The organism is Longimicrobium sp. (assembly GCF_036388275.1).
Classification (GTDB): Bacteria; Gemmatimonadota; Gemmatimonadetes; order Longimicrobiales; family Longimicrobiaceae; genus Longimicrobium.
This window is the reverse complement of the sequence record NZ_DASVSF010000022.1, coordinates 115,344-162,330: the sequence shown is the minus strand read 5'-3', so window position 1 is coordinate 162,330 and position 46,987 is coordinate 115,344. Positions and strand designations below refer to the sequence as shown.

Sequence of the window (46,987 nt, the reverse complement as noted above, 5' to 3'; positions counted from 1 at the left end):
TACTGCCGGGGCCACCCGGTGGGAGAGTACGGCGCCGCCGGCCTTTTATTCCGAACGCCCGCCCTGATCCTCGTGATCAGGGCGGGCGTTTGGCGTTTCGCATGCCCCGATAACAGCGGCCTCACACGGAGGGCACGGAGGCCACGGGGGAAAAGACAAATCCTCTGCAGTTCCTCCGTGTCCTCCGTGCCCTCCGTGTGAAACCCGCAGTTCGGCTTCTTTATCTTGCGCCGCCTCGTTCGTGCGGACTAGATTCGGCCCCATGGATGAGAGCGGCGACGAGGTGACGACGCGGGCCGGCTATGTGGCCCTGGTGGGCTATCCCAACGCCGGAAAGTCGTCGCTGATGAACCGGCTGGTGGAGCAGAAGCTCAGCATCGTTACGCCGCTGGCGCAGACCACGCGCGAAAAGGTGCTGGGTATCGACACCCGCGACGGCGTGCAGATGGTGTTCGTCGACACCCCCGGTCTGGTGGAGCCGCGCTACCTGCTTCACCGGGCCATGCTTCACGCCGCCACCGAGGTCATCGGCGACTCCGACGTGGTGCTGCTGCTGGTGGACGCGTCCGCGGGGATCCCCGAGTTTTCGCCCGACGTGCTGGAGCTGCTCGCCCGGGCCAAGGGGCTGATCGCCGTCAGCAACAAGCAGGACCTGGCGCGGCCGGGGCAGAGCGAGCAGGTGAAGCACTGGACGCAGGAGCGGTTCGGCACGGACCCCGTGGAGGTGTCGGCGCTGACGGGCGAGGGGGTCGGCGGCCTGCGCGAGGAGATCGCCCGGCGGCTGCCCGTGTCGCCCTTCCTGTTCCCGGAAGACGACGTCTCGTCGCAGCCCGTCCGCTTCTTCGTGGCCGAGTTCGTGCGCGAGGCGGCGTTCGAGCTGTTCGAGAAAGAGGTGCCGTACAGCATCGCCGTAAAGGTCGACGAGTTTCGCGAGACGGCGACGCCGCTGTACATCCGCGCCACCATCTACGTGGAGCGCCCCACGCAGAAGGCCATCCTGATCGGGCAGGGGGGCGCGGCCATCAAGAAGCTCGGCCGCTCGGCGCGCGAAAAGATCGAGGAATTCGTGGGCGCGCCGGTGTACCTGGACCTGTGGGTGAAGGTGCTGCCACGCTGGCGCAGGGACCCGCTTCAGCTGCAGCGCTTCGGCTTTTCCGTTCCGACGCAGGAAGAACGCACGTGATCGAACCCTGGCTGCTGGACCTGCTGGTGTGCCCCAAGTGCCGGGGCGAGCTGACGTACGAGCAGGACCCCGAATCGCTCGTCTGCGCGGCCGACCGCCTGCGCTACGAGGTGCGGGACGGAATTCCCATCCTGCTGATCGACGAGGCGCGCCCGCTGGAAGCCGCGGGGGGCGTTTGACAGCCGCCGCCGCGGCCGGATAGTATCTCCCCCCTTCTTCGCCCTGCACACCCGTAGCCGGACGTCATGCCGCCGCGCATCCTGTTGCACTTTACGCCGCACGGCCGCCCCCCGCCGGGGGTGGTCAGCGAGTTCGCGGCGGAGCGCGGCCTTCCCGTCGTCGACGCCACCGACGCCCACGACGTGCTGGAGCGGGTGGGCCGCTCGTACCCGGCGGCGCTGGTGATCGACGCGACCCCGCCGCTGGACGCGGCCCTGGCCGTCTGCCGGGCCCTCAAGGACGAGGCGTTCACCTCGGTGGTCCCCGTGATCGCCTACGCGACGGGGCAGGGCGAGGGCGACGACCCCGCGGCGCTGTCGCTGGAGGCCGGCGCCGACGAGGTGCTGAACCACAAGCTGTCGGAGCGCGAGTGCGCGCTGCGGCTGCGGATGGCGCTGCGGCGGGCGGAGCGCGACGTGAGCGTGCACCCCACCACGCTGCTGCCGGGCACGGTGCAGATCGAGCGCGACATCGGCCGGCGGCTCGTGACGGGCGAAAAGTTCGCGGTCTGCTACTGCGACCTCGACCATTTCAAGGAATTCAACGACCGGTACGGGTACAACAACGGCGACCGGGTGATCCTGATTCTGTCGCGCATCCTTCGCGACGTGGTGAGGGCGCACTCGCCGACGGCGTTCGTGGGGCACATCGGCGGCGACGACTTCATCTTCAACGCGCCGCTGGACGACTTCCGGAAGTGCTGCGAAGAGGTGATCAGCGTGTTCAGCGAGCTGATCGACCTGCACTACACGCCCGAAGACCGCGCGCGGGGCTCGTTCTTCGGCAAGGACCGGCGCGGCGAGGGGTACGAGGTGCCGCTGATGACGCTTTCCATCGGCGTGGTGACCAACGAGCACCGCTCGTTCGTGCACACGGCGCAGATCAGCGAGCTGGCCACCGAAATGAAGGCGTACGCCAAGACGTTCTCCGGCTCCATCTACGTGGTGGACCGGCGGCACGGCGGCGAAAGCGCCCTGGCGGCAGCCACCGCATCCGACGAGAACGCTCCCGGGGACCACACGCAATGAACGTCACCTGCACGCACTGCAGCACCGTCTTCCGGGTAGATCCGCGGAAGGTTCCCGACGCCGGGGTGCGGGTTCGCTGCTCCATCTGCCGCGGCGTCTTCGAGGTATCCGGCGCCGCTGTGGCCTCCGCTCCGCCCGCCGCGGCTCCACCCGCGCCTGCGGCGGCGCCGACGCCTGCCCCGCAGCCCGCGGCCGCCGCTCCGCCCGCGCCGGCACCGCAGCCGCCCCAGGCGCCCCCCGCGGCGCCTCCCGCACCAGCACCGGCACCGGCTCCACAGCCCGCTCCAGCCGCTGCGGCGCCGACCCGGTCGGGAGGATTCGGCTTCGGGTCCAACGATCCCACGGCCAAGGCGCGGCGCCTGGCGCGCGCGCTGGTGTCGGACATCGTGACGTACCATCCCGAGCGGCGCGACACGGCGCTGGCGGACGGCACGCTGAAGCGCGAGTTCATGGAAGAGATCAAGAAGAGCTGGGAGGAGTACGTCGGCCAGGTCGGTGCCGAGACGGCCCGCGGCACGCCCCACTTCCGCGACGCGCTGAACGAGATCCTGGCGAAGGGGCAGAACCTCTTTTGAGTGCGTGAGTGCGTTAGTGCGTTAGTGCGGGAGTAGCTGCCGAAGCGGCACCGGCTTCTTGACGGAGCCCCAGCCGTCGTTCACTAACGCACTCACGCACTTTCCGTCCTCCCCGGGAACCCGTACATTCCCGCAGGTTACAAGACAGCAGTGGGGCCGCTCCTCCGGGCGGCCCTTGTCGTTGCCAGGAACCCGACCGATGACCGAAGACCTTCGTAGCGCACTGGACACGTACCGCAACCGGCTCGACGAGCTGGGGAGGTTTCTTTGACCTGGCTGCCAAGCAGGAGCAGCTGAAGTCGCTGGAAGCCCGCATGGCCGAACCGTCGTTCTGGAACGACCAGGAAAAGGCCCGCGAGCTGATCGCCCTCACCAACCAGGTCAAGGGCTGGGTAGGGCCCTGGGAGCAGATGTCGGCCAAGGTCAACGACCTGGGCGAAATGCTCGACCTGCTGGAGATGGATGCCGACGAGGAGATCGGCGCCGAGGTGCGGAGCGAGGTCGAAGCACTCGGCCCCGCGCTCGAGGCGCTGGAGCTCAAGAACATGCTCCAGCAGCCCGACGACCACCGCGACGCCCTGATCACCATCCATCCCGGCGCCGGCGGCACCGAAAGCCAGGACTGGGCCCAGATGCTGTTGCGCATGTACACGCGCTTCGGCGAGCGCAACGGCTTCGAGGTGGAGCTGCTGGACCTGCAGGAGGGCGAAGAGGCGGGGATCAAGGACGCCACGCTGGAAATCCGCGGCCAGTACGCATACGGCTTTCTCAAGGCCGAGCGCGGCGTGCACCGGCTCGTGCGCATCTCGCCGTTCGACTCGGCCGCGCGCCGCCATACCTCGTTCGTCTCCGTGTTCGTCTCGCCCGCGGTGGACGACACCATCGAGATCGAGGTGCGCGAAGAAGACATCGAGATGGACGTGTTCCGCGCGTCCGGCGCCGGCGGGCAGCACGTCAACAAGACGTCGTCCGCGGTGCGGCTGCGCCACCTGCCGTCGGGCATCGTGGTGGCCTGCCAGCAGGAGCGCTCGCAGCACAAGAACCGCGCGACGGCCATGAAGATGCTCAAGGCGCGCCTGTATCAGCGCGCGCTCGAGGAGCAGGAGGCGGAAAAGGCCAAGCTCGAGAACACCAAGACCGACATCGCCTTCGGCAGCCAGATCCGCTCGTACGTCTTTCAGCCGTACACCATGGTCAACGACCATCGCACCGAACTCAAGCTGACGGACGTCCAGAAGGTGATGGACGGCGACCTGCAGCCCTTCATCCACGCCTACCTGCGGCAGTACGGGGCCGTGCACTCCGATGGCCAGTGACGAGCTGACGCCGGGCGAGGAGCACCTTTCCGACGAGCGCGTCGTCGCCGACCGCCTCGCCAAGCTTTCCCGCCTGCGCGAGCGGGGCGTGGAGCCATACGCCTATTCGTACGACGATCCAGATTCCGCCCAAGGAGCGATTGACTTGCTCTTGGCCAAGGAGCTTAGCGATCCGCTCGAGGATGACGGCAAGGAACTCTGGGTCCGGGTAGCAGGGCGAATCGTCAGCAAGCGCGTGATGGGCAAGAGCACATTCGCACATCTAGCGGACCGTACGGGCAAGATTCAGCTCTATTTCCGGGTCAATGATTTGGCTCAGGATTATGAGTTGATCGATCTGCTGGATCTTGGTGACTGGATCGGGGCTGAAGGCAAGGTCTTCCGGACACGGACGAGCGAGGTCTCCGTGTGGGTCTCGTCCTTTAAGCTCTTGGCCAAGGCGCTGCGTCCGCTCCCCCTGGGCAAGGAAGAGGTGCACGCGGAGACAGGGGAGCGGATCGTCCACTCGGGGTTCACGGACGTGGAGGCGCGCTACCGCCAGCGCTACGCCGACCTGGCGGTGAATCCCGAGGTGCGTGCGACCTTCGTCCTGCGGGCGCTGATCGTCAGTGCGCTGCGGCGGTTCCTGGACGAGCGCGGGTTCATCGAGGTGGAGACGCCCATCCTGCAGCCGCTGTACGGCGGCGCGCTGGCGCGGCCCTTCACCACGCACCACAACGCGCTGGACATGCAGCTGTACCTGCGCATCGCCGACGAGCTGTACCTGAAGCGGCTGATCGTGGGCGGCATGGAGCGGGTGTACGAGATCGGCAAGGACTTCCGCAACGAGGGGCTCAGCCGCTTTCACAACCCCGAGTTCACCATGCTGGAGTTCTACGCCGCGTACCTGGACTACGAGGGCGTCATGCGGCTCACGGAAGAGCTGCTGAGCCACGTGGCCCGCGAGGCTTTGGGCGACCGTCCCGTCAGCTTCGGCGGGCACGAGATCTCATTCGCGGCGCCCTTCGCGCGCTACACCATGTTCGAGGCGCTGCAGGAGATCGGCGGCGTGGACGTCCCCGGGTCGACTGAGGACGAGCTTCGCGATCGAGTCCGCACGCTCGGCTTTTCCGCGGACGACGTGAAGGCGATGGGCCGCGGCAAGCTGATCGACGAGCTGTTCGGCGCGCTGGTGGAGCCGAAGCTCATCCAGCCGACGTTCATCACCGACTATCCGCGTGAGATGTCGCCCCTGGCCAAGCCCAAGCGAGGCGACGAGGCGCTGACGGAGCGGTTCGAGCTGATCGTCGCCGGCAAGGAGCTGTGCAACGCCTACAGCGAGTTGAACGACCCCATCGACCAGCGCGAGCGCTTCGAGGCGCAGAAGCGGCTGGCGCTGGCGGGTGACGAGGAGACGCAGCCCATCGACGAAGACTTCCTTCGGGCCATGGAGTTCGGTATGCCCCCCACCGGCGGGTTCGGGATGGGGGTAGACCGGCTGACGATGATCCTTTCCGGCCAGCCGTCCATCCGCGACGTGATCCTGTTCCCCACCATGAGGCCCGAATGAGCCTGGAGTGGCGCATCGCCAGGCGCTATCTCTCCTCGCGGCGGGGGACCAGGTTCCTGTCGCTGATCACGCTGATCGCCATCGGCGGCGTGGCCGTGGGGGTGATGGCGCTGATCATCGTGACCGCGGTGATGAACGGGCTGCAGAACGAGCTCCGCCGCGGCATCCTGGGCGTCAATCCGCACGTGTTCGTCCTCACCTACGGCGAGGGGATGAAGATGCCCGGCTGGCGTGGCCCCGTGCAGGACGTGCGGAAGATCGAGGGCGTGGTGGCGGCCGGACCCTTCGTCCATACCGAGGTGGGGCTGCGCAACCGCGGCGGATACTCGGAGGGGGCGGTGCTCCGCGGGATCGTCGCGGACGGCGAAGGCTCGGGGGTCACCGACATTCCCAAGCTGATGAGCCAGAGCCGCGTCAGCTTCGGGCCCACTCGCAGCGGGCTGGCGCCGATTGCCGTGGGCGTGGGGCTGGCCGGCCGGCTGGGGCTGATTCCCGGCGACACGGTGACGGTCATCTCCTTCAGCAACGTGCGGATGACGCCCATGGGGCCCATGCCCCGGATGGAGCTCTTCGAGTTCGTCGGCGGCCTGAAGACCGGGATGTGGGAGTACGACAACAAGTTCTCGTACACCAGCCTTGCCGCCGCGCAGCACCTTACGGGGCTGGACGACGCGGTGTCGGGACTGGAGGTGCGGCTGCAGGACCCGCAGGACGCAGCTGAGATCTCCAGGGCCATCGACCGACAGCTGGACCTCCCGTATCGCACCGAGAACTGGATGACCATGAACGCGCCGCTCTTCAACGCGCTCAAGCTGGAGAAGCTGGCCCTGTTTCTCATCCTGCTGCTGATCGTGATCGTCGCCGCCTTCAACATCGTCTCCACCCTGGTGATGGTGGTGACTGACAAGACGCGCGAGATCGGCATCCTGAAGTCGATGGGAATGACTTCGCGCCGCATCCTGCGCCTGTTCATGGTGCAGGGGCTGGTGATCGGCATGGTGGGCGCCACCATCGGCGGCATCGGCGGCGTGCTGGTGGCCTGGCTGACGGACCACTTTCGCCTGATCCGCATTCCCGGGGAGATCTACTTCGTCAGCCACCTGCCGGTGAAGGTGAACCCGGTGGACCTGGTGGGCATCCTGCTCGCCACGGTGGTGATCTCGTTCCTGGCGACGGTGTATCCCGCCTGGCAGGCCGCGCGCCTGGACCCCGTGGAGGCGATCCGCCATGAGTAGCGAATCGCTGGACCGCCCGGGGGACGAGCTGGTCGCCGACGAGGCGCCGATGGAGTCCGCCGTCCTGCCCGAGCCGACAGGCGATGCCGCGCCGCGGCGCTCGTTCGACGGGGTGGAGCCGTCCATCAGCGCCCGGGGCGTACGCAAATCGTACGTGGGGGGCGACGGAACGCCCATCCACGTGCTGGACGGCGTGGACCTGGACGTGCGGCCGGGGGAGATGGTGTCGGTGATCGGCGCGTCCGGCTCCGGCAAGTCGACGCTGCTCCACGTCCTGGGCGCGCTGGACCGGCCCGACGAGGGCGCCGTGTCGGTGGGCGGCGTGCCCGTCGCCACGCTCAACGAGCAGGGGATGGCGGAGCTGCGGGCCAAGCGGGTGGGCTTCGTCTTCCAGTTTCACCACCTCCTGCGCGAGTTCAGCGCGCTGGAGAACGTGATGATGCCGCAGCTGATCGCCGGCACGGGCGAGGGGAAGGCGCGGGAGCGGGCCAGGGAGCTGCTGGACCTGGTCGGACTGGCGGGGCGGCTGGAGCACAAGCCGTCGCAGCTGTCCGGCGGCGAGCAGCAGCGCGTGGCCGTGGCGCGCGCGCTCGCCAACCGCCCCCTGGTGCTGCTCGCGGACGAGCCCTCGGGGAACCTGGACCCGTCCACGAGCGACCGGCTTCACGAGCACCTGTTCCGCGTCTGCCGCGAGGAGGGCGCCGCCATGGTGCTGGTGACGCACGACCTGGCCCTTGCCGCGCGGGCGGACCGCGTCCTGCGGTTGCTGGGCGGCCAGCTGGTCGACGCCGGCCCTGATGCCGCCGGGGCGGCCGCGTGAGAGAGGCGGGACGAAATGCTGTGTGAAAACTGCGGCAAGAACGAGGCGGCCATCCACCTCACGCAGATCCAGAACAACGAGATGACGACGCGCCACCTGTGCGAGGTGTGCGCGGAGGGGATGGGATTGTCATCGGGAAGCAGCGCCAGCGCGCCACTGGCCGACTTCATCGCGCAGATGGGGAAGGGGATGCTGGCCGAGACGGTGTCGCAGCCCGGCACCTGCCCCGCCTGCGGCCTGTCGTTGGCCGACTTCAAGAAGACGGGGCGGCTGGGGTGCGCGCGCTGCTGGTCGGCGTTCGACGCGTCGCTTCGCGGGCTGCTGCGCAAGCTGCACGGCGGCACCCAGCACAGCGGCAAGGTGTACCTGCCCCCCCACCCCTCGGAAAGCGACCGCACCGCCCGCATCGTCAGCCTGCGCCGCAGCCTGGCGCGCGCCGTGGAGTCCGAGGACTTCGAGCGGGCCGCGGGGCTGCGCGACCAGATCCGCCGGCTCGAAGCCGGCCAGGAGGCCTAGGTGCCCAACGAGTTCCTGGACGGCGACGCCGACGCCGGCCTCGCATGGCTGCGGGCCGACGGCCCCAACGCCGACATCGTGCTTTCCACCCGCATCCGCCTGGCGCGCAACCTCCAGGGGTTCCGCTTCGGCACGCGGGCCGACACGGCGGACAGGCGCGAGGTGCTGCGCCAGACCCTGGCTGCCTCCGACGCCGCACCGGCGCTGCGCGGGGGGCGCACGGTCACCGTCTCGGAGCTGGGCGGAGGCGAGCGGCAGCTGCTGCTGGAGCGCCACCTGGTCAGCCGCGAGCTGGTGGGGGGCGAGGGGCACCCGGCGCCGTCGAGCACCGCGCTGATCATGGCGCCCGGCGAGGCGCTGAGCGTAATGGTGAACGAGGAAGACCACCTGCGCCTGCAGAACATCGTGGGCGGGTTTCGCCTGCGCGACGCCTGGCGCGACGTGGAGCGGCTGGACGACGAGCTGGGCCAGCGGCTGCCCTACGCCTTTCACGCGGAGTTCGGCTTCCTCACCAGCTGCCCCACCAACGTGGGCACGGGCCTGCGCGCGTCCGTCCTGATGCACCTACCGGGGCTGGTGCTGACGCAGGAGATCGGCAAAGTGCTGCAGGGGATCAGCCAGGTGGGGCTCACCTTCCGCGGCCTGTACGGCGAGGGGAGCGACGTCGTCGGCAACTTCTTCCAGATCAGCAACCAGACGACGCTGGGGAAGACGGAGGAAGACCTGATCGACCACCTGCAGCGCATCGTGCACCAGGTGGTGCAGTACGAGGCCCAGGCGCGCTCCGTCCTGCTGCGCGACGCCCCCGTGGTGATCGAGGACAAGGTGTGGCGTGCGTACGGGTTGCTGCGCCACGCCAGGTCGGCTTCGTTCGAGGAGGTGATGAACCTTCTGAGCGGCGTACGGCTGGGCGTGGGGCTGAAACTAATCGGAGACGTACGTGTACAGACGCTCAACCGGATCATGATCTTTGCCCAGGCGGCCCACCTCGAACGCGTGGTGGATGGAAGCCTGCCCCAGGGCGATCCGGACGTGAGGCGCGCGGCGTTCGTCCGCGGCATCCTGGCGTCGGAGGAATCTGGCGCGACGCATGCGTAATGCGCGCGTGGAACGTGGGAGTTCGCCCCGTCTCGCCCCGAACTGAGGTCCTGCTCAAATGAACTACAATTTCACCGACCGCGTGCGAAAGGTCCTGGCCATGGCCCGGGAAGAGGCCATCCGGCTTCAGCACGACTACGTCGGTACCGAACACATCCTGCTGGGGCTGATCCGCGAGGGCGAGGGCGTGGCCGCGGCCGTGCTGAACAACCTGAACGTCGACCTGGAGCAGGTGCAGGAAAAGGTCGAGGAGTCGGTTCGGCGGGGCAAGGCCACCATCGCGCTGGGCGAGCTTCCGTATACGTCGCGCGCCAAGAAGGTGCTGGAGTTCGCCATGGCCGAGGCCCGCGAGCTCAACCACAGCTACGTGGGCACCGAGCACCTGCTGCTGGGGCTGCTGCGCGAGGAAAAGGGCATCGCCGCCGAGGTTCTCACCCAGTTGGGCGTCAGCCTGGAAGATGCCCGGCGCGAAACGCTGAAGCTGCTGGGCTCGGAGCCCAACGCCAGCCCCTCGGTGGGCGGCGCCACGCCGACGGCCTCGGCCAGCGGCGGAACCGCGGCCAAGGGCGACAAGAAGAGCAAGACGCCGGCGCTGGACCACTTCTGCCGCGACCTGACGGAGCTGGCGCGTCAGAACGAGCTGGACCCCACCATCGGCCGCGCGGAAGAGATCGAGCGGGTGATGGAGATCCTGTCGCGCCGCAAGAAGAACAACCCCGTGCTCATCGGCGAGCCGGGGGTGGGCAAGACGGCCATCGTCGAGGGGCTGGCGCAGCTGATCGCCGAGAACAAGTGCCCCGACTCGCTGCGCGACTACCGGGTGCTTTCGCTCGACATGGCGGCCGTCATCGCCGGCACCAAGTACCGCGGCCAGTTCGAGGAGCGGCTCAAGGCGGTGATGAACGAGATCAGCCAGAACAAGAACATCATCCTGTTCATCGACGAGCTCCACACCCTGGTGGGCGCGGGCGCGGCCGAGGGCGCCATCGACGCCAGCAACATGCTGAAGCCGGCGCTGGCCCGCGGCGAGCTGCAGTGCGTGGGTGCCAGCACGCTGAACGAGTACCGCAAGTACATCGAAAAGGACGGGGCGCTGGAGCGGCGCTTCCAGACGGTGAACGTGGAACCGCCGTCCATCGACGAGGCCATCCAGATCGTCACCGGGCTGCGCGTCCATTACGAGGACCACCACCGGATCCGCATTCCGGACGACGTGATCGAGGCGGCGGTGAAGCTGTCGGAGCGCTACATCACCGACCGGTTCCTGCCGGACAAGGCCATCGACGTGATCGACGAGGCCGGGGCCCGCGCGCGCCTGCAGACGCAGGTGCCGCCGCCCGACGTCGAGGAGCTGAAGAAGCAGCTGGAAGAGGTGGCGGGGAAGAAGGACGGCGCCATCCGCGACCAGGACTTCGAGCGCGCGGCCGAGCTGCGCGACTACGAGCGAGACCTTCAGCGCCGCATCCAGGACCGCGAGAAGAGTTGGGAAGAGGAGCGGAAGACCAACCGCCCCGCGCTCAGCGAAGAGGACGTGGCGTTCATCGTCAGCCGCTGGACGGGCATTCCCGTCACGCGCCTGAAGCAGGCCGAGACGGCCCGCCTGGTGAACATGGAAGGCGAGCTGCACCAGCGGATCGTGGGGCAGGACAAGGCGGTGCAGACCATCGCCAAGGCCATCCGCCGCAGCCGGGCGGGGCTCAAGGACCCCAAGCGCCCCATCGGCTCGTTCATCTTCGCCGGCCCCACGGGCGTCGGCAAGACGGAGCTGGCGCGCGGCCTGGCGGAGTTCCTGTTCGCCGACCGCAACGCCCTGATCCGCGTCGACATGTCGGAGTACATGGAGAAGTTCTCCGTGTCGCGGCTGATCGGCGCGCCTCCGGGATACGTGGGCTACGAGGACTCGGGGACGCTGACCAAGGCCGTCCGCCGCAAGCCGTACTCGGTGGTGCTGCTCGACGAGATCGAAAAGGCGCACCCCGACGTGTTCAACCTGCTGCTGCAGGTGCTCGACGAAGGCCACCTGACCGACAACTACGGCCGGGTGATCGACTTCAAGAACACGGTGGTGATCATGACCTCCAACCTGGGCGCCCGCGACATCGGGAAGGGCCCGGGGCTGGGCTTCCACGCGCCTAGCCAGCAGTCGCAGTACGACCGCATGGAGGAGAAGGTCAAGGAGGAGATCGAGCGCGCGTTCAACCCGGAGTTCATCAACCGGCTGGACGACGTGATCGTGTTCCACCCGCTGACGCGGGAGCAGATCGGCTCCATCATCTTCAACCTCCTCGCGGACGTGGAGACCCGTCTCAAGGAGGAGGAGCTGACGCTGAAGCTGAACGACGACGCCATCGACTTCATGGTCGAGCACGGCTACGACGAGAAGTTCGGCGCGCGGCCCCTGCGCAGGGCCATCCAGCGGTACCTGGAAGACCCGCTTTCGGAAAAGATCCTCTTGTCGGAGTACAGCCCGGGCGACGAGATCGAGGTGTCGGTCGCGGAAGACCGCCAGTCGCTCGCCTTCCGGGTCCCGTCGAAAACCCAGACCGTCTAGGAACCACGGTGTTCTCAACTCTCCGGGGACGGGCCGCTTCGGCGGCCCTCCTCTTGTTCGCCCTCTGCGGCGCGGCACCCGCCGCGCACGCGCAGGACCCCACGGCCCCGGCGGCCCGCCCCGCGGAGCAGGCGCCGCGGCCGGGGTTCGTCGTCGACACGGTGCTGGTGCGGGGCAGCCGCCGCGTGGCCGAGGCCACCGTGCGCGCCCAGGCGGGGATCCGCGCCGGCGCCACGATGACGGCGCCGCTGGTGCAGGACGCCATCCGCCGGCTGATGGCCACCGGGCAGTACGAGTCGGCCGAGGTGCTGGTGCGCGGCGCCGACGCCGGGCGCGGCCCGCTGGTGCTGCAGGTGGTGGAGCGCCCGCTGGTGGCGCAGATCCGCTTCGAGGGGCTGACCACCGTGTCGGGCGCTACCGTGCGCGACTCGTCGGGCCTCCAGGAGAACGCCCCGCTGAATCCCCAGGGCGTGGCCCGGGCGCGCACGCTCGTCCGCGAGATGCTGGCCAAAAAGGGCGTGCAGCTGCTTTCCGTCGACACGGCGCTGGCGCCGGCGGCGGACGGGGCGGTGAACCTCACCTTCCGGGTTCGCGAGGGCAACCTGGTGGCCCTGGCCGACATCGACTTCGAGGGGAACAGCGCCCTGAGCGACGAGACGCTGCTGGACGCCATGAGCACCAAGGAAGAGGGCTTCTGGTGGTTCCGCCCCGGCAAGTGGGACCGCGAGGCCTTCGACGAGGACCTGCGCACCAACCTGCCGCGGATGTACGGCGAGCGGGGCTACATCGACTTCGCGGTGGTGGGCGACTCGCTGGTGGTGGACCCCGCCACCGGCAAGGCGCGGCTGATCGTCACCGTGTCCGAGGGGCCGCAGTACCGCCTGGGCGAGTTCAACGTGCAGGGCAACTCGCGGTTCCCCTCCGAGGCGCTGCGGGAAACCTTCCTGACGCAGCGCCGGTCGGTGCTGGGGCTGCCCTTCGGCGGGCAGAACCAGCGCGAGGCGGGCGAGGTGTTCGACCGCCCCGCGCTCGACGCGGCGGCCGCGCAGATCGAGCAGCAGTACCGCAACGAGGGCTACCTGTTCGCGCAGGTGGTGCCCACGGTCGAGCGGGTTCCGGCCGCCGCGGGGCAGGCCCCGCGCGTGAACGTGACGCTGTCCGTTTCCGAGCAGCAGCCGTTCTACATCCGCAACATCTCGTTCAAGGGCAACACCACCACGCACGAGAACGTGATCCGCGACAGGCTGTGGATCGTTCCGGGCGACGTGTACAACGAGCAGCGGCTGATCCAGAGCTACCAGGCCATCTCGGGGCTGGGCTTCTTCGAGGCGCCCATGCCGATGCCCGACATCCAGCCGCGGCCGGAGCTGGGCGTGGTGGACATCGTCTTCAACGTGGCCGAGAAGCAGACCGGCAGCGTGAACTTCGGCACGGTGTTCGGCGGATCGCCGTACGGAGGGCGCCGCAGCGGGTTCTCGGGGTTCCTGGGGTACCAGCAGCCCAACCTGTTCGGCCAGGGCAAGACGGCCAACCTCCGCGCCGAGCTGGGCCCCGGCCGCAGCACGCTCGAGGCCAGCTACACCGACCCGGCCATCGGCGGCGGGCGCAACTCCGGCAGCGCGTCGGTGTTCCGCTCGGGCGACCGCTTCATCCAGTTCGGCAACGGCCGGCGCATCCGCACGGGTGCCTCGCTGCAGTTCGGCTTCCCGGTTCCGGGGCAGCTGCGCACGCGGGCCTTCCTGGGCTACTCGCTGTCGCGGACGTCGTACGACCAGGCGCAGGACGAGCAGTGCGAGCCGGGGACCACCAGCCTGTTCTGCCTTCCCAATGCCACGGCGAGCACGCTTTCGCTTTCCGTGTCGCGCGACACCAAGAACCACCCGCTCTTCCCCACGTCGGGAACGCGGCAGTCGGTGACGCTGGAGCAGACGGGCGGCCTTCTGGGCGGCGACGCCAACTTCCAGAAGCTGTCGACGCAGGCCGAGTGGTGGGTGCCCGTGGCCCGCCTGGGCAGCAGCCCGCGCGCGCCGACCATGGCGCTGGGCGTTCAGGCGCGCACCGGCGCCATCTTCGGCGATGCGGGCCCGCTGCCGTTCGAGCGGTTCTACGTGGGCGGCGTGCAGTTCGGCCAGCCGCTGCGCGGCTACGAGGAGTCGTCGATCGGCCCGCGCGGCTACAACCAGCGGTGCAACCAGCGCCTGGAGCTCACCTGCCTGGGCGACGCGTTCTTCACCGTCACCGGCGAGTACGCGCTGCGCCTGACGGACGCGCTGTCGGTGTCGGCGTTCGGCGACGCGGGCAACGTGTTCGGCGGTGTGGGCGAGTTCAACACGGCGCGGCTGTACCGCAGCGCTGGCGTGGGCGTTACGCTGGTGACCCCGTTCCTGGGCGCCATCGGCATCGACGCCGCGTACGGCTTCGACCGGCCCGATCCGGGCTGGGAGCTCCACTTCAAGCTGGGCCAGTCGTTCTGACCCGGTCATCAACCCTGAACAGGAAGCAGCAATGAAGCGTATTCTTTCGTTCGCGATCGCCGCCGTCGTGTCGATGGCCGCCGCGGCCCCCGCCCAGGCGCAGCTCAAGATGGGCTACGTGAACAGCGACCGCGTGCTGGCCGAGACGCCGGCGTTCGCCGACGTGCGCGCCACGCTGGAGCGCGAGTTCTCCCCCCTGCGCGCCGAGATCGACACCTTGGAGGCCCGCCTGGGCCGCGCCGACACGGAGTTCCGTGCGCAGGCGCCCACGCTGACCGAGGCGGTGCGCACGCAGCGCCAGCAGACCATGCAGCAGCAGTTCGCGGCGTATCAGGCGCGTGCGCAGCAGATCCAGCAGCAGCTGCAGAGCCGCGAGCAGGAGCTGGTTCGTCCGGTGATGGAGCGCATCCGCGGCGTGCTGGAGCAGGTGCGCGCGGCCGGCGGGTACTCGTTCATCATGGACCCGCCCGAGGGCGTGATCGTGGCGGTGGACCCGGCGCTGGACGTCACCGACCAGGTGATCCGCGCGCTGGGCGGCACGCCGCAGCCTCGCACGCCGTGAAGCCCTTTGCGGAGGGCACTGCTCCCCGCTAGCTTCGGTGCCCGCGACACGACGTGTCGCGGGCACTTTTCGTTTGGGCACGGAAGTGCGAAAGTGCGAAAGTGCGAAAGTGCGACCGCGGGGGGGCGCCGAGGCGTGTCATCCTGAGGCCCAGGCGCGCCGCACTGGCACGCGGCACATACCACGCGGGGCGAAGGATCTAGCCGGGGGCACGTACAAGCCTGGGCGCGGCAGTGGTCACGGCAGCCGAGGCCTCGGCTGCCGTGGGGCCCTCACCCCGCCGCGCTGACACGCGTGCGACCCTCTCCCACAAACAGCGTGGGAGAGGGGGTACACTTCGGGGTTGGGGTGCGCGCAAGCGGGGAGCGTCCGGCCAGGCCTGCTCCCGGCGGTTGAAACCGCGTCTGGAACATCACAAAGTCCGCCTTCGCGGACTGCAGGCACAGTCGAGTGCGCGGGGCCAGCGGGAGCGCGATCGAATTCTCCCCCTCCCCCTCTCCCGCTTGCGGGAGAGGGGCCGGGGGTGAGGGCAGCCGGGGACTGCGCCGGAGCCGTCGAAGCGCGACCGAGGATCTCAGCGTCGTCAGCGAGGCCTCGGCTCTGCTGGGGCGAATGAATTCGCGGCAACGACGGCCCGAAGTCCGCCTTCGCGGACTGCTCCCGCTGTTCGAGTGCGCCTGGCCAGCCCACGCGCAAGCGAATTCTCCCCTCTCCCGCTTGCGGGAGAGGGGTCGGGGGTGAGGGCAGCCGGGGACTGCGCCGGAGCCGTCGAAGCGCGACCGAGGTTCTCAGGGTTCGGCAGCGAGGCCTCGGCTCTGCTGGGGCGAATGAATTCGCGGCAACGACGGCCCAAAGTCCGCCTTCGCGGACTGCTCGCGTGGTCGAGTGCGCCAGGCCAGCCGAAGCGCGATTCAGGTCTCCCCCTCCCCTGCGCAGCGGGGGAAGGGGGCCGGGGGGAGGGGGCTCCCAAGGCATTCACCAGCAGCCAGTCCATCCGTGTGTTCTCATCTCCCCCGTGCAGTTTACGGGGGAGAGGCCGGGAGAGGGGGGCGCCGCGGCACGTACAAATGCTTCTCGAATCGGGATCGAAGTGGAGCCACGAGCGATCGATGGTCCGGGGCCGGGTGTGACGAATCCCCGTGCGGAAACCCTGCCCGTTGCCCATCCCACGGCCGTGATCGACGCGACGGCGGCCGTCGCGCCGAGCGCGAGCGTCGGTGCGTGCGCCGTCGTGGGCGCGGGGACCACGGTGGGCGCGGGCGCGCGGATCGGCCCGCACGTGGTGATTGGGCGCGGGTGCCGGATTGGCGCGGGGGCCGTCCTCGCACCGCACGCCACCCTGTACGATGGCGTGGAGATGGGCGAGGGCGTGATCGTCGGCAGCGGCTCGCGTATTGGGCCGGACGGCTTCGGGTTCGCGTGGGACGGGGCAGGGCATCGGAAGATCCCCCAGGTGGGCGGCGTGCGCATCGGCGCGCGGACGGTCATCGGCGCCAACGTGACCATCGACCGCGGCTCCGTGGGCGACACCCTGATCGGTGCGGACTGCAGCATCGCCGACCTTGTTCACATCGGCCACAACGCCCGCATCGGCGACGGCGTTTCGCTCGACGGCATGACGGGGGTGGCCGGCAGCGCCACCATCGACGCGCGCGTCACCGTCGGCGGGCAGGTAGCCATCATGGGGCACCTGACGGTGGGGGAAGGGGCCCGGGTGGCGCGCTGGGGCGGCGTGACGGGCGACGTGGCCCCGGGCGAGTCCGTCTCCGGCACCCCCGCGCGCCCCGTCGCCGAGACCCGCCGCGCCGAGCGCCTGACCCGCGTGCTCCCCCGGCTGATCAAGCGGCTGGAGGCGCTGGAGCGCACGGTGCGCGGCCGCGCCGAACCGACTTCCTGAGATATCGATGGCCGAGCTTTCGATCGCGGAGATCGCCCAGCACGTGGGCGGCGAGCTGGCGGGCGAACCCCACCGGGTGATCCGCGGCGCCGCCCCACTGGACGGCGCCGGGCCGGGCGACCTGTCGTTCCTGTCCGGCGGGCGCTACCTCCCGCAGCTGGCCTCCACCGGGGCGGGCGCCGTCCTGGTGCCGCGCTCGCTGAACGTGGACCCGCCGGAGAACGTCACGCTCGTCCGCGTGGACGATCCGTACGTGGCGCTCGCCCGCATCCTTCCGCTGCTGTATCCCACCGCGCCCGAGCCCCCGGGCATCCATCCCACCGCCATCATCGGCGAGGGGGCGGAGATCGGGGCGGAGGTGAGGATCGAGGCCTACGCGGTGCTTGGCGCCGGCGTGCGCCTGGGCGACGGCGTGCGCATCGGCGCGCACGCGGTGCTGGGCGACGGGTGCGCGGTGGGCGCGGGCTCCATCATCCACCCGCACGCCACGCTCTTCGCCGGCACGCGGGTGGGCCAGCGCTGCACCATCCACAGCGGCGCGCGCCTGGGCTCCGACGGCTTCCGCTTCGTGTTCTTCGACGGGGGACACCAGAAGGTGCCCCATGCGGGGGTGTGCGTCATCGGCGACGACGTGGAGGTGGGCGCCAACACGACGATCGACCGCGGCTCCATCGGCGATACGACGATCGGCAGCGGCACCAAGATCGACAACCTGGTGCAGATCGGCCACAACGTGCAGATCGGACGGCACGTGCTGCTGGTGGCGCAGGTCGGGATCTCGGGGAGCACGGTCGTGGGCGACGGCGCCGTGCTGGGCGGGCAGGTCGGCACCAATCCTCACGTCAGCATCGGCGCGGGGGCGCGGGTCGGCGGCCGGTCGGGGGTGACGACCGACATCGCCCCCGGGCTCACCGTCTCCGGCAATCCCGCGCGCCCGCACCGCGAGTCCATGCGCGCCCAGGCCTCGGTGTTCGGCCTGCCGAAGGTCGTGGAACGGCTCAAGGCGCTGGAGGCTGCGGTGTTCGGGCGGGGCGGCGCGGGGGCGCGGGAGGGGGGCCAAAGCGCCGATTGAGCCACGGACGGGCCGCCCGGCAGTGGCGGCGCGGGTGCACGTTGGGTAGAATATTGCGGGGCCGCTTCTTGGGAGCGTCCCCGCTGTCATTTCTACACCACCACGGCCGAACGCCGACACTGGATCCATGCCGACGACGCCACGCCAGAACACCCTTGCCCGTGCCGGAGACATGCGCGGCGTGGGGCTTCACACCGGGGCGGAGGTGCGGATGCGCATCCTTCCCGCGCCCGTCAACACCGGGATCGTCTTCCGCCGCACCGACCTGGACGGCTCGCCGGAGATTCCCGCCCACGTCTCGCACGTGGTAGGCACCGACCTGGGCACCTCCATCGGCCAGGGCGAGGCCAAGGTGCACACGGTGGAGCACCTGCTGGCGGCGCTCGTGGTGAACGAGATCGACAACGCCTACGTGGAGCTGGATGCGGTGGAAACGCCGGCGGCGGACGGCAGCGCGCTGGAGTTTCACCGCATGCTGGCGGAGTGCGGACGCGAGGAGCAGGATGCGCCGGCGAAGTTCCTGGCGGTGGAGTCGGCCTTTTCCCTGGCGCCCAAGGGCGGCTCGGAGTACGTCGTCGCGCCCTCGGGCGACCACCGCGTGTCGGTGACCATCGAGTTCGACCATCCCCTCGTGCAGCGCCAGTTCGGCAGCTACCGGGTGGACGCCGAGCGCTTCGCCGCCGACGTGCTGCCGGCGCGCACCTTCTGCTTCGCGCGGGACGTGGAGGCCATGCGCGGCCGCGGCCTGGCGATGGGCGGCTCGCTCGACAACGCGGTGGTGCTCTCGGACGACGGGGTGCTGGACGGTGCCGAGCTGCGCTTTCCCGACGAGTTCGTGCGCCACAAGGCGCTGGACATCGTGGGCGACCTTGCCCTCGTGGGGGCGCGGCTTCGGGCGCACGTGATCGCCGAGCGGCCGGGGCACGCGGGCAACGTGGCCCTGGCGAAGGAACTGGTGGCGCGGGCGGAGAAGAAGGCGCTCGCCCGGCCCATTTTGAGCATCGAGCAGATCATGCACTACCTGCCTCACCGCTACCCGTTCCTGCTGGTGGACCGGGTGGTGGAGTTCGAGGAGAGGAAGCGCATCGTGGGATTGAAGAACGTCACCATCAACGAGCCGTTCTTCCAGGGCCACTTTCCCGGCCGTCCGGTGATGCCCGGGGTGCTGATCGTGGAGGCGATGGCGCAGGTGGGCGGGCTTCTGGTGCTGGAAACGATGGAGAACCTGGCGGAGAAGATCGTCTACTTCATGTCGTGCGACAACGTGAAGTGGCGCCGCCCGGTCACCCCAGGCGACCAGATCCGCTTCGAGGTGGAGGTGATGCAGATCCGCGGCGCCACCTGCAAGATGAGGGGCGTGGGCACCGTCGACGGCCAGGTGGTGGCCGAGGCGGAGATGATGGCGCGCGTGGTGGACCGCTGAGGCCCGGGGCGATGGAAACCATCATCGAGCCGAGAGTGCACCCCACGGCGCTGATCGACGAGTCGGCCGAGCTGGCCGAGGGCGTGGTCGTAGGGCCGTACAGCATCGTGGGGCCCAACGTGCGCATCGGGGCGCGCACCGAGCTGGCCAGCCACGTGCTGATCGAGCGCGACACCGTGGTGGGCGAGGACTGCCGCATCAGCCATGGGGCCGTGCTGGGGACGGACCCGCAGGATCTGAAGTACCACGGCGAGCCGACCGAGCTGCGCGTGGGCGACCGCACGGTGATCCGCGAGTACGCCACCCTCAACCGCGGCACGTCCGCCCTTGGATATACGTCCGTGGGCAGCGAGTGCATGCTGATGAGCTACGTGCACGTGGCCCACGACTGCCAGATCGGCGACCACGTGATCCTTTCCAACGCCGTGAACATGGCTGGGCACGTGTCCATCGGCGACTGGGCCATCGTGGGCGGCATGACGCCCATCCACCAGTTCGTCCGCATCGGCGCGCACGCGTTCGTCGGCGGCCAGTCGCGCATCTCCAAGGATATCCCCCCGTTCGTCCGCGCGGCGGGAATCCCCCTGGAACTGTACGGGCTGAACTCGGTGGGGCTGCAGCGCCGCGGATTCAGCGAAGAGGTGCGGCGCGAGCTGAAGCGCGCCTACCGCCTGTTCTTCGCCTCGCAGCACAACATCACGCAGGCGCTGGCCCGCGCCCGTGAAGAGCTGCGGGCGCTCCCGGAGGTGGAGGAGTTCCTTTCCTTCTTCGAGGGCACCGGGCGCGGGGTGTCGTCGTGACGCGTGCCGGTGTCCTGGGCGTCGGCAGCCTGGGCTTTCACCACGCGCGCATCCTTCGCGACGTCTGGGGCGCGGAGATGGCGGGGGTGTGGGACGACGATCCCGCGCGCCTGGCCCACGTGGCGCAGGAGCTGGGCGTCCGCGCCTTCCGCAGCCGCGACGAGCTGCTGGATTCGGTGGACGCGGCGGTGATCGCCGTTCCCACCACGGCGCACGCCGAGGTGGCGCTCGCCGCCCTGGACGCGGGCGTTCACCTGCTGATCGAGAAGCCCATCGCCCACACGCTGGAAGAGGCGAACGCCATCGTCTCCACGGCGGTGGCGAAGGGATTGACGGTGCAGACCGGGCACGTGGAGCGCTTCAACGGCGCGCTGCGGGCCTGCGAGCCGTACCTGGAAGATCCCCGGTTCGTGGAAAGCCACCGGCTGGCCCCGTTCAACCCGCGCGGAACGGACGTGGCCGTGGTGCTGGACCTGATGATCCACGACATCGACCTGGTGCTGGGCCTCGTGGGACGCGGCGTGGAGTCGCTGGACGCCATCGGCGTGCCCGTGCTAACGCCGAGCGCCGACATCGCAAACGCGCGCATCAACTTCGAGAACGGCGCGGTGGCCAACATCACCGCCAGCCGCGTCTCGTTCGAGAAGATGCGCAAGGTCCGCTTCTTCCAGCAGTCCGGCTACATCTCGCTGGACCTGGCGGCGGGCACGGGCGAGTTCCTGCGGCTGAAGCCCGGCGCGCGCCTGCCCGAGGGGAGCGAACTGGGGATGGCCGCGCTGCTGGGCGTGGTGGAGCGCGTGGAGCTGAAGGGCGACGGCGCCGAGCCGCTGCGCGCGGAGCTGGAGGCGTGGATCAAGGCCGTGCGCGGCGAGGGGCCGCTGGTGGTGAGCGGCGAGGCGGGGCGCGACGCGCTGGCGGTGGCGCTTCGCATCATGGAGCGCATCGAGCAGCACGCGGCCGCGGGGCTGGCCGCGCGGGCGTGACCCCCCTTCCGTGCCCCGATCCCTTTCCCGCTCCCCGCGCCGTGGCTGAGCCCGCCCGCCCTCCGCGGGACCCGTCGTCCCCGCCCACCATCTTCATCTCCGCCGGCGAAGAATCGGGCGACCTGCACGGCGCGGCGCTCGCGCGGGCACTGCGCGAGCGCTTTCCCGATGCGCGGCTGGTGGGGATGGGCGGCGCGCGCATGCAGGCGGAGGGTGTGCCCCTGCTGGCCGGGCTGAACGAGCTGGCGGTGATGGGCTTCGTGGAGGTGCTGCGCCACCTGCCGTTCTTCATCGAGCTGCGCAAGCGCGTGTTCGCCGCCCTGGCGGCCGAGGGCGTGGACCTGGTCATCCCCATTGACTACCCCGGCTTCAACCTGCGCCTGGCCCGCCACGCCCGCGAGCGGGGCATTCCCGTGCTGTACTACATCGCGCCGCAGGTGTGGGCCTGGCACAAGAGCCGGGTGCGCGACCTGGCGCGCGACGCGAACGAGGTGGCCGTCGTCCTGCCGTTCGAAGAGGATTTCCTGCGGAAGGGCGGGGTGAACGCGCGCTTCGTCGGCCACCCGCTGCTGGACCGCGCCCATCCCGAGCTTCCGCGTGCCGAGTGGGCGCGATCGGTCGGCTTGGACCCCGAGCGGCCGATCCTGGCGCTGTTCCCGGGGTCGCGCGCGCAGGAGGTCGGCCGGCACCTGGAGCTGTTCTCGGCCGCGGCGGAGCTGGTGGTGGCTCGGCGGCCGGACGCGCAGCCCGTAATCGGCGTTCCGGGGGGGATCGACCGGTCCGTGTACGCGGGAGCCCGTTGGCCGCTGGTGGAGAGCGCGGGCGGGCTGCTGCAGTATGCGACGGCGGTGATCGCCAAGTCGGGAACCACGACGCTGGAGGCGGCGCTGGCGCTGACGCCGCTGGTGGTCGTTTACCGGATGAACGCGGCCAGCTACGCGCTCGCGAAGCGGGTCGTCAAGGTACCGCACATCGCCCTGGCCAACCTGATCGCGGAGGACCGCGTGGCACCGGAGTTCGTGCAGGATGCCGCCACGCCGCGCGCGCTCGCGGACGCCATCCTCCCGCTGCTGGACGAGCGGTCGGAGGAGAGACGGCGGATGATCGACGGGTTCGCGCGGGTGCGGGCTCGGCTGGGCGGACCCGGGGCGTCGCGGCGCGTGGCGGAGTTGGCGGCGGGGTTGCTGGGCGGCCAGCCAGGGGCGGATGAGTCCGCGGCTGGAACAGCGGTAAGCCCTAAGACCGGCCGCTGACGCGTCCCGTTCAGGGCTTCAACAGCACGCGTGGTCGCCTGCCGGATGCCCGGGCGCGCCACACGATGTGATCGTGAGCGACAGTAGGCCAGTCCACGAAGGTGGACATCGTGTGGTTGTTGCAGCGAATTCATTCGCCCGTGCGGCGGACCGAATCAGGACGAGGCGCGATGACTTCGGACGAGGGCGGCGGACGCGCGGAGATCCCGTCCGAGATGACGACCCGGCTGCCGTGGCACCAATCGGCGCTGGCGGCCGCTGGCGGCGCGGGGCTGGATGCGCTGATGGCGTCGTGCCGGTACCGTACCGAGGGCGAGGAGAACTTCCGGCCGTTCTGGGACGCGGGAAAGCCCGTCATCTTCACCCTCTGGCACGGGCGGCTGCTGCCGTGCACCTACCATCACCGCCACCAGGGCGTGGTTACGCTCGTCAGCCTGCACCGGGACGGCGAGTACATCACCCGGGCCGTCCGGCGCTGGGGCTACACCGCCGTCCGCGGCTCCACCAGCCGCGGCGGCCTGGAAGCGCTCCGTGAGCTGATCCGCCACGTAAAGCAGGGCCGCTCGCTCGCCATCACGCCCGACGGCCCGCGTGGCCCGCGGGAAAAGATGAAGCCCGGGCCGGTCATCATCGCGCAGCGCACCGGCGCCCCGATCATTCCTGTAGTGTCCGGGGCCAGCCGCGCGTGGTACTTCGGCGGATGGGACCGCTTCCTGATTCCCCAGCCCTTCGCGACACTGCGCATTTCCTACGGCGAACCCGTCTACGTTCCGCGCCAGGCGAGCGAGGCCGACATCCAGACGATCATGCTGGACGTGGAGCAGCGCCTGGCCGGGCTGATGAAGCGCGTGGAGGGGAAGTGGTGAGGAGCCAGACGTCGTGGGGCCCTCACCCGTCCTCGCCCAGGCTCGTCCCCCCTCTCCCACAAACAGCGTGGGAGAGGGGGTACACTTCGGGGTTGGGAGCGTCAGGATGGCCCGGCGCTCAGGCCGGCGCCCCCCATCCCCAACCCTTCCCCCGCAAACTGCGCGGGGGAAGGGAGCCAATCGAGTGCGCCACGCCAGCGGGAGCGCGATCGAATTCTCCCTCTCCCCTGCGAAGCGGGGGCGAGGGCCGGGGAGAGGGGGCTGCCTGGCAGTGCGCCGAATCCAGCCTCATCCGGCGTGAATTCTCCCCCTCTCCCGCTTGCGGGAGAGGGGGCCGGGGGGAGAGGGCAGCCGGGGAATGCGCCGAATCCAGTCTCATCCGGCATGAAGTTCCCCCCTCTCCCGGCGCAGTTTGCCGGGGGAGGGGCCGGGGGAGGGGGACCCTGTGAGCCTCGACGCCTGGGTCCACCGCTGGTGGGCAGGTGAAGCAGGCGCGGCGGGGCACGCGCTCCGCGTCGCCCTCGCGCCGGCCGAGGCCGCATTCCGCGCGGGCGTCGCGCTCCGAAACCGGGGCTACGACGCGGGATGGCTCCGCACGGAGCGCGTGGACGTGCCGGTAATCAGCGTCGGAAACGTGGCCGTAGGCGGGGCGGGGAAGACGCCGTTCGCGGCATGGCTGGCCGCGCGGCTGCGGGAGTGGGGTCATCGGCCGGCAATCGTGCTCCGCGGCTACGGCGAAGACGAGATCGTCGTCCATCGCGAGCTGAACCCCGATATCCCCGTCTTCCGCGGTGCCAAGCGAATCGATCCCGCGCGAGAGGCCGTCGCGGCGGGATGCGACGTCCTCGTGCTCGACGATGCGTTTCAGCACCGCGCGCTGGCGCGAGACCTGGACCTGGTGCTGGTGGCGGTCGATGGATGGCCCGCCCGCCCGCGGGTGCTTCCGCGCGGGCCCTGGCGCGAAGGCATCCAGGCGCTCGGGCGTGCGGACCTGATCGTGCTTACGCGCAAGAGCGCGGGTATGTCGCAGGCGCGCGAGGTGGCGGCTGAGGTTGCGCGGCTCCATCCCGGCAAGCCGATCGTGCAGGTCGCGCTGAGGCCGGTGGGGTTGGCGCCGCTCGGCGGCGGGGCCGCGATGCCGCTGGACGCGCTGGCGGGCCGCTCGATCGTGGCCGTTGCCGCGCTGGCCACGCCCGGCCCGTACCTGCAGCACCTGCGCGAGGAGGACGCGGAGGTGGAGCCGGCGCTCTACCCGGACCACTACGCGTTCTCCGCCCGCGACGTGGCGGAAATCGTGAAACGCACGGCGGGACGGTGGATGGTGATGACGCACAAGGACGCGGTAAAGCTCCGGCCCCTGCTGCCGGATTCCACCCGGGCATACGTGCTGGAGCAGAGCGTGGCGATCGAAAGCGGGGCGGACGTGCTGGATGCGGCGCTGCGGCGCGTGCTGCGGGAGCGGGCGCGATGATGCAGGCCGATGTCGTGGTGATCGGCAGCGGCATCGCGGGGCTGTCGTTCGCACTCAAGGCGGCCAAGTACGGCAGCGTGGCGCTCATCACCAAGAAGAGCCGCCCGGACAGCAGCACCAACTACGCGCAGGGCGGCATCGCGGCCGTGTTCGCCGACGACGATTCGCCCGCGCTGCACATGGAGGACACGCTCGTCGCCGGCGCCGGCCTCTGCCACCCCGACGCCGTGGACGTGCTGGTGCGCGAAGGCCCGGAGCGCGTCCGCGAGCTCATCGAATTGGGCGTGGCGTTCACGCGGGCGGGCGAAGACCTGTCGCTGGGGCTGGAGGGCGGCCACTCGCGCCGGCGCATTGTGCGCGCCGACGATCTGACCGGGCGCGAGATCGAGCGCGCCCTGCTGGCAGCCGCGGCGGAGACGGGCAACGTGCGGGTGTTCGAGAACCACCAGGCCGTGGACCTGCTGACGGCGACGGATCCCGGCACCCTGGGCGAGCGCTGCTGCGGCGTGCTGGTGCTGGATGCGGAGACGGGCGAGTTGCTGCCGTTCCTGGCGCGCGCGGTGATGCTCGCGACGGGCGGATGTGGCCAGGTGTATCGCCACACGACCAATCCCGCCATCGCCACGGGCGACGGCGTGGCGATGGCGTATCGGGCAGGCGCCAAGGTGGCGAACATGGAGTTCATCCAGTTCCATCCGACGGCCCTGTACCCGGCCCGCGAGCGCACCTTCCTGATCTCCGAGGCGGTGCGCGGCGAGGGCGCGGTGCTCCGGCGGCGCGACGGCACGCCCTTCATGCAGGACTACCATCCGCTGGCCTCGCTGGCGCCCCGCGACGTGGTGGCCCGGGCCATCGACCGCGAGATGAAGGAGTCGGGCGACGCGTTCGTGCTGCTGGACTGCTCGGGAATCCCGAAGCACGAGATCCGCGAACGCTTTCCCAACATCCTGCGCGAGACGGCGGACCGGGGGATCGACATGCTCACCGAGCCGCTGCCCGTGGTGCCCGCCGCCCATTACCTGTGCGGCGGCGTGCTGACGGACACGGACGGGCGCACCTCCGTCCCTGGCCTGTACGCCGCGGGCGAGACGGCCTGCACGGGCGTGCACGGCGCGAACCGCCTGGCCAGCAATTCGCTGCTCGAGGCGGTCGTCTTTGCGCACCGCGCCGCCGCGCGTCTGGGCCCCCAGCTGAGCGTCACCCGACCGCTCACCCCCGAGCACGTGCACGCGCCCGCGGGAACGACCGACGTGGATCCCGCGTTCCTGGTGGAGGAGCGCGAGTCCATCCGCAACCTGATGTGGGACCTGGTGGGCATCGTGCGCTCCGACGCGCGCCTGTCCGAGGCCGAGCTGCGGCTGCGCGCCATCTCGCTCAAGGTGAACGCCGTCTGGGCCGACTGCCGCCCCACCGACGACCTGGTGGAACTTCGCAACCTGGTGCAGACCGCGCTCCTGATCGTCCGCTGCGCCCTGCGCCGGAAGGAGAGCCGCGGGCTGAACTACAATCTTGACAACCCGTACAAAGACAACGAGCATTCCCTCCGCGACACCATCGTCGTCAGGTAGATGAACGGGTGCGGGAGGGGAGATGGGGCGGAGACGGATTTACGTCGACACATCGGTGATCGGCGGGTGTTTCGATGCGAAGTTCGCGGGAGACTCGCTCAAGCTGATCGAGAGCGCCCGGATTGGGGCCTGTATTCTGCTGATTTCGGCAATCACACGTCGGGAACTGCTGATGGCCCCACCGGCCGTAAGCGCGATCCTGCACGGACTTCCGCAGGGCGCGGTAGAGGAGTTGCGGGTCTCGCCGGAAGCTCTGGAGTTGGCAGACAAGTATCTGGCGGCGCGAGTCATTGGCGCCGGCATGCTCGCGGATGCTCAGCACATCGCGATCGCCACGATCAACGACGCCGACGTTCTGGTTAGCTGGAATTTCAAGCACATCGTAAACCTGCTGCGTGTAAAGGGGTACAATGCGGTGAACGTGCGGGAGGGCTACCGGTCTCTCGAAATTCGCACCCCACGCGAGGTGAACCTCGATGCCGACCGAACCAAGTATTGACGCCGTGCAGCTCCAGCGGGACATCCGCGAGAAGATGAGCCGCGAGATGGAAGGGATGAGCACGGAGGAGATCCTGCTGTACCTGAACGAGGGGCATCCCAAACATGAGGATCAGTCACCGCTGCCTGAGAAGCATGCGGTCGCCTGAAGGGTCGCGCCTGCGGCACAATCGTCGTTGGTAAGGGATGGGAGGGGAGATGGCCCGACTCGCTGACGAAGTCGTGATGTTCGAAGAAATCGAAAGCGCTGCGTTGCAATTGTCCCGAGGGGACAGGGCGCGCTTGACGGAGCGGCTCCTGGCCAGCCTCGACGAGGATCCCGCAATTGAACAGGCGTGGGAGGCCGAGATCGCGCGCCGCGTCCGAGCGTATCGGACGGGAGAGATGAAAACCTACTCGTTCGAAGAGGTTGATGCGATCGTAGAAGGAATGCTTGGATCGGCAGAGGGCGAGTCGTGAAGCTCGTTGTGGCGTCGGTCGGGAAGGCGAAGGGGGCGATCGGGGACGCGATCGGCGAGTACGAGTCGCGGGTGCGGCGGTACTTTGCATTCGAGGCGCACGAGGTGAAGGAGGAGCAGTACCGCGGGCGGGGCGACGCGGCCCGGGTGCGCGACGAGGAAGGGAAGCGGCTGCTGGCCCGCGTGCCGGCTGGTGCGGAGATCGTGGCGCTGCACGAAACGGGGAGGGCGTGGGACTCGCACAAGCTCGCCTCGTACCTCGCGGACCTGCAGGTGCGCTCCAGCCCCGGCGTCGCGTTCCTGATCGGCGGCGCCTACGGGCTGTCGGACGAGATCCTGTCGCGCGCCAGCCACTTGCTGGCGCTTGGGTCGATGACGCTGTCGCATGAGCTCGCGCGCCTCGTGCTGGTGGAGCAGCTGTACCGTGCCGGCACCATCAACCGCGGCGAGCCGTATCACAAGGGGAGGGAGTGACGGCATCCCGATCATCGGTCGCCCTCGATCGTCGGCCACTCTCGCCCGGAGGGTGGCCGATCGCGTTTGGTGCCCCTTGCGATTCCGTACTCCCCATTCCCTATTCCCTGCGGTTCAACACGTATCCTGACGGGGAGGCACCACTGACACTGCGGATCGAGATTTCGCCCCTGCGCGGCAACCGCTTGGCCGACGACTACCAGTCGGGCTTGCCGGGGGCCGCGCGATTCTTTTCCGGGCACCCGCGCGACCTGGAATCCTTCCGCCAGAAGCTGACGGAGGTGCAGGGTCGGTTCGGAAGGCGGGAGCGGGAGATGGCGGCCGCGGCCGTGCGCCCCACCTCCGCCCGCGCGGCGGAGCGGCTGGCGAGCTTCGTGGAGCAGGGCGGCGCGATGGTGACCACCGGCCAGCAGACGGGGCTGTTCACCGGCCCCATGTACACCATCCACAAGATCCTCACCGCCATCCGGCTGGCCGAAGCGCTGGAGCGGGAGCTGGGAATTGTCGTTCTGCCCGTCTTCTGGTGCGCCTCCGAGGACCATGATTTCGCCGAAGTGAACCATGCCTTCGGCGTCGACGGGGCGGGGAAGCTGCGCCGCCTGTGTGTCGTGGCGACGGATCGGCGGCCGTTAACGATGAGCGAAATGCGGCTGGGCGAGGATGTAGAAATCGTAGCAGGTGAGTGGCGGGAACTTGTTTCCCACCATGGGAGTAACGCCGTTGATCTACGGGGAATTTTAGATCCTTATACGCCGGGAGAGACGGTGGCGGGCGCGTTCCGCGGGACGGTCGAGAGGCTGTTCGCGGCCTTCGACCTGCTGGTGACCGACGCTGCGGATCCAGCCCTGAAGCAAGCCTCCGTCCACATCCTGCAGCAGGATGTAACAGATGCGGCGATCCACGAGCGGCTGTTGCGCGAGCGGACAGCGGAGATGGAGGCGGCCGGGTACCCCGGGCAGGTGACCCTGGTGGAGGACGCAGCCAACGTCTTCTACCACGGGCCGGCTGGCCGCGAGCGGCTGGCCCGCGTGGGAGACGCGTGGGTAGCCGGCGACGCCCGCGAGCGGTTCACTGTCCCAGAGGTCACTGCGCGGATGGCTGCCGAGCCGACGTCGTTCAGCCCCAACGTGTTCCTGCGGCCCGTGGTGGAATCGGCGGTGTTCCCGACGCTGGCGTACGTCGGCGGGCCGGCGGAGGTCGCTTACTTCGCGCAGATCGCGCCGCTGTTCGACGCCTACGGCATCCGCCCGCCCGTGGCGTATCCCCGCTTTTCCGTGCGCCTGGTGCCGGACGTGGCCGAACAAGCCGCATCCGCGCTGGGCGTCGCCGACGACGAGCTGCGGATGCCGGAGCACGAGCTGCTGGCCCGGATGGCTCGCAACCGCCTGCCCGCGGAGGTACACGAGAGCCTTGCCGCGCTGCGCACGACCCTGGTGGAGCGCTTCGGGTCGGTGATGGACGCGGCGGAGGGGATCGATCCCAACCTGGAGGGGGCCATCGGCGCGCGGCGGAACCGTGCGCTCCTGGCCGTCGCCGAGGCCGAGCGGAAGATCCTCTCCCACGCCAAGAAGCGCGACCGCGGGCTGACGCACGACCTTCCCCTCGTCCGCAACTACCTGATGCCGCTGGGCGCGCCGCAGGAGCGCACGCTGAACGTGATGCCGTTCCTGGCGATGCAGTCCACGCTGCTGCACGACGTCGCCGCGGCGATGGATATCCGCTTCGGGGCGGGGGATGGCGCGGTCCATGCACCCGCGCCCGGGCCAAATACCTGAACCTCTCGCCCGCCCGGCCCATGCCGCGTGGGCGTTCTCTCACGAGCACGCGCCAATGAGCCGCGACGGAGCCCCGCCGCCTCCCGACCTTCCCGAAGAAGACGACGATCGGACGCTGCTGCAGCCCCCGCCCGTTCGGCACCGGCCGGCGGACGGGCTGCTGCAGCCGGATCCGGACGCCACGATGGAAATGCCGGCGCTGGAGGCGCTGGAGGACGCGTCCGCGTCGTACGACCCGGCCGACGAGGCCGTGGAGCCGCCGGCAATGGTGCCCAAGGCGGCCAAGAGCTCGGGTTCCGCGTCGATGCTGGTGGCCGCGGGCATCCTGCTCAGCCGCATCGCCGGCCTGGTGCGGGCCCGCGTGTTCGCGCAGTACTTCGGCACCTCGCTCTACGCGGACGTGTTCGCGGCCGGGCTTCGCATGCCCAACCTGCTGCAGAACCTGCTGGGCGAAGGCACCCTCAGCGCCTCGTTCATCCCCGTCTATTCGGAACTGCTGCACCAGGGGCGGGAAAAGGAGGCCGGACGCGTCGCGGGCGCCATCTTCTCGCTGCTGTTCGCCGCGGCGGCCGCGCTCTCGCTCGTCGGCGTGTTCTTCGCGCCGTTCCTGGTCACCATCTTCTTTCCCGGGCTGGAAGGCGAGCGCCACGAGCTGACCGTCACCGTCACGCGCATCATCTTTCCCATGGCGGGAATTCTGGTGCTTTCGGCGTGGTCGCTCGGCATTCTGAACAGCCATCGCAGCTTCTTCCTGCCGTACTTTGCCCCGGTGCTGTGGAACGCGGCGATGATCGGCACGCTGCTGATCTTCGGCAGCGGGATGGCGCTGGACAAGCTGGTGATCGCGCTGGCGTGGGGCGCGCTGGCGGGCGGCGTGCTGCAGTTCCTGGTGCAGCTTCCCAAGGTGCTGCGGCTGAACCGCGAGCTGCGGGTGACGTGGGCGCCCAAGCTGGAGGGGGTGCGCGAAGCGGTGCGCAACGCGGGCCCGGCGGTGATGGGGCGCGGCGTGGTGCAGATCAGCGGCTACCTGGACTATTTCCTGGCCTCCCTGCTGGCCGTGGGCGCCCTGGCCACGCTGCAGTACGCGCAGCTGCTGTACATCCTTCCCGTGAGCCTGTTCGGCATGGCCGTGGCCGCGGCGGAGCTGCCGGAGCTGGCTCGCCAGCGCGCCGAAGGAGCCGAGGTTCTGCGCAAGCGCGCGTCCGGCGCGCTGGAGCGCATCGCGTTCTACATCGTTCCCTCGTTCATCGCCATGACGGTGCTGGGCGACGTGGTGGTGGCCACGCTCTTCCAGGCGGGCGGGTTCAAGCGCGCGGACACGCTGGTCGTCTGGCTGACGCTCGTGGGCTTTTCCATCGGCCTGCTGGCGACGACGGCGTCGCGCCTGCTCTCGTCCACCTTCTTCGCGCTCCGCGATACGAAGACGCCGGCGCGGTACGCCATCGTGCGCGTGGTGCTTTCCGTCGTCCTGTCCGTCGGGCTGATGCTGCAGTTCGAGGCCGTGAACTTCGAGAAGCTCGGCTTTCAGATTCCCGGCGGCCTGTGGTCCGACGTGACGATCGGCGGAAAGCCGCTGGGCACGGTGGGGCTGGCGCTGGGCGGCGGCATCGCGGCCTGGGTGGAGTGGTGGCTGCTGAAGCGCTCGCTGCGCGGGACCATCGGCCCGGTCGGGGCGGGGGCGGGCCCCCTGCTGCGCATGTTCATCAGCGCGGGGGCGGGCGCCGCCGCGGCGTACGGCCTGCGCTTCGTGGTTCCGCCGGATGCGCTGCTCCCCATCTTCCGCGGCGCCATCATCCTGGGCGCGTTCGGCGTCGTCTACTTCGGCGTCGCGGCGGCGCTGGGGCTGGAGCAGTCCACGGCCATCTTCCGGCGGGTGAAGGGGATGGCGGGCCGGCGCTGACGGGAACGGTAGGGAGTTGCGCGGCCGCCCGGCGGATGAACGTCGGGCGGCCGCGCCATTTTCCACGATCGAAATTCTCCGCGATCGGGTGGGGTGGATGTGGATAACATCAGTGTGGAAAAGCAGATGCGCGACATAGCCGAGGCGGTCCGGCGTGCCTGCGCGGACGCGGCGGAGGGCACGTACGAGGACGCCGGGATCCGCGGCCTGTGCGCGGAAGGACGGTGGGAAATGGCGCTGGAGGCCATCCGCCGGGTGGATCTGGAAGCCGTGATCCGCGAGGTGGCGCCCGGCGCCCGATCCGAATCGTCCAGCGCGCGAACGGACCCGTCGCACCAGTGACCGGAACGGGATGAGCGGTGTATCATCCTCCGCCGATCCCGAGTCCGTCAGCCGTTCAATCCGCACGATGTCCGAAAGCACGTCCACCCTGGAATCCAAGCTCCGCACGCTGCCCACGCAGCCCGGCGTTTACCTGATGAAGGATGCCGAAGGCACCATCATCTACGTCGGCAAGGCGAAGTCGCTGCGTGCCCGCGTGCGCTCGTACTTCCAGGGTGGGGCGCAGCACGGCATCAAGACGCGCGAGATGGTGCGCCGGGTTGACGACGTGGACACCTTCGTGGTGCGCACCGAGGCCGAGGCGCTGATCCTCGAGAACAACCTGATCAAGGAAAACCGGCCGCGCTTCAACATCAACCTCAAGGACGACAAGACCTACCCGTACATCAAGGTGACGGACGAGGCGTTTCCGCGCGTGTTCGTCACCCGCACGCTGCGCAGGGACGGAAGTCGCTATTTCGGCCCGTATACGGACGTGCGGCGGATGCGGCAGTCGCTGGAGCTGGTGAAGAAGCTGTACACGGTGCGCTCCTGCCGCTACAACCTGCCCAGCGACGTGCCGCCGCGGCCCTGCCTGGACTACCACATCGGCCGGTGCAAGGCGCCCTGCGTGGCGCTGCAGACGCCGGACGACTACGGGTCGATGGTCGACGAGATCGTGCAGGTGCTCAGCGGGCACACGCGCCTGGTCGCCCGGCGCCTGCGGGCGGAGATGCAGACGTGCGCGCTGGAGATGAACTTCGAGCGCGCGGCCGAGCTGCGCGACGCCATCGGCCAGCTGGAGGCGCTGGAGCGCAAGCAGCAGGTGGTGGACGTCACCGGCAGCGACCGCGACGTGGTGGGCTTCGCGCGCGACGGATCCGAGGCGTGCGGCGTGGTGCTGCAGATCCGCGAGGGCAAGCTGCTGGGGCGCGAGGCGCAGTTCCTCACCAATCTGGGCGACGACACCGACGAGGCGGCGCTCTCGGCCTTCGCCACGCGGCTCTACGCCGACCGGGTGACGCGCGATCCGGAAAGCGTGCCCGGCGAGATCATCTTCCCGATGGATTTCGACGATCGAGGCGTGCTGGAGGAGCTGCTGCGCGAGGCGGCGGGGAAGGCGGTGCGGCTGAAGTGGCCACAGCGGGGCGAGAAGGTGCAGCTGGTGGCGCTTGCGGACCAGAACGCCCGTCACCTGTTCGAGGAGCGCAAGCTGATGGGCAACGCCGCGGCCGAGCGCGCCCCCGACGCCCTCTACGAGCTGCAGGAGGTGCTGGAGCTGCCGATGGTGCCCCGGACGATGGTGTGCTTCGACATTTCGCACACGCAGGGGTCGGAGACGGTGGCGTCGGCGGTGTTCTTCGAGAACGGCGAGCCCGCGAAGGGCGAGTACCGCAAGCTAAAGATCCGCGGCGAGTGGGGGAACGACGACTTCGCGTCGATGCACGAGGCCGTCACCCGCTGGTTCCGCCGCCGTGTGGAAGAGGGGAAGCCGCTGCCCGAGCTGGCGGTGATCGACGGCGGCAAGGGGCAGCTGGGCGCGGCGCGCAAGGCGCTCGAAGAGATCGACCTGCCGCAGCAGTCGATCGTGGGCCTGGCCAAGAAGGAGGAGGAGCTGTTCCTACCCGGCCGCTCGGAAAGCATCCGCCTGCCGCGCCGCAGCCCGGCGCTCCGCCTGGTGCAGCGCATCCGCGACGAGGCACACCGCTTCGCGGTGACGTACAACCGCAAGCTGCGCACGAAGCGCACGATCCGCTCGGAGCTGTCCACCATCCCGGGTGTGGGCCCCTCGCGGCAGAAGCAGCTGCTGGAGCGGTTCGGCTCGTATCGCGGCGTGGTCGCCGCGGCGGAGGCGGACATCGCCGCGATCCCGGGGTTCGGGCCGGCGCTGGCCAGGAAGGTGGTGGAGGCTGTGCGGCCCTCACCTGCCGCGCCGTCACCCGGCGCCGCGTAGGGGCATCGCGTTCCCAACCTGCTGACACACAGCAACTTGTCATCCTGAGGCGCAGGCGCGCGGCACCAGCCCACGCCCCATTCTTCGCGCGCCGAAGGATCTAGCCTGGGGCACGTACCAGCCAGGGCGCGGCAGCGTCCACGGCAGCCGAGGCCTCGGCTGCCGTGGGGCCCTCACCCCGCCGCGCTGACACGCGTGCGACCCTCTCCCACAAACAGCGTGGGAGAGGGGGTACACTTCAGAGCCCGGTGCAATTGGGCTGATGCTGGTGCTCGGGCCGGCGCCCCCCATCCCCAACCCTTCCCCCGCAAACTGCCGCGGGGGAAGGGAGCCAGCCCGGCGCGCGTCCGAAGGTGCGGCGCGCATGCAGGTGCAGCCCCGAACGGGACGCGACAGCGGCCCGCGTCGGGGCTTTCCGCATTTCCAGCGGCGGGTTCACCCGCTCCTGGAGCGGAGGGGTGGGGGGTGGCGCGCGCTCGTACGGTTCGTGCGTAGCGGCGGAGCCGAACGAACCACCGAGACATCGCCAACAAGACCGACCGAGAGGGCTGGATGAAGATCGCCGTGCTGATGGGGGGGACGAGTGCCGAACGCGAAGTGTCGCTGGCGTCGGGATCCGGAATCGTAAAAGCGCTGCGCGAGCGCGGGCACGAGGTCTACACCGTCGACACCGCCCGCGGCTTCATTCCGCCCGAGCAGGAGGGCGACCTGCTCCCCGGCGGCGTGAAGTCGGCCCCGCCGGCCGAGATGGAGAACGCGCTGCCGCTGCTGCAGCTGGGCCAGGTGGAGCAGCTGCGGGCGGCCGAGATCGCCTTCCTGGCCCTGCACGGCGGCGAGGGCGAGGACGGCACCATCCAGGCGTACCTGCAGCTGCTCGGCATCAAGTACACGGGATCGGGGCCGCTGGGCTCCGGCATCGCCATGGACAAGGACGTCACCAAGCGCCTGCTGCGCGACTCCCAGGTTCCCACGCTGCCCTGGCGCGTGGCGCGCGCACCCGGCTTCGTGTACGACCCCGACACCATCGAGGACCTGGTGGGCATTCCCTGCGTGGTGAAGCCCTCGCGCGAAGGCTCCAGCGTGGGCCTGCACGTGGTGAAGGACCGCGATCAGCTGGAGGCCGCCGTCAAGGATGCCTCGCAGTATGACACCGAGGTGATGATCGAGCGCTACGCCAAGGGCCGCGAGCTCACCGTCGGCATCCTGGGCGACCAGGCGCTTCCGCCGGTGGAAATCCGCCCCAAGAAGGGCATCTACGACTACGAGAGCAAGTACACGCCGGGGATGACGGAGTACCTGTGCCCGGCGCCGCTGGACGAAGAGGTGGTGGCGCAGATGCAGGCGTACGCGCTGCGCGCCTTCAAGGTGCTGAAGCTGCGGGGATACGCGCGCATCGACTTCATCCTGGCGCAGGAACAGCTGTGGTGCCTGGAGGCCAACACCCTCCCCGGGATGACGGGCACCAGCCTGTTTCCCAAGGCCGCCGCGGCGGTGGGAATCAGCTACCCCGAGCTGTGCGAGCGCATCGCCCAGTCGGCGCTCGGCTGACGGAAAACGACAGCGGACCGGAGACGCGCCACGGGGGTAGAGAGGGGAAAGCGCCCGACCTCCTCGGGCGCGTCTCTTCTCCCGTTCCACTTCTGCAACGGAAATGGCTTACCGGGATTCGTATGCAGGCGGCGGCTTCGGCGGCAGTTCCCTCACCCCTTGGGTCAAGCGCCTGCTGATCGCCAACACGGCGATCTATGTGGCCGTGGTCCTCCTCGGGTTCGTTCCCGGAGTCCGCGAGCTGCTGCCGTACCTGTTCTTCGCCCCGCGGGATTTCGTCACGCGCCCGTGGACGATTCTCACGTACTCGTTCGTGCACGCGGGGATCTTCCACCTGCTGGGCAACATGCTCACCCTGTTCTTCTTCGGGCCGCCGCTCGAGGAACGATGGGGATCGCGTGGGTTCATCAAGTTCTACCTGGTCGCCGCGGCCGGCGGTGCGCTGCTCTCGGCGCTGCTGTACTTCGTGGATCCCGCCTCGTTCATCGTCGGCGCGTCGGCGGCCACGCTGGGCGTGATACTGGCGTTCGCGATGATCTGGCCCGACATGGAGATCCACATCTGGGGGATCTTCCCCGTCAAGGCGAAGTGGCTGGTGGCGGGGCTGGTGTTCATCAACCTGATGATGGCGCTGGAGGGGAGCGGGAACGGCGTTGCGGTCCTGGCCCACCTGGGCGGCATGCTCGCGGCGTTCCTGTACCTGAAGAGCCCCTGGGCGCCGCCGGCGTGGGGCGAGGTGCCGGCGTTCGCGCGCAAGAGCAAGCCGAAGCGCGGCGGCATGGCCCTGGTGCCCTGGTCTGGAAAGAAGCCCGAGCCCGCGCGCACCCAGGCGGCCACGGCTACTCAGGTAAGGCCGGCCAACAAGAAGGCCGTTGCCGCCGCCGAGCGCGAGCTGCTGGACGACGTCGACCGCATTCTCGACAAGATCTCGTCCAAGGGCCTGGGCTCCCTCACGGAAGAGGAGCGCAAGCGGCTGGACGAGGTAAGCCGGCGCTACCGCACCAACTGAAGCCACCTCGGCTCGGTAGAGATCACGAGGCCCGCTCCCATCCGGAGAGCGGGCCTCGACTCGTTTCGGCTGCAGGGGCAGGGTTGGGTGTGTCCAGAAAGCCTCCGACCCACGCCTCTGACGGCCCACGCCACACCGTCTGTCATCCAGAGGCCCAAGCGCACCGCACCCGCTCCAACCCGCCACCACGTGGGCCGAAGGATCTTGCCTGGGGAGCATCTCAACCCGGGCGCGGCAGCGACACGAAAGCCGAACTCGCGTCCTTGGCCCCCCTCGATCCGCCCCCTGATGGAGAAAAAGGCGACCTCCCAGAATCGCGCAGGACGCACGATCCCGGGCACGCGAGGGTTCCGCATCGTCCTCGGGAGGAAACACGGATTGTAGGCGCATTGCGCGCGTTCTCTAGTCAATCGGGCCGGTCGAAGACAGCGAAGGGGCTGGAAGTTGCGGCGATGCGGGAAGTTGGAGGTTGAACGGGGAGGTTTGCGCCCGATTCGGCGGAAAGCCAAGTCGGATCGTGCTTGGTAACACCCTTGTTAACGATCAGTCGCGGGCACGTGGATGACGACGATCGTCCGCGACACTCTAGTTAACGTGCGTTACGGTACTGTGGATGCACTACCGGACGCGGCGATGCCCTCGATCAGGTTGGTTAACGCACGTTGACTCAGGCCCTCAGCCCGCGTGATCCCTGCGAAATGGAAGGAGGCGAGACCGTGGAGCATGGCCCAAAAGCTCATCGCCATTCCATCTGGATCGCCCTCCGCCAGCACGCCCGCATCCATCCCCTCGCGCACACGGTCGCGAAGGAAACGCCGCACGGCTGCACGCTGGCGGTGCAGGGGAGACTCTTCCGCGCCGTCTGCCCCGGGCTCGAACAGGGCGCGGTAGGCCTGGGGCTGCGCGATGGCGAACTCCAGGTACGCATCGGCCGTCGCCCGCAGGCGCTCGATGGCCGTGGGCGCCTCCAGCGCGCGAAAAAGGTGGCTTCCGAGCAGGCGCGAGCCCTCGCCCGTGACTTCGCGGAGGATCGCGTCCTTGTCGGCGAAGTGGCGATACAGGGCTGTGGCGGTTACGCCCACCCGCTCGGCGACCGCACGCATGGTGACCGCGTCGGGGCCGCGTTCGAAGTGAAGCGCCCGTGCCGCGGCGATGATCCTGCTCTTGATATCCTCCATGTTAACATATGTAAACGACGACAGGAGGCATGTCAACCAGTCAGGACACTAGACATTCACGCCCGGGCGAGTGAGTTAACGTGCGTAAACGTCGACTCCGACCCGCTGGGTGGCGGAAAGGGGTTGCAGGGGCTCGTTCGAGACCGTTAGTGTATCTCCATTGCCCGCTCACCCCATCCGGTCCACTCGTTGTGCCACCCGCGTCTCCGATCGGCACGGTCCCGCGCCGGACCGGTACGCTTCTTGGCGACTTCCTCCCGCGACCGCCGTTTCAGCCTGTGAAAACACCGGTCACCCCGACAGACTTCGAGTCGCTGGACCCCGGCGGGGGTGGAATTCCGTCGTGGTACCGCGACCGTATCATCTACGCGCTCGCCATCGCGGGGGCGGTGTTCCTGCTGCCCTTCGGGCTCAACAACGTCGTTCGCGGGCGGATGGGTCTCGGCATCGCCAACCTGGTGATCGTGGGCATGCTGGCCCTGAACGCGCTGGCGCTCAAGCGCGGGCGCCCGCCCCCAATCCCGGTCGCACTGGTCTTCGTTCCGGTGGCGGCGGGCCTGCCGCTGGGCATTCGGGCGCTGGGGTTCATGGCCGTGCTGTGGTGCTACCCGGCCACGATGCTCTTCTTCTGCATGCTCCCGCGCCGGCTGGCCAACGTCCTGTCCGCCGGGATCCTGCTGTCGGTGGCGCCCATGGTGTACCTGGACACGGGGATGGGTGCCGCCGTTCGGTTCGGCGTCACGCTCGCGTTGCTGGTGGTGTTCACCAACCTGTTCCTGGGGGTGATCGATTCCCTTCGCGAGCAGCTGGTGCAGCAGGCCGTCCGCGACCCGCTGACGGGCGCCTTCAACCGCAGGCGCATGGACCGCGTGCTGCGGGCGGCAGCGGCGCGGGGAGACACCGCGTCGCTGCTGGTAATGGACATCGACCACTTCAAGCAGGTGAACGACCGGTTCGGCCACGCGGGTGGGGACGAGGTGCTGGTGGCCGTGGCAGCGGTCCTCGCCCGCGAGGCAGGTGGCGACCTGTTCCGCTTCGGCGGCGAGGAGTTCGCGGTGCTCCTGCCCGGCGCCACCGCGGAGGACGCCCTGCGTGAGGCGGAACGTCTGCGCCGCGCCGTCGCTGAGGGAGATGCTGAAAGGGCAGGGCGGGTGACGGTGAGCATCGGGGTGGCGGCACTGCGCCGGGGCGACACCTGCGACACGTGGCTGAACCGCGCCGACGCCGCGCTGTACGAGGCCAAGAGGCTGGGGCGCGACCGCGTGGCTCGCGCTGAGGACGCGCTCCAACCCGCCTGACACGAGCCAGGCGTCCGCGTAAAAACACGGGTTTGCCTACGTCACGCTGTCCGACTGGCATCAATACCGTTGTACGAAACGGGAGAAAGCCTTAGATTCTCCCGCATCCGCCTTCCCGACTCTCCCCCGGTCCGGCTCCCTCTCCCAGGTTCAACCCGATGTACTTTCCCAACGGACGCCTGTCGCGGGTGTTTCCGGCGCTGGTTCTGGCGGCTCTCACGGCGGCGTGCACGGACGGCCCGCTCGCGCCCTCGATCAAGCCCGCGCCGACCCAGCTTGCCGCGCTGCAGTGCGTGGTGCACGTGGCTTCGGCCGCGATGGCGTGCAAGACGCTGGATCCTCCCGGCGCCGGCGCGCTGACGAACCGCATCGTGGGTGGGCAGGACACGTACGTGAAGCTCACGAACACGAACACGTCGTATTCCGCGGGAACGGGGATCTTCAAGACCGACGTGCAGGTGCAGAACCTTACCCAGCAGACCATGGGCACGGACGGCTTCACGATCTCCGGGGTACAGGTGTTCTTTTCCCAGGGCCCGTCCACCACGACGGGAACGGTGACCGTCGCCAAAGCCGACGGCACCGATACGTTCCTGAACGGCGCCGCGGCCCCGTACTTCGACTATCCCCAGACACTCGCGCCGATGGAGATCTCCGCGGCCAGGGAGTGGCAGTTCCAGGTGGCGGGCGGGGCGACGACCTTCACCTTCCGCGTCTACGTCAACACCGAGACGGCCAGCAGCGGCCCGCTGCAGGGGCCCACGTGGGATGGATCGGAGAGCTCCGCGTGGTTCACGGCCGCCAACTGGCTGGACGGCGTGGTTCCCGACGGCACCAGCGCTGCCACCGTGCCCCCCGCGGACCAGATCCCCGGGGCCACGATGCCGGTGCTCACCGCCAATGCCTCGGTGCTGCACCTGCGCGTGGGCAACGCCAGCACGCTGGGCCTGGGCGGGTTCACCATGACGGTCGGCGGCAACCTCGACGCGATCGGGAGCATCTCCAACGGCACGGTGAGCTTGATGGGTACCGGGTCGCTGCTGCGGGGGAACATCCCCGCCGCCAAGGTTACCGGCAGCACGTTCCTGCAGGGCGCGGTGAAGGCGTCGGGCCCGGTGTCCGTAACCGGCTCGCTGACCGTCGCCGATTCGGCTCTTTCCATTGCGGTTCCCTAACCCTTCGACTCCGCCATGACCAAGCTCCTCCGACTTTCGCTCGCGGTCGCCGGCCTGGCGCTGCTCTCGGACTCCGCCCGCGCCCAGAGCGCCACCGACTCGGCGTTCGCGGTCAGCAAGGGCGACTCGAGCCTGTTCCGCGTGAACCGCAACGGCACCGCCTTCTTCGGCGGCACCTACAACTCGGGCAGCACCAACGGCGCCCCCGTGTCCGGCTCCGGCGTCCGGATGTTCTGGTACCCCGGCAAGGGCGCGATCCGCGCCGGCGGCATCGACGGCACCCAGTGGGACGACGCCAACATCGGGCTGTACTCCACGGCGTTCGGCCAGAACGTACGCGCCCTGGGCGACAACGCCATGGCCGTGGGGCTTCGTGCCGTGGCGGCCAACACCGGCACCATCGCCATGGGCGAGGACGTGACGGCGACGGGCGCGTATTCGGTGGTGTTCGGGTACAAGGCCAGCAGCAGCACCAGTGCCGGCTCTCCTCGCCTGGGCACCTTCGTCTTCGGCGACCGGTCCACGACCACCGACACCATTCACGCCGAAGTGACGAACTCGGCGATGTGGCGGGTGGCCAACGGGTTTCGTATCTACACGAGCAGCAACCGGAGCACAGGCGTCACCTTCCAGTCCGGCTCCGCGGTGAGCAACTGGAGCCAGAGCAACGCGGTGATCAGCACCAGCACCGGCGCCTACCTGCACACCAACGGCACCTGGACCAACGCCTCGGACGTGAACCGCAAGCACCTGTTCGCGGCCGTGTCGGGGGAGGACGTGCTCGGCCGGCTGCGCGCCATGCCCATCACGAGCTGGAGCTACCGGACCGAGAACACGGATGTCCGGCACATCGGTCCCATGGCGCAGGACTTCCGCGCCGCGTTCGGGCTGGGTGACGACGACAAGGTGATCAGCACGGTGGATGCTGACGGCGTGGCGCTGGCCGCCGCGCAGGCGCTGGAGGCGCGCACCGCCACGCAGCAGCAGCGGATCGACGCGCTGGAGGCGCAGAACGCGGCCCAGGCGCGGGAACTGGCGGAGATGCGTGCCCGGATGGAACGGCTGGAGGCGCTGGTGACGGCGGGGCAGGGCAGCGCCAGGCCGTAGTTCCCGCCCACCTTCGGAGATTGCAGCCGCCGCCCCGGACAACGGGGCGGCGGCTTCGTTTTGCGCCGCGGGTGCGGCGGATGGAATGAAGGAGCGGGGCGCGGTGTCTACACGCACGTTCCCTCCCTCGCCCCGCTCCCGCGGGGTTCTCCATCCGACTTTTCACCCCAGGAAATTCCCCATGCAGAAGCGTGCCCTAGCCACGCTGGTGCTCCCGCTTGGCGTGGCGGCGTGCTCCGAGCCGCCGACCATTGCGACGGTCACCCCCGTCGCCGTCCATGCGAGCGCGGTGTCGGCCAACGAGCTCGCCGCCCCCATCGCCGACGAGCGGATGACGCGGCTCGCCGCCGCCCTGGACGACGCGGAGCTTCGCCTGGCGCCCGCCGTCTCCGGCGGCGGCGACGGCTCTCCGCTGCGAACGGCACTGGACCTGGTGCGCGGCCGGCTGGCTACCGCAGACGGCCCCGGGATCGAGGCGGCGCTCGCGGACGTGGAGGCGGTGCTGGCCGCTCTCCCGGACGCCGGAGCCGTGCTTCCCGAGATCGACGCCATGCGCCTGGCGCTGGACGAGGTTCGCTCCACCGCGGCCACCCTGCACGACCCTCCGCGTCCGTAGCGGAACGCTCCCGCCCGCGGGCCGCTCAGGGCACCGCGGCGCTCCTCTCTTACCACGAATCACATTCTGGAGGCGGAATGGGCGGTCTCGCTCTCTCCTCTCGCCGCGGCCTGCTCCTGGGCCCCGCGGCAATTCTCGGCCTGGCGATCTTCGGCGCCCCCACGCGGGTAGCGGCGCAGACGGGTGTCATCCACGCCTGCTACGTGCCCGCGTCCGGCACCGTCTACCGCATCCGCGAGCCGGAGCTGAAGGACACGTGCAACTCGCCGCAGCACATCGCCTTTTCGTTCAACGCCCAGGGCGCCACCGGGCCGGCGGGTCCGATGGGTCCCATCGGTCAGACGGGTCCGGCGGGTCCCAAGGGCGACTCGGGTCCGGCGGGAGCCACCGGCGCGGTGGGTCCCCAGGGAGCCACGGGCCCGGCGGGTGCGACCGGCCCGGCGGGTCCCAAGGGCGACGCGGGCCCGGCGGGTGCGCAGGGCCCGGCGGGTCCCAAGGGCGACGCGGGTCCGGCGGGAGCGACGGGTTCCACAGGTCCGCAGGGTCCGCAGGGTCCCCAGGGCGAGACCGGCGCCACCGGTGCCGCTGGGCCCAAGGGCGACACGGGAGCAACCGGGCCCGCGGGTCCGCAGGGTGAAACCGGTGCCACCGGCGCGGCGGGCGCTGCGGGTCCCGCAGGTCCCGCAGGTCCCGCGGGCGCGGACGGTCCGCAGGGTCCCGCAGGTCCCGCGGGCGCGGACGGTCCGGCGGGCGAAATCGGTGCGGCGGGTCCCGCGGGCGCGGCCGGCGCAGACGGCCGGCACTGCTGGGACACCAACGCCAACGGCACCGGCGATCCCACGGACGAGGACAGGAATGCCGACGGCACCGTGGACGTGCTGGACTGCCGCGGCGCCGACGGAGCGAAGGGAGCCGACGGCGAGGACGGTGTGGTGCCCACCAACAGCGCCGGCGCCTACGACCTGGCCAACAACAACGGTTTCGTGGCGGAGGGCGTGCTGTACAGCGGGAACGGTCCGGTGTCAGGCTCCGGCGTCCGGACGTTCTGGTATCCCGGCAAGGGCGCGTTCCGCGCCGGCGGCGTCAGCGGCACCCAGTGGGACGACGCCAACATCGGGCTGTACTCGACGGCGTTCGGCCAGGACGTACGCGCCCTGGGCGACAACGCCATCGCCATGGGGAACCGCGCCGTGGCGGCCAACACCGGCACCATCGCCATGGGCGAGGACGTGACGGCGACGGGCGCGTACTCGGTGGTGTTCGGGTATAAGGCCAGCAGCAGCACCAGTGCCGGGGCTCCTCGCCTGGGTGCCTTCGTCTTCGGCGACCGGTCCACGAGCACCGACACCATTCACGCCGAAGTGACGAACTCGGCTACGTGGCGGGTGGCCAACGGGTTCCGGATCTACACGAGCAGCAACCGGAGCACCGGCGTCACCTTCCAGTCCGGCGCCACGGCAAGCAACTGGGGGCAGAGCAACGCGGCGATCAGCACCAGCACCGGGGCCTACCTGCACACCAACGGCACCTGGACCAACTCCTCGGACGTGAACCGCAAGTACCTGTTCGCTGCCGTGTCCGGCGAAGACGTGCTCGGCCGGCTGCGCGCCATGCCGATCACCAGCTGGAGCTACCGGACCGAGAACGCCGACGTCCGCCACATCGGGCCCATGGCGCAGGATTTCCGCGCGGCGTTCGGTCTGGGTGACGACGACAAGGTGATCAGCACGGTGGACGCGGACGGCGTGGCGCTGGCCGCCGCGCAGGCGCTGGAGGCCCGCACGGCCGCCCAGCAGGCACGCATCGACGCGCTCGAGCGCGAGAACGCCGCCCTCGCCGCGCGCCTGCAGCGCGTGGAGGCGATCCTCGCCGCCCAGGCGGAGACGCCGCGCTCCGCCCAGCAGTGATCGGCGGGACGCAGCCGCGTCCCTCCTGGCCCCACGGACGGCCCCGCGGCATCATGCCGCGGGGCCGTTCCGCATCGGCAAGCACACACGGCTTTCCGGCGCCGCCACGCGCCCCCAGATTGACCGCCGCGTCCGCTGCCATGCCACGCGAACCATCCATCCGCCCCTGCCTCGCTTGTCCGCTCGAGTGCCCGCGTTTTCCACCGCCGCGCGGAATGGGTGCGCGGCGGTGGGAGGATCGGAGCGATTCCATGGAGCCGTCGCGGTCGAGGAAATGGAATGGATGCGTCTTTCCGGGTGTCGACCAGTGAGTACGGCGGTGGGGCGCACCGGGAGGGGGATGCACGACGGGCCTGCGGACGGAGAGCTGATCGAGCGCGCGCGGCGGGGCGACGACCGTGCGTTCCGCGCCATCGTTGAGCGATACGAACCCCTCGTCGCCGCCGTCGTCGTGGGCTTTCTGGGTCCCGGCGACGAGGCCGACGACGTGGGGCAGGAGGCGTTCATCCGGCTGTATCGCTCGCTGGACCGCTTCCGCGGCGACGCCTCACTGGCCACGTACCTGCGGAAGATCGCCGTCAACCTTTCGCTCAATGCCATCCGCCGCCGCCGCCGCTTCGCCCTGCGCTTCCGTCGCAGCGACGATGAGGACGAGACGCTTGCCGGGGCGGGCGTCGAGGGAGTGGATGACCCGGAGGTGGCGGAGACGCGTGCAGCCGTACGGGCGGCGGTGGCCGCGCTGGGCCCGAAGCATGCGCAGGTGGTGGTTCTGCGGATGATGGAGGGGTGCTCCACGCGCGAAACGGCAGAGGCGCTGGGGATTCCCGAGGGCACGGTGCTTTCGCGGCTGGCGCGGGCGATGGAAAAGCTGCAGGCCCGGCTGGCGCCGTACGTACGCGACGGAAGCCGGATTCATGGAGGGGAGGAGTCATGATGGAGGGGGATCGGAAGGCGCCGCCGCCAGCGTCGATGGCCGGGGAGCCGGTGGGGCGGGGAGGGGAGGCGCGGCGGGAAGCGGAGCGAACGATCGGCGCGCTCCTGGCGTCCGCGAGGGCGGACCGGTTCGAGGCGGGATTCTCGGGGCGCGTAATGCGCCGGGTGCACGAGGTGCGGCTTTCGCCGGCCGCGGCGCTCAACACCGCACTGGCGCGACATTTCGGACGCCGCCTGGTTCCCGCGGCCATGGCTGCGGCGCTGGTCCTGGCCCTGTACTCCCTCGTCGAGCGGCGGGAGGCGACGGGCTCGCTGGTGGACGCGCTGCTCGGGCTACCCTCGGCGGCGGAAGAGGCGTTCGATCCGGTGCTGGTGCCCTCGTACCTGCGTTGAAGGGCGACGCGATGCGGGTGGAGGCGAAGTCCGCGCTGATCCTGGCGGTGACGCTGGCGCTGGGCGCTGTGCTGGGGGGGCTTGCGGCCGGCGCACTGCAGAACCGCCGCACCGCGGAACTCGCAGAGACGCGTCGGCCGCGCGGGTTCGCCGGGCGCATGGAGGAGATCATCCGCCCCCACTCGCCGGCGCAGTGGGACTCGCTGCGGCCGTTCGTAGACGCGGCGGCCCGCAACAACGACGAGGCGCTCGATGCCGCCAACGCGCGCATCCGCGCGGGCTTCGACAGCATGCAGGTGCGCATGGTGCCCCTGCTGGACGAGGCGCAGCGCGAGCGCCTGGCCGAGTTCGTCCGCACGGCGCCGCTCCTGCGCCACCCGGCCCCCGGCAGGAAAGGCCCGCCTCCCCACCGCGGCCCGCACGGGGAGTACGGGCCTCCGCCCCATGGTCCGCCACCCCACGGTCCACCGCCCTGACCCTGCGTGACGCGGTTTCCAGGCAGGCGCAGGGGGGTTCGAGCGCGCCGCTACGTCGTCAGCCGCGGCGGCCCCACCGGAGAAGCCTGGAGCGCCAGCCGCCGCCGGGTGCTGGCGCGTGGGTCATTGGGGGAACGGGTCCGAGAACCGCTGCGCCGTGAGCTGGGTGTGGTCCGTCAGCGTTTCCAGGTAGGCGACAAGCGCCTTCCGCTGCGCGGGCGTAAGGTTCAGGCGGCGGGGCTTCCCGTCGGGGCCGCGCAGCCCCGGGTCCAGGTCGGGGTTGGGCTGGACGCCGGTGTCGTAGAAGCTCACCACCTGCTCCAGCGAGGTGAAGCGGCCGTCGTGCATGAAGCGGCCACGGACGGCCACGTTTCGCAGCGAGGGAGACTTGAAGCGTCCGCCCCCGGCGCCCAGGTCGGTCGTCACCGCATCCAGCCCGATGTTCTGCGGCGCGTCGGAGACGTGCGCATTCGTGGCATGGCACCCCGCGCACCCGCTGGACAGGAACAACTGGTGTCCCTGGCGTTCCTCGGGGGTAAAGCTGGCGAAGTTGTTCGAGTCGCCCGTGCCGGCGAAGGCCCGGTCGAAGCGCGAGTCGGTGGAGGTCATCGAACGGACGTACTGCGCCAGGGCGCGTGCCACGCGGGTGGAATCGATCTCCGCCGAGCCGAACGCGGCCTGGAAGAGGGCGGGGTAGTACGGCGTGACCTGGAGCTTCCACACCAGGTTCTGCAGCGACATCCCCATTTCCTTGCCGTCCTGGATGGGCTGCAGGACCTGCGCCTCGAGGGTGGCGGCGCGCTCGTCCCAGAAGAACCGGCCGTTGCGGTAGAAGCGCGCGTTCGTCAGCGCCATCGAGTGGCGGCCGGTCATTTCGCCCCGGAACCCGCGGCTGACCTGGGCGGTGTCGGAGAACCCCGCCGCCTGCACGTGGCAGGACGCGCACGACACGGCGTCGTTGGCCGAAAGCCGGCGATCGAAGAAGAGCACGCGGCCCAGCGCGGCGCCCGCGTCGGTGATGGGGTTGCCCGCCGGCGTGTTGTCGGTGGCCGTCACCGGCCCGCCGAGCGCCGACGCCAGGTAATGGGCGGGGAGCGGCACGCCCTGATCGCTGTAGCGGAAGGGCACGCCGGGAAGCTGCGGCGCGGCGAGCCCGCGGGAAAAGATCACCAGCGGAAAGCTTTGCGTGGCCTGCGCCCCCGTCGTGCCAGTCGCCGTCAGCGTTACGATGACGACCCCTGGTTCAGCCGGGGTTCCAGTGATCCGCCCGTCCGCCCCCTGCAGCCCTCCACCCGCCGGCGCGAACGTCAGCGTGTACGTCAGCCCGCTGCCGCGGAACGCCTCTCCCCCGAGCGTGGCGTCGAACTCGAACGGGGTACCCACCTCGGCAGCCTGCGTGGAAACCTGCGTGCGCACTTGGGGCGGTGCCTCGACCCCCGTGCTCGGGCCGTCGCAGGCAGCAACCAGGAGCAATGCGAGCAGGGGCGCGCGAACCAGAAAGGAATTGG

General features: G+C 69.8%; 42 protein-coding genes (1 of these 42 running past the window's edge). 40 read left to right on the top strand and 2 right to left on the bottom strand.

Features of this window, described 5'->3' with window-relative positions:
* Positions 1–262: 262 nt before the first annotated feature.
* From era to VF632_RS06695, 32 genes are all read left to right on the top strand, one after another.
* The gene (gene era, locus VF632_RS06850) at positions 263–1,183 is read left to right on the top strand and encodes a GTPase Era (protein WP_331022121.1); all 921 of its coding nucleotides are present in this window, start codon (positions 263–265) and stop codon (positions 1,181–1,183) included.
* Entirely contained in the window at positions 1,183–1,362 is a 180-nt protein-coding gene (locus tag VF632_RS06845) for a Trm112 family protein (protein WP_349263976.1), read from the top strand. Before era ends, VF632_RS06845 begins: the two co-directional genes overlap by 1 nt.
* A 66-nt stretch (positions 1,363–1,428) precedes the next feature.
* The gene (locus tag VF632_RS06840) at positions 1,429–2,430 is read left to right on the top strand and encodes a diguanylate cyclase (protein ID WP_331022119.1); all 1,002 of its coding nucleotides are present in this window, start codon (positions 1,429–1,431) and stop codon (positions 2,428–2,430) included.
* A complete protein-coding gene (locus VF632_RS06835) occupies positions 2,427–3,005 on the top strand; it encodes a zinc-ribbon domain-containing protein (RefSeq protein ID WP_331022118.1) in 579 nt (192 codons plus the stop codon). The genes VF632_RS06840 and VF632_RS06835 overlap by 4 nt, the downstream gene beginning before the upstream one ends.
* Positions 3,006–3,204: 199 nt before the next feature.
* A protein-coding gene (prfB, locus tag VF632_RS06830) for a peptide chain release factor 2 (RefSeq protein ID WP_333783551.1) occupies positions 3,205–4,321 on the top strand; the annotation gives its coding sequence in 2 pieces (ribosomal slippage) (positions 3,205–3,261 and positions 3,263–4,321; 1,116 coding nt in all).
* On the top strand, positions 4,311–5,870 hold the full coding sequence (gene lysS / locus VF632_RS06825) for a lysine--tRNA ligase (RefSeq protein ID WP_331022117.1): 1,560 nt from the start codon (positions 4,311–4,313) through the stop codon (positions 5,868–5,870). The genes prfB and lysS overlap by 11 nt, the downstream gene beginning before the upstream one ends.
* The gene (locus VF632_RS06820) at positions 5,867–7,105 is read left to right on the top strand and encodes an ABC transporter permease (protein ID WP_331022116.1); all 1,239 of its coding nucleotides are present in this window, start codon (positions 5,867–5,869) and stop codon (positions 7,103–7,105) included. The genes lysS and VF632_RS06820 overlap by 4 nt, the downstream gene beginning before the upstream one ends.
* Complete coding sequence (locus VF632_RS06815) at positions 7,098–7,925, top strand: ABC transporter ATP-binding protein (RefSeq protein WP_331022115.1); 828 nt, start codon at positions 7,098–7,100, stop codon at positions 7,923–7,925. Before VF632_RS06820 ends, VF632_RS06815 begins: the two co-directional genes overlap by 8 nt.
* A gap of 15 nt (positions 7,926–7,940) precedes the next feature.
* On the top strand, positions 7,941–8,441 hold the full coding sequence (locus tag VF632_RS06810; protein ID WP_331022114.1) for a UvrB/UvrC motif-containing protein: 501 nt from the start codon (positions 7,941–7,943) through the stop codon (positions 8,439–8,441).
* On the top strand, positions 8,442–9,539 hold the full coding sequence (locus VF632_RS06805) for a protein arginine kinase (protein WP_331022113.1): 1,098 nt from the start codon (positions 8,442–8,444) through the stop codon (positions 9,537–9,539).
* Positions 9,540–9,597: 58 nt separating this feature from the next.
* Entirely contained in the window at positions 9,598–12,090 is a 2,493-nt protein-coding gene (locus tag VF632_RS06800) for an ATP-dependent Clp protease ATP-binding subunit (RefSeq protein ID WP_331022112.1), read from the top strand.
* Positions 12,091–12,098: 8 nt separating this feature from the next.
* Positions 12,099–14,564: an outer membrane protein assembly factor BamA gene (gene bamA / locus VF632_RS06795; RefSeq protein WP_331022111.1), complete on the top strand. Its 2,466-nt coding sequence runs from the start codon at positions 12,099–12,101 to the stop codon at positions 14,562–14,564.
* Between the two features lie 31 nt (positions 14,565–14,595).
* The gene (locus VF632_RS06790; protein ID WP_331022110.1) at positions 14,596–15,126 is read left to right on the top strand and encodes an OmpH family outer membrane protein; all 531 of its coding nucleotides are present in this window, start codon (positions 14,596–14,598) and stop codon (positions 15,124–15,126) included.
* A gap of 1,126 nt (positions 15,127–16,252) precedes the next feature.
* Positions 16,253–17,023: a UDP-3-O-(3-hydroxymyristoyl)glucosamine N-acyltransferase gene (locus VF632_RS06785; RefSeq protein WP_331022109.1), complete on the top strand. Its 771-nt coding sequence runs from the start codon at positions 16,253–16,255 to the stop codon at positions 17,021–17,023.
* Between the two features lie 7 nt (positions 17,024–17,030).
* Positions 17,031–18,095 carry a UDP-3-O-(3-hydroxymyristoyl)glucosamine N-acyltransferase gene (gene lpxD, locus VF632_RS06780; RefSeq protein WP_331022108.1) on the top strand — a complete coding sequence of 355 codons (1,065 nt, stop codon included), beginning with the start codon at positions 17,031–17,033 and terminating at the stop codon, positions 18,093–18,095.
* 127 nt (positions 18,096–18,222) lie between these two features.
* On the top strand, positions 18,223–19,518 hold the full coding sequence (locus tag VF632_RS06775) for a bifunctional UDP-3-O-[3-hydroxymyristoyl] N-acetylglucosamine deacetylase/3-hydroxyacyl-ACP dehydratase (RefSeq protein WP_331022107.1): 1,296 nt from the start codon (positions 18,223–18,225) through the stop codon (positions 19,516–19,518).
* An 11-nt stretch (positions 19,519–19,529) separates the two neighbouring features.
* Positions 19,530–20,318, top strand: a complete 789-nt coding sequence (lpxA, locus tag VF632_RS06770; protein ID WP_331022106.1) for an acyl-ACP--UDP-N-acetylglucosamine O-acyltransferase — start codon at positions 19,530–19,532, stop codon at positions 20,316–20,318.
* On the top strand, positions 20,315–21,301 hold the full coding sequence (locus VF632_RS06765) for a Gfo/Idh/MocA family oxidoreductase (protein ID WP_331022105.1): 987 nt from the start codon (positions 20,315–20,317) through the stop codon (positions 21,299–21,301). The genes lpxA and VF632_RS06765 overlap by 4 nt, the downstream gene beginning before the upstream one ends.
* Before the next feature lie 41 nt (positions 21,302–21,342).
* Positions 21,343–22,554, top strand: a complete 1,212-nt coding sequence (lpxB, locus tag VF632_RS06760; RefSeq protein WP_331022104.1) for a lipid-A-disaccharide synthase — start codon at positions 21,343–21,345, stop codon at positions 22,552–22,554.
* Positions 22,555–22,724: 170 nt separating this feature from the next.
* Positions 22,725–23,420, top strand: a complete 696-nt coding sequence (locus VF632_RS06755; protein ID WP_331022103.1) for a lysophospholipid acyltransferase family protein — start codon at positions 22,725–22,727, stop codon at positions 23,418–23,420.
* 445 nt (positions 23,421–23,865) lie between these two features.
* Positions 23,866–24,891 carry a tetraacyldisaccharide 4'-kinase gene (lpxK, locus tag VF632_RS06750; RefSeq protein ID WP_331022102.1) on the top strand — a complete coding sequence of 342 codons (1,026 nt, stop codon included), beginning with the start codon at positions 23,866–23,868 and terminating at the stop codon, positions 24,889–24,891.
* Positions 24,888–26,459 carry an L-aspartate oxidase gene (gene nadB / locus VF632_RS06745; RefSeq protein WP_331022101.1) on the top strand — a complete coding sequence of 524 codons (1,572 nt, stop codon included), beginning with the start codon at positions 24,888–24,890 and terminating at the stop codon, positions 26,457–26,459. The genes lpxK and nadB overlap by 4 nt, the downstream gene beginning before the upstream one ends.
* Positions 26,460–26,481: 22 nt before the next feature.
* On the top strand, positions 26,482–26,958 hold the full coding sequence (locus tag VF632_RS06740) for a hypothetical protein (protein ID WP_331022100.1): 477 nt from the start codon (positions 26,482–26,484) through the stop codon (positions 26,956–26,958).
* Positions 26,936–27,106: a hypothetical protein gene (locus tag VF632_RS06735; protein WP_331022099.1), complete on the top strand. Its 171-nt coding sequence runs from the start codon at positions 26,936–26,938 to the stop codon at positions 27,104–27,106. The genes VF632_RS06740 and VF632_RS06735 overlap by 23 nt, the downstream gene beginning before the upstream one ends.
* A gap of 76 nt (positions 27,107–27,182) precedes the next feature.
* On the top strand, positions 27,183–27,416 hold the full coding sequence (locus tag VF632_RS06730; RefSeq protein ID WP_331022098.1) for an addiction module protein: 234 nt from the start codon (positions 27,183–27,185) through the stop codon (positions 27,414–27,416).
* Positions 27,413–27,889: a 23S rRNA (pseudouridine(1915)-N(3))-methyltransferase RlmH gene (locus VF632_RS06725; protein WP_331022097.1), complete on the top strand. Its 477-nt coding sequence runs from the start codon at positions 27,413–27,415 to the stop codon at positions 27,887–27,889. Before VF632_RS06730 ends, VF632_RS06725 begins: the two co-directional genes overlap by 4 nt.
* Positions 27,890–28,074: 185 nt before the next feature.
* Entirely contained in the window at positions 28,075–29,664 is a 1,590-nt protein-coding gene (gene bshC / locus VF632_RS06720) for a bacillithiol biosynthesis cysteine-adding enzyme BshC (protein ID WP_331022096.1), read from the top strand.
* Between the two features lie 55 nt (positions 29,665–29,719).
* Entirely contained in the window at positions 29,720–31,564 is a 1,845-nt protein-coding gene (murJ, locus tag VF632_RS06715) for a murein biosynthesis integral membrane protein MurJ (protein WP_331022095.1), read from the top strand.
* Positions 31,565–31,690: 126 nt separating this feature from the next.
* Positions 31,691–31,906 carry a hypothetical protein gene (locus VF632_RS06710; RefSeq protein WP_331022094.1) on the top strand — a complete coding sequence of 72 codons (216 nt, stop codon included), beginning with the start codon at positions 31,691–31,693 and terminating at the stop codon, positions 31,904–31,906.
* A gap of 67 nt (positions 31,907–31,973) precedes the next feature.
* Positions 31,974–33,839: an excinuclease ABC subunit UvrC gene (uvrC, locus tag VF632_RS06705; RefSeq protein ID WP_331022093.1), complete on the top strand. Its 1,866-nt coding sequence runs from the start codon at positions 31,974–31,976 to the stop codon at positions 33,837–33,839.
* Between the two features lie 552 nt (positions 33,840–34,391).
* The gene (locus tag VF632_RS06700) at positions 34,392–35,387 is read left to right on the top strand and encodes a D-alanine--D-alanine ligase (protein ID WP_331022092.1); all 996 of its coding nucleotides are present in this window, start codon (positions 34,392–34,394) and stop codon (positions 35,385–35,387) included.
* A gap of 103 nt (positions 35,388–35,490) precedes the next feature.
* Complete coding sequence (locus VF632_RS06695) at positions 35,491–36,396, top strand: rhomboid family intramembrane serine protease (protein ID WP_331022091.1); 906 nt, start codon at positions 35,491–35,493, stop codon at positions 36,394–36,396.
* 599 nt (positions 36,397–36,995) lie between these two features.
* Here the strand turns inward: VF632_RS06695 and VF632_RS06690 are convergent.
* Positions 36,996–37,574, bottom strand: a complete 579-nt coding sequence (locus tag VF632_RS06690; protein ID WP_331022090.1) for a TetR/AcrR family transcriptional regulator — start codon at positions 37,572–37,574, stop codon at positions 36,996–36,998.
* 278 nt (positions 37,575–37,852) lie between these two features.
* Here VF632_RS06690 and VF632_RS06685 point away from each other — a divergent pair, with 278 nt between their 5' ends.
* From VF632_RS06685 to VF632_RS06650, 8 genes are all read left to right on the top strand, one after another.
* Positions 37,853–38,872 (top strand): GGDEF domain-containing protein, encoded by a 1,020-nt coding sequence (locus VF632_RS06685; protein WP_331022089.1) that lies wholly within the window; start codon positions 37,853–37,855, stop codon positions 38,870–38,872.
* 158 nt (positions 38,873–39,030) lie between these two features.
* Positions 39,031–40,047, top strand: a complete 1,017-nt coding sequence (locus VF632_RS06680; protein ID WP_331022088.1) for a hypothetical protein — start codon at positions 39,031–39,033, stop codon at positions 40,045–40,047.
* A gap of 15 nt (positions 40,048–40,062) precedes the next feature.
* A complete protein-coding gene (locus VF632_RS06675; protein WP_331022087.1) occupies positions 40,063–41,154 on the top strand; it encodes a tail fiber domain-containing protein in 1,092 nt (363 codons plus the stop codon).
* Between the two features lie 181 nt (positions 41,155–41,335).
* Entirely contained in the window at positions 41,336–41,770 is a 435-nt protein-coding gene (locus VF632_RS06670) for a hypothetical protein (RefSeq protein ID WP_331022086.1), read from the top strand.
* Between the two features lie 77 nt (positions 41,771–41,847).
* The gene (locus VF632_RS06665; RefSeq protein WP_331022085.1) at positions 41,848–43,677 is read left to right on the top strand and encodes a tail fiber domain-containing protein; all 1,830 of its coding nucleotides are present in this window, start codon (positions 41,848–41,850) and stop codon (positions 43,675–43,677) included.
* A 340-nt stretch (positions 43,678–44,017) separates the two neighbouring features.
* Entirely contained in the window at positions 44,018–44,611 is a 594-nt protein-coding gene (locus tag VF632_RS06660) for an RNA polymerase sigma factor (protein WP_331022084.1), read from the top strand.
* Complete coding sequence (locus VF632_RS06655; protein ID WP_331022083.1) at positions 44,608–45,003, top strand: hypothetical protein; 396 nt, start codon at positions 44,608–44,610, stop codon at positions 45,001–45,003. Before VF632_RS06660 ends, VF632_RS06655 begins: the two co-directional genes overlap by 4 nt.
* Positions 45,000–45,479, top strand: coding sequence for a hypothetical protein (locus VF632_RS06650; protein WP_331022082.1), 480 nt, complete (start codon positions 45,000–45,002; stop codon positions 45,477–45,479). Before VF632_RS06655 ends, VF632_RS06650 begins: the two co-directional genes overlap by 4 nt.
* A 123-nt stretch (positions 45,480–45,602) precedes the next feature.
* On the opposite strand, the gene VF632_RS06645 is transcribed toward VF632_RS06650, so the two are convergent.
* Positions 45,603–46,987 carry the 3' portion of a cytochrome-c peroxidase gene (locus tag VF632_RS06645; RefSeq protein ID WP_331022081.1) on the bottom strand. It continues 4 nt past the right edge of the window, so the window shows 1,385 of its 1,389 coding nt (coding positions 5–1,389); its start codon lies beyond the right edge, outside the window; the stop codon is at positions 45,603–45,605.

Bases quoted from the DNA above. Each gene is read 5' to 3' on its own strand.
- era (WP_331022121.1), top strand. From the start codon at position 263: ATGGATGAGAGCGGCGACGAGGTGACGACGCGGGCCGGCTATGTGGCC.
- VF632_RS06840 (WP_331022119.1), top strand. From the start codon at position 1,429: ATGCCGCCGCGCATCCTGTTGCACTTTACGCCGCACGGCCGCCCCCCG.
- VF632_RS06835 (WP_331022118.1), top strand. From the start codon at position 2,427: ATGAACGTCACCTGCACGCACTGCAGCACCGTCTTCCGGGTAGATCCG.
- lysS (WP_331022117.1), top strand. From the start codon at position 4,311: ATGGCCAGTGACGAGCTGACGCCGGGCGAGGAGCACCTTTCCGACGAG.
- VF632_RS06820 (WP_331022116.1), top strand. From the start codon at position 5,867: ATGAGCCTGGAGTGGCGCATCGCCAGGCGCTATCTCTCCTCGCGGCGG.
- VF632_RS06815 (WP_331022115.1), top strand. From the start codon at position 7,098: ATGAGTAGCGAATCGCTGGACCGCCCGGGGGACGAGCTGGTCGCCGAC.
- VF632_RS06810 (WP_331022114.1), top strand. From the start codon at position 7,941: ATGCTGTGTGAAAACTGCGGCAAGAACGAGGCGGCCATCCACCTCACG.
- VF632_RS06800 (WP_331022112.1), top strand. From the start codon at position 9,598: ATGAACTACAATTTCACCGACCGCGTGCGAAAGGTCCTGGCCATGGCC.
- VF632_RS06790 (WP_331022110.1), top strand. From the start codon at position 14,596: ATGAAGCGTATTCTTTCGTTCGCGATCGCCGCCGTCGTGTCGATGGCC.
- lpxD (WP_331022108.1), top strand. From the start codon at position 17,031: ATGGCCGAGCTTTCGATCGCGGAGATCGCCCAGCACGTGGGCGGCGAG.
- VF632_RS06775 (WP_331022107.1), top strand. From the start codon at position 18,223: ATGCCGACGACGCCACGCCAGAACACCCTTGCCCGTGCCGGAGACATG.
- lpxA (WP_331022106.1), top strand. From the start codon at position 19,530: ATGGAAACCATCATCGAGCCGAGAGTGCACCCCACGGCGCTGATCGAC.
- VF632_RS06755 (WP_331022103.1), top strand. From the start codon at position 22,725: ATGACTTCGGACGAGGGCGGCGGACGCGCGGAGATCCCGTCCGAGATG.
- nadB (WP_331022101.1), top strand. From the start codon at position 24,888: ATGATGCAGGCCGATGTCGTGGTGATCGGCAGCGGCATCGCGGGGCTG.
- VF632_RS06740 (WP_331022100.1), top strand. From the start codon at position 26,482: ATGGGGCGGAGACGGATTTACGTCGACACATCGGTGATCGGCGGGTGT.
- VF632_RS06735 (WP_331022099.1), top strand. From the start codon at position 26,936: ATGCCGACCGAACCAAGTATTGACGCCGTGCAGCTCCAGCGGGACATC.
- VF632_RS06730 (WP_331022098.1), top strand. From the start codon at position 27,183: ATGTTCGAAGAAATCGAAAGCGCTGCGTTGCAATTGTCCCGAGGGGAC.
- murJ (WP_331022095.1), top strand. From the start codon at position 29,720: ATGAGCCGCGACGGAGCCCCGCCGCCTCCCGACCTTCCCGAAGAAGAC.
- VF632_RS06710 (WP_331022094.1), top strand. From the start codon at position 31,691: ATGCGCGACATAGCCGAGGCGGTCCGGCGTGCCTGCGCGGACGCGGCG.
- uvrC (WP_331022093.1), top strand. From the start codon at position 31,974: ATGTCCGAAAGCACGTCCACCCTGGAATCCAAGCTCCGCACGCTGCCC.
- VF632_RS06700 (WP_331022092.1), top strand. From the start codon at position 34,392: ATGAAGATCGCCGTGCTGATGGGGGGGACGAGTGCCGAACGCGAAGTG.
- VF632_RS06695 (WP_331022091.1), top strand. From the start codon at position 35,491: ATGGCTTACCGGGATTCGTATGCAGGCGGCGGCTTCGGCGGCAGTTCC.
- VF632_RS06690 (WP_331022090.1), bottom strand. From the start codon at position 37,574: ATGGAGGATATCAAGAGCAGGATCATCGCCGCGGCACGGGCGCTTCAC.
- VF632_RS06680 (WP_331022088.1), top strand. From the start codon at position 39,031: ATGTACTTTCCCAACGGACGCCTGTCGCGGGTGTTTCCGGCGCTGGTT.
- VF632_RS06675 (WP_331022087.1), top strand. From the start codon at position 40,063: ATGACCAAGCTCCTCCGACTTTCGCTCGCGGTCGCCGGCCTGGCGCTG.
- VF632_RS06670 (WP_331022086.1), top strand. From the start codon at position 41,336: ATGCAGAAGCGTGCCCTAGCCACGCTGGTGCTCCCGCTTGGCGTGGCG.
- VF632_RS06665 (WP_331022085.1), top strand. From the start codon at position 41,848: ATGGGCGGTCTCGCTCTCTCCTCTCGCCGCGGCCTGCTCCTGGGCCCC.
- VF632_RS06660 (WP_331022084.1), top strand. From the start codon at position 44,018: ATGCACGACGGGCCTGCGGACGGAGAGCTGATCGAGCGCGCGCGGCGG.
- VF632_RS06655 (WP_331022083.1), top strand. From the start codon at position 44,608: ATGATGGAGGGGGATCGGAAGGCGCCGCCGCCAGCGTCGATGGCCGGG.